Consider the following 57,407-nt stretch of genomic DNA (forward strand, 5'->3'; position numbering starts at 1 on the left):
TCATCATCCCCTTTCGGCGATTACGACTACGTCATCGTCGGTGCCGGCTCCGCCGGCTGCGTGCTCGCCAACCGGCTCTCGGCCGATCCGCGCAACCGGGTGCTGCTGCTCGAAGCCGGCGGCAGCGACCGCTATCACTGGGTCGATATCCCGATCGGCTACCTCTTCTGCATGGGCAATCCGCGCACCGACTGGATGATGAAGACCGAACCGGAAGCCGGTCTCAACGGACGCAGCCTCAACTATCCGCGCGGCAAGGTGCTTGGCGGCTGTTCGTCGATCAACGGCATGATCTACATGCGCGGCCAGGCCGCCGACTATGAGGGCTGGCGACAGGCCGGCAATGTCGGCTGGGGTTGGGACGATGTGCTGCCGTATTTCCGCAAGTCGGAAGACTATCACGGCGGCAAGAGCGCCATGCATGGCAGCGGCGGCGAGTGGCGGGTCGAACGGCAGCGTCTGTCCTGGCCGATCCTCGACGCGTTCCGGGACGCCGCCGAGGAACTCGGCATTCCCCGCACCGACGATTTCAACACCGGCACCAATGAAGGCTCGGGCTATTTCGAGGTCAACCAGCGCCAAGGGGTGCGCTGGAACACATCGAAGGCGTTTTTGCGCGGCATTGCGGCGCGTCAGAATCTGCGCGTGGTGACGGGGGCCGAGACCGAACGGCTCGAATTCGACGGCCGGCGCGTCACCGGACTGGTCTTCCGCCAGGGCGACCGCCTGCACAGGGTCAGCGCCGGACAGACGATCCTTGCAGCCGGTGCCATCAACTCGCCGAAGATCCTCGAACTGTCGGGAGTGGGTCGACCCGACCTGCTTTCGAGCATTGGCGTGGATGTTCGACGCGCCTTGCCGGGCGTTGGCGAAAACCTGCAGGATCATCTGCAGATACGCACGGTTTTCAAGGTCGCCAATGCCGCGACGCTCAACCAGCGCTATCACAATCTGATCAGCCGCGCGGCGATGGGGGTGGAATACGCGTTCAAACGCAGCGGGCCGCTGTCGATGGCGCCGAGCCAGCTCGGCATCTTCGCCAGAAGCGATCCTCGGCTCGCAACACCTGATCTGGAATACCATGTGCAACCGCTGAGCACGGACCGCCTGGGCGAGCCGCTGCATCGCTTTCCCGCGGTCACCGTGTCGGTCTGCAATCTGCGTCCGGAAAGCCGTGGCACCGTGCATATGGCATCGTCCGATCCGCGCGAGGCGACGAAGATCCGGCCGAACTATCTCTCCACCGCGGGAGATCGCAGCGTCGCGGTCGCATCGCTGCGCCATGTGCGCAGCCTGATGAAGGCACGGGCCGTGGCACGCTTTGCGCCCGAAGAGATGCTGCCCGGCACGCAATATGACAGCGACGAAGACCTCATCCGCAAGGCCGGCGATATCGGTACGACGATCTTCCACCCCGTCGGCACCTGCAAGATGGGTTCGGACTCGATGGCGGTGGTCGACGACCGGCTACGCGTTCACGGGCTTGCCGGACTGCGCGTGGTCGATGCCTCGATCATGCCGACAATCGTCTCGGGCAACACCAACTCTCCGGTCGTCATGATCGCGGAGAAGGCAGCGGAGATGATCTTGCAGGATCCACGCCGATAGTGCCGTGGCGATGTGCGGCATCCTGCGGATGCCGAAGCCGTCGCGACCTATGCCGGCCACCGTTTCGCGCGCGAACAGGACGCACACGATATCGGTGATGCGCTGCCGTTCCGGCGGGAAGTGGCGGCCCTGGCGGCGGAATAGGCCCGAGCTGCCCTCGCGACCATGGGTCCAATCCATCAGGGTTGCCGCGGTCCCGCCCCATGCCGTAGACAGGCGGCCGTGACGGACGTTGGCGGAGAAGAAACAAGATGTCGGACCGGATGAAGACCCTCTCCTCGGCCAAGTCGCATGGCGGCGTGCAGGGCGTCTATTCCCATGCTTCGTATGCCTGCTCTTGCGACATGATTTTCGCCGTCTTCGTGCCGCCGCAGGCCCGTGAAAAACCTTGCCCGGTCGTGTGGTACCTCTCCGGCCTCACCTGCACCCATGCCAATGTCATGGACAAGGGTGAGTACCGGCGCATGGCTGCGGAGCTTGGCCTGATCGTCGTCTGTCCCGACACCAGCCCGCGCGGAGATATTCCCGACGAGAAGGACAATTGGCAGTTCGGCAGTGGCGCCGGCTTCTACCTCGATGCGACGCAAGCGCCTTACGCCACGAACTACCGCATGTGTTCCTATGTCAGCGAGGAATTGCCGGCGTTGATCGCCCGGGAATTTCCGGCCGATATGACGCGCCAGGCGATCTTCGGCCACTCGATGGGCGGGCATGGGGCGCTGACGATCGCGCTCAAGAATCCCGGGCGCTTCAAAAGCTGTTCGGCCTTCGCGCCGATCGTGCAGCCAAGCACCGCCGGCTGGTCGCGGCCCGCTCTCGAAAAATATCTCGGTGCCGACGAGGCGTCATGGCGGGGCTATGATGCCACCTTGCTCATTGAGGATGGCCACCGTTTCCCCGAGCTTTTCGTCGATCAGGGAACGTCTGACGGCTTTCTCAAGGACGGGCTGAGGCCCTGGCTGCTGGAAGCTGCCTGCGCCAAGGCGGGCATTGCGCTGACCTTGCGCATGCAGGACGGCTACGACCATTCGTATTTCTTCATTTCGACATTCATGGACGACCATCTGAGATGGCACGCCGACAGATTGTCTGACCCGGTTCCTGGCACCGGGCAACGCTGAAGCAAGGGAATATACCCGAGCGGGCTAATCCCGCAGCAGGTCGAACATCAGCTTGATGAAGCGGTCCGCGTCGACTTCGTGCGCGATGCGCGCATTGTCAGGTCGGTCGAACGCTTCGTGTCAGAGGCCGAACCGGTCCTTCAGCCGCCCGGACAGGATCGCGGCCTTCACCCCGAGCGGCCAGAGGCGGTGGAACCGGATTGGCTTGAGCGTCGATGTCGGCATGGGAAACGGCGACGTGTCGCTGCCGCGCAGCCGCTGCGCCAGGGCAGCGCCCATCGCCGAGGCCATGGCGACGCCACGGCCGTTGTAGCCAACGCAGATCAGCACGCCGTCCTGCGGCTCGTGAATGTGCAGAAGATGGTCCTTGGTGATCGCCACCCGGCCGTTCCAGCCATGTGTCCAGCGCGTTCCGGCAAGCGCCGGCCACAGCCGCAGCGCATAGTCGGTGAGGTAGCGGATGGCGGAGGGATCGCCGATCGGCTTCATCGGTCCCCGGCCGCCCATGAGAAGGCGGTTCTGCGCGTCGATGCGGTAGTATACGGTGATATTGCCGGCTTCGTAGACGACCGGCCTTTCAGGGAGAATTGCGGCCGCTGCTGCCGGCGCAAGCGGTTCGGTCGCCGCGATCGCGCTGAACACCGGAACAAGCGACTGCTCCAGGCCCGGCCACAGGGCTCCGGTATAGCCGTTGGTTGCTACAAGCACCTTCTGTGCGCTGACCGAGCCGTTGGCGGTTTTGAGGACCCATCGTCCAGCCTCCCTCTTCAGCGAAAGCACTTCGCTGCCACCGAAAATCCGCGCGCCGGCGTTCCGCGCGGCGGCTGCCAGGCCGATCGTGTATTTCAGGGGATGGAGGTCGCCGCCGCGCGCGTCGAACATGCCGGCTATGTATCTGTCGGTTCCGGTTCGTGTCGCCATCGCCTGTGCATCCAGCATGCTGACCGGCATGCCCCGCCGCTCGCATTGCGCGGCCGTGGTCCGCACCGCGGCTTCCGGCTTCGGCCGGATCGCCGCGCGGATGGTCCCGTTCTGCCGGGCCTCGCAGGCGATCGACAGGCGCTTGATGAGGCCGAAGGTGAAATCCGGCGCACCGTAGGAGAAATCGATCATCCGCGGCCCAAGCTCAGGGCCGAACATCGCCTCGATCGTGTCGGGATCGTATTTGAGGCCGGGATTGACCTGGCCGCCATTCCTGCCCGAAGCGCCCCAGCCCGGCTGGTGCGCTTCCAGCACGGCAACGTCGTCGCCGGCTTCCGCCAGATGCAAGGCGGTGGAAAGGCCGGTGAAGCCGCCGCCGACAATGGCGACCCTTGCCCGCTGCACGCCGGCAAGGGCGGGGTAGTCGGCGGTGCCGCCGGCCGTTTCGCGGTAGAGGCTCTTCGGTGCGTTGCTCTCTAGCATGCTGGGCATCGTCAAGGCGACCGGGGAGGAACACAGGCCCGAGAGGCTGGACGGAAGCCGTTGGGCGAAAGGGGATGCGCCACCTGCGAAAAACTCCATATTGGGAACGGCAGACCGTATATCGTGCCCGGTGCGCGCCAGACAATTCAGCATGGCCTTCGGGAAATCACAACAGCCGCGACAGCGCCGCCATGAAGTGGTCGTTCTCCGCTGGCGAGCCGATGCTGACACGCACATAACTGTCGAAATCTTGCTGCTTCCACGGTTTGACAATGACGCCTTCGCGCAGCAGGCCCTCGGCGAAGGCGGCGGCATTTTGCCGGCAGTTGAAGAACAGGAAATTGCCGCGGGAAGGGGCGACGTCGAGGCCCATGTTCCTGAGGAAGCTCTCGACCCGCGTTCTTTCCGCCTTGGCCAGCGCGACGACCCTTGCAAGGTGTTTCTCGTCCGCCAGCGCCGCCAGCGCGGCGGCCTGAGCCATGCCATTGGCGTTGAATGGTGTGCGCACCCTGTCGAGCAGGGCGCGCAATTCCGGGTCGCCGACGATACCGAAGCCGATCCGCAATCCGGCGAGCCCGAACGCCTTGGAAAATGTCCGCAGCACGATCCAGGGCCGGTCACATTTGCAGAGGTAAGGTAGCGACGAGGCATAGTCGTCGCCTTCCGCATATTCGGCATAGGCTTCGTCGACGACGATCAGCGTCTCGTCGCCGGCCGCATCCAGAACCTTCGACAGCTCGCCGGCCGACAGCCAGCTGCCGACCGGGTTCATCGGGTTGGAGAACAGCAGCATGCGGGGCCGCTCGCGCACCGCCTCGATCAGGGCATCGACATTGATGGTGAGGTCGTCGTTGACGGTCGCTCGTTTGACGCTCGCGCCCATCAGTGTCGCGTAGTCCTCGTGCAGCGGGAACGATGGATAGAGCGTGACGACGGCATCGCCGGGCCGCAACACGGCACGGCTGATGACGGAGAGAAGGTCCTCCGAGCCATTGCCGAGGATCACCTGATCCTCACCGAACTCATATTTGGCGGCGATAGCCTGGCGCAGTTCGCGCCCGGCCGGATCCGGATAGATCCGGAACATCTCGGCGCCGGCCTGCATCATCGTGGCAAGCGTCGGACTCGGACCAAGCGGGTTTTCATTCGAGCCCAGCTTGGCGATCCTGGCCGGAGCATATCGTTGCATGACCTCGGCGACGGTCAGCCCGGAATTGTAAGGCGACAAGCGCGTGACTTCGGTTCGGACCATGTCTGATGCTTTCGACATTAGCGGGCTCCTCTACGGTCGGCCGACGGACCCCTATCATCGACCGGGTTCTCAAAAACCAGGGTTTCGCTGCATCGTCCCCAGGGGAGCCTGGTCGCCGACGGGCGCGCCAGCGCAGCGAATTTTGTTAGGAGTAGCGTAGCCGAAACTGTTTGTATATGCTTGTATATGTAACTTGATCTGGTAGTCTCGCTATGGGAACGGAAGCTCGACACCGGCAAGGAGGATCACATGCGTAATGCTTCTCTGTTCGATCTCGCCGGCAGGAAAGCGCTTGTCACCGGCGCCAGCCGCGGAATCGGCCGCAGCATCGCCGAGGCGTTGAGCGCTGCCGGCGCCGACGTCGCGGTCACCGCGCGCAGCCTGGCGTCCCTCGACGGGACCACGGCGGCGATCCGTGCGGCCGGCGGGGTTGCGCATGCCGTCGCTCTCGACGTCACCGATGTCGGCCGCTGCCGGACCGCTACCGCCGAGGCTGCGGGCCTGCTTGGCGGTCTCGACATCCTCGTCAACAATGCCGGAATGGAGGAGGTCAGGCCCTCGCTCGACGTCGACGAGGCGCTGTGGGACCGGATCGTCGACACCAATCTCAAGGGGGCGTTCTTCTGCGCCCAGGCGGCTGCACTGCAGATGCGGGATGCCGGGCATGGCGGCGCCATCATCAATCTCTGCTCGCTGACGTCAGAAGTCGGCATTCCCACCGCGGTGCCCTACGGCTCGTCGAAGTCGGGCCTGCTCGGCATGACCAGGGCGCTGGCGGCGGAGTGGGCGGGTCTCGGCATCCGGGTCAACGCCATCGCCCCGGGTTACTTCCGGACGGCGATGACCGATGTGTTCTACAGCAACGAGGCATGGCAGCAGTCCATGCTCGCCAAGATCCCGCAGCAGCGTTTCGGCGATCTCGGCGACCTGCACGGCGTTGCCGTCTTCCTTGCCTCGGATGCGGCGGCCTACATAACCGGCCAGTCCATTCCGGTGGATGGCGGCTTCCTGGCATCGATTTGAGGCGGCGCGCTAAAAGTTCGAAATCAACGTCTCGCGCAACGTAACCGGCCGGCGCGTTGCCTTCCAACAAAGAGGAATATCCATGTCCGACATCAGCTTCCACGATCTGTCATCGCTCGACGCCACCCAGCGGGCCAGCCTGTTGAAGCGCGCCGAGGCCGATCTGTCGGTCTTCGTCGAAAAAGTCCGCCCGATCATCCAGGCCGTCAAGGACGAGGGCGACGCCGCCCTCATCCGGTTCGCCAGGGAGCTCGACAAGGCCAATGTCGCCGAAGGCGGACTGCAGGTGTCGGAAGCCGAGTTCGACGCGGCCTTCGACAAGGTCGAAAAGGATGTCGTGGAGAGCATCGCCTTCGGCATCGACAACATCAGGCGTTTCCATGAGGAGCAGAAGCCGGAAACGATGTGGCTCAAGGAAGTCCGGCCGGGCGCCTATGCCGGCGACCGCTATACGCCGATCGCCTCCGTCGCGCTCTACGTGCCGCGCGGCAAGGGCGCCTTTCCGTCGGTGACGATGATGACATCGGTTCCGGCGGTCATTGCCGGCGTGCCGCAGATCGCCATCGTGACGCCACCGACATCGGATGGTTCGGTGGATGCGGCGACCCTGGTCGCGGCTCGCCTCGCCGGCGTGCACACCGTCTACAAATGCGGCGGCGCCCATGCCGTCGCCGCCGTCGCCTACGGCACCGAGACGGTGAAGCCCGCGCTCAAGATCGTCGGCCCCGGCAGCCCATGGGTGGTGGCGGCGAAGAGCATCCTGTCCTCGGTCATTAACACAGGGCTTCCGGCCGGCCCGTCGGAAGCCATCATCTTTGCCGATGACAGCGTCGACGGCGGCCTTGCCGCGCTCGATCTGCTGATCGAGGCCGAGCACGGACCGGATTCTTCGGCCTATCTGGTGACGCACAGCCGCAAGGTCGCCGAGGCAGCGCTCGCCGCACTCCCGCAACACTGGTCGCGGATGACCGAACAGCGCGTGGAGTTCTCGCGCGCCGTGCTGACGGGCAAGCGCGGCGGCGTCGTGCTGACCGCGTCGCTGGAAGACAGCTACCGCTTCATCAACGACTATGCGCCCGAACATCTGGAAATCCTGTCGAACGATCCGTTCGCGCATCTCGGGCATATCACCGAGGCGGCCGAGATCCTCATGGGCCCGCATACGCCGGTGACCCTTGCCAACTTCGTCCTTGGGCCTAATGCCGTGCTGCCGACCAGCCGCTGGGCGCGCACCTACGGGCCGCTTTCGGTGACTGATTTCGTCAAGCGCTCGTCTGTCGGCTACGTCACCTCGGCCGCCTATCCGGAATTGGCGAAGCATGCCCGCAGGCTCGCCCGCTACGAGGGCTTCAGCTCGCACGAAAACGCGGTCTCGGAGATCCGCGACCGCTACCTCGCCGGCTGAACGGAGACGATCGCGATGAAGGCGGCACGGCTTTATGGACCGGGCGATCTGCGGGTGGAGGACATCGCCGAACCCGGCTTGCCGGATGCCGGCTGGGTGAAGCTCAGGGTCGATGCCGCCGGCATCTGCGGTTCGGACCTGCACAATTTCCGCACCGGCCAATGGATAAGCCGCTCGCCTTCGACCGCCGGCCATGAGCTGACCGGCACGGTGACCGCGCTCGGCGAGGGCGTCGACACGGTCGCCATCGGCGACAGGGTGATTGCCGATTCCCGCTTCTGGTGCGGGGAATGCGCGCAATGCCGTGCCGGCAGGCGCCATCTATGCGCTTCGCTGGGCTTTGTCGGCGAAGTCTGCGACGGCGGCTTTGCCGAACAGGCTGTTCTACCCGCGCGACTGCTGCATGTTGTCGATGCAGCACTTGACGAACGGGTCGCCGCGATGGCGGAGCCGCTCGCGGTGGCGCTGCACGCGGTACGGCGTTTGCCAAAGACGGCAGGCTCGGTGCTTGTCGTCGGCTGCGGGCCGATCGGCGGTCTCGCCGCGCTGCTGCTGTCTCGAAGCTTTGCCGGCACCGTGCTTGTCGCCGACCGCAACCAGGCCCGCTGCGCCCGCGTGGCGCGGGTGACCGGCGCAACAATCGTCGACCTTGACCGCGATGCCATTGCCGCCGCGACCGCCAATGCTCCGCTGCTGGCGGCCGTCGAGGCGACCGGCAGCATCGCCGCTTTCAACCAGTTGCTCGGCGTTCTCGATTCCGGCAGCGCTGTGGCGATGGTCGGCATCTTCCATGGCCGTCTCGACATCGACCCCAACCTTCTGGTCGAACGCGAGATCGCGCTGCTGGGGTGCCATGCCTTCGCCGACGAGTTGCCCGACGCCGTGCGGATGCTGGGTGAGTTGAGCAAACCGCTGCTTTCCCTGATCGATCGCGAGATCGGTCTCGACGATATTGCGGCCACTTATGAGCGGCTGTTGGCGGGGCAAAGCGACGGCTTGAAAACAATCATCCGCATGCGGCAACCTGTCGAGCCGGCTTGATTTCCGATAAATTGCCGGAAAGGATTTTGAAATGATCGATTTGCCCGATACGGCGAGCCCCCTTTACGAGAAGGTGAAGGACTACATCTTGACAAACATCGGTACAGGCCGGTGGGGCAAGGATCGCAAGCTGCCGTCCGAGAATGAGCTGGTGGTTTCGCTGGGTGTCTCGCGCATGACAGTCCACCGGGCCTTGCGGGAACTGACCGCGGCGGGCTTCCTGATCCGGCTGCAAGGTGTCGGCACCTTCATCGCGCCGCCCCGTCCGCAATCGACGCTGATCGAGATCAACAACATCGCGGCCGAGATTGTCGAGCGCGGCAACAGGCATCGCTCGGAAGTTCTCGTGCTGGAAACCATCATGCCTACGAAGGAACTCGCACTGTCCTTCGAGTTCCCAAAGCGCGTCGCGATCCATCACTCGGTCGTCGTCAATTTCGAGAACGATTTGCCGGTGCAACTGGAGGAGCGCTTCGTCAATCCGAGCCTGATCCCCGACTACGACAAGCAGGACTTTTCGAAGACGGCGACCTACGACTACCTCATGCAGAAGACCCCGGTGACCGAGGTCGAGCACATCATCTCGGCGATCCCGGCCGACGCCGAGACGGCGCGGCATCTCAATATCGATATCGGCAGCTGCTGCCTGTTTCTGCACCGCCGCACATGGACGGGCGCGATCGTCGCCACCATCAGCAAGCTGACTTATGCCGGCAGCCGCTATTCGCTCGGCAGCCGCTATTCCCCCTCCAAGGCCAACTGACGCCGAAAAGCCAATGCAGATCACGGAATCTTCGACGCAGATGTATGTACATGTACTGATAAGAGCTGTTTCGCGCCTTGCGGACGGATCGGCTAGAAGGGACGGCCGATGATGCACAGCCGCACGGCGCGGATCCGCGCGCTCGCGCAGCACGATGTCGGCGAGGCGCAACACGCGCTGGCGGCCTTGCTGGGCGATCTGTTCGCAATGACCCCCAGCAACGTCCGCATCAATGTCGACAAATACAGCCTCAATTCGTTGAACGGCTTCTTTGACAGCGAGGGCCAGGCCTATTTCTTCAAGTTCCACCAGGAGGAACGCGAGGAAGCCATGACCGGCGAATACTACCGGGCGGAAATCCTGTCGCGTGCCGGCCTGCCGGTCGACCAGCCCGTCCACATGTCCGCCCAGCCGGGTGAGCAGATCCTTGTCTACCGCCGCCGCACCGATCCGAGATTTTCGGATGTACTGTTTGCGCTGGATGCCGAGGACGATGCCGGCAGGCGGCGCGAGGCGGTTCTCGCCGAGCGCGACCTGTCCGCCAGGCTGCTCGAGGTCTATCTCGAGACGCTGCATCCGGTGACTGTCGCGGAGGTCTCGGCTGAGCCGATCCACCGGCTGTTCCATGAGCGGCTGATCGACCCCGATACGCGGTCGTCGCCGGGCGGCCGGCTGGCGGATTTCTATGTCGGCAAGCCGTTTGTCTTTCCTGGCATGGAACTTGGCTGGGATCGGTTCTGCCGGCTGAAATTCGTCATCAACGGCCAGCTCTACACCAGCAGCATCGGCGAGCTTTTCGACGCTGCTGCGGCGCGCTTGCGGCCGGACCGGCTGGCCGATGCCGGCGGTGTGGTCGCGCATGGCGACGCCCACAATGCCAATGTCTGGTACACGGCAGAAGCGGGGAGGGCGGAGCTGTCCTTCTTCGATCCCGCCTTTGCCGGCTCGCATATCCCGACGCTGCTGGCCGAGGTGAAGGCAACCTTCCACAACATCTTCGCCCATCCGTTCTGGCTCTACGACCCAGCCATCGCGACAGACGCTTTTCGCGCTCAGGCGCGGCTGGACGGAGACCTCATCCATGTCGACACGGACTGGGATTTGAGCCCGGTTCGCCGCGACCTGCTGGAGGTCAAGGCCACTGCTTTGTGGCGACCGTTGCTGCTCGAGCTCAAGCGGCGCGGCATGCTGCCGGCGGATTGGCGGGCGGTCCTGCGTTCCGGGCTTTTCCTGTCGCCAACCCTGGTCATGAACCTGCGCGCCGGCGCGCGCAGCCACACGCCGGTCTCTTCCCTCATCGCCTTTTCAGTCGCGGTCATGGTCGGCAGCGAGCCCGATGCCGGAGCCGATCGGGTGACCGACTTCCTGGACTTGATCGATCCTGAAAGCGCGAGCCGATGCGCCTGATCCATGGGGGAAATTGAGCCATGCCAACTTGTATATGCATGTATGTATTTTAGCCTTGACATCCGCGCCCGCGGACGCTGAAATATCCCTGCACTTCACCACGAAGTGGTGGGCAAGACGCCGAGGCACAGTGCCGCAAGAGCAGAAACCCGCAGTCTCACCAGACCGGATGCCTGGGTAAAAAAGCGGTCTGATCATCAAGGGGAACTTGAGATGATGCGTAACCTAGCAGGACAATTTCGCGCGCTCATGATGGCCGCCGCCATCGGGCTCGGCGCCGCGCCAGTCGCCCACGCGGCCGACGCGGCCATTCCCGCGACGCCCGAGGCAGGACCGTTCAAGATCGGCATCGAGCCCTGGCTCGGCTACGGCCAATGGCACGTCGCCGACGCCAAGGGCCTGTTCAAGACGAACGGCCTGTCGGACGTCCAGATCGTCAATTTTGCCGAGGACAAGGACATCAACGCCGCTTTGGCCAGCGGCCAGCTCGACGCCGCCAACATCGCGACCCACACGGCGATGGGCATGGTGGCCGCCGGCCTGCCGGTGAAGATCGTGCTGCTGCTCGACGTCTCGATGACGGCCGACGCCATCATCGCCGGCAAGGACGTCACCTCCATCGCCGACCTCAAGGGCAAGCAGGTTGCTTTCGAGGAAGGCACGACCAGCGATATCCTGCTCAAATACGCGCTCGCCAAGAATGGCATGTCGATCGCCGACGTCCAGCCGGTTCCGATGCCTGCCTCCGACGCCGGCGGCGCGTTGATCGCCGGCCGCGTGCCGGTGGCGGTCACCTACGAGCCCTACCTCACCGTCGCCATGGCGCAGAACAAGGACGTCAAGCTGCTGTTTTCCGCCGGCGAGGATCCCGGCCTGATCAGCGACGTGCTGGTGGTGCGCGACGAGGTCATCAAGTCGCGGCCCGGCCAGGTGTTGGCCATGATCAAGAGCTGGGACGCCGCACTCAAGGATTACCATGCAGACACACCCGGCGGCCGCGCCATCATCGCCAAGGCGGTCGGTTCCGACGTCAAGGACCTGAACACCGCTTTCGATGGCGTGCGCTACTATTCGCTCGCCGAAAACAAGACGGCGCTGACCGGCGATTTCACCACCAAGACATTCGCCGACGTCGAAGCGGCCGCCAAGAACGCCAAGCTGCTGCAGGCCGACGTGACGCCGGAACAGATGATCGATCCGTCCTTCGTCAAGGCGGCGCAATGATAGAGGCCGGATCGCGGTGGTAGCGCAGATGTCCGCGGAGCCCCCCGCGAAAACCGGCCCGGCCGCGCCAAAGGCGGCCACGAAACAGGCCAGGCGCCGCCGATCCTCTGGGATCGGCGCGCCCATCGCCAGGTCGCGTTTCCTGATGATCGCGGTGGCCGTCTTTGTCGGGCTTGGCCTTGGCTGGTGGGCGGCGACGGGGCTGGAATGGGTGAAGCCCATCTTCCTGCCGTCGCCCGGCAGCGTTGCGACCCAGATAGCCAAGCTCGCCGCCGACGGCACGCTGTGGCTGGACCTCACGGCCTCGGCGTATCGCATTTCCATCGGCTTCCTCATCGCTTCGGCATTGTCCATCCCGATCGGCGTGCTGATCGGCAGCTTCCGCTCTTGGGAGGCTGGTATCGAGCCGCTGGTGGATTTCATCCGCTACATGCCGGTCGTCGCATTCGTACCGCTCTCCATCCTGTGGGCCGGTACCGGCGATACCCAGAAATTCCTGATCATCTTCATCGGAACCTTCTTCCAGCAGGTGCTGATGATCATGGACAATGTGAAACGAGTTCCCGCCGATTTCATCGGCCTTGGCCGCACGCTCGGCCTGCCGGACCGCAAGATCCTGACGCGCATCGTCGTGCCCAGCGCCCTGCCGGGCATCTGGGATACGCTTCGCATCAGCCTCGGCTGGGCTTGGACCTGGCTGGTGCTGGCCGAACTTGTCGCGGCGACATCTGGCTTGGGCTATCGCATCACCGTGTCGCAGCGCTATTTCCAGACCAACACCATCATTGGCTACATCCTGCTCCTCGGCGTGCTCGGTCTCATCACCGACCAGGTCATGAAGGCGCTGGAGAAGGTTCTGTTCCGGCAGGATGGCCATTCGCAATGAGGAACCGCCGATGACTGTTCCCAAATTGCGCATCGCCGGTCTCGACAAGAGCTTCGGCACTGGCGAGCGGCGCACGGAAGTGCTGCGCGACATCAACCTCGATCTTGCCGACAATGAGTTCGTCTCGCTCGTCGGCACGTCGGGCTGCGGCAAGAGCACATTGCTGTCGATCGTTGCCGGACTGCAGGACTTCGACGCCGGCGATCTCAGCATCGATGGCGCGCCGATCCTGCAGCCGGGTCTCGACCGCGGCGTCGTCTTCCAGTCCTACACGCTGTTGCCCTGGCTGACGGCGCGGCAGAACATCGAGTTCGCCCTCAAGGCCGCCGGCTACGATCGCACCGCCTGCCGCGAGATCGCGCTCGAGCATCTCGACCTCGTCAAGCTGTCGCAAAGCGCCGACCGCTATCCGTCCGAACTGTCGGGCGGCATGAAGCAGCGTGTCGCCATTGCGCGCGCACTGTCCTATCGGCCGAAGATGCTGCTGATGGATGAACCGTTCGGCGCGCTCGATGCCTTGACCCGGCACCAGATGCAGGAACTGCTGACCCAGATCTGGGAGGAACACCGGCTGACCGTTCTCTTCGTCACGCATGATGTGGAGGAGGCGGTCTATCTGTCGGACCGCATCGTCGTCATGGGGATCGGGCCGGGACGCATCATGCAGACCTTCAACGTCGACATCGAGCGGCCGCGCCGGGAAGAGGTGATGGAGACCCCGGCCTTCATGGATCTGCAGCGCGGCGTGCACAAGGCGATCCGCGAGGCATCAAGACGCCCCGAAATGGCGTAGACGATTGCGGCCACTTGCAGGCGCCGTTCACGTCGCCTTGCCGACCGCGGCGTCCAGTTCCAGCTCGCCTTCCGCAATGTCGTCGAACGAAGCGTAGTTCATGTTGTAGAGGCGGGCGTAGAGGCCCTTCCTCTGCATCAGCTGTTCGTGGTTGCCGCTTTCGACGATTTCGCCATTCTGCAGCACGATGATGCGGTCGGCGCCGCGAATAGTAGCGAGCCGATGGGCGATGACCAGCCCGCTGCGGCCCTCCAGCAGTTTGATCAGCGCCTTCTGGATCAGCATCTCGGTGTAGGAATCGATGCTGGCCGTAGCCTCGTCGAGCACCAGGATCTTGGCGTCGGCCACCAGCGCTCGCGCGAAACTGATGAGCTGGCGCTGGCCGAGCGAAAGGTTGCCGCCGCGCTGTTCGAGTTCGGTATCGTAGCCATCGGGCAACTGTTCGATGAAGTCGTGCGCGCCGACCGCTTGTGCGGCGCGCACCACTTCATCGCGGGTTGCGCCGGTCTTGTGGTAGCGGATGTTCTCCAGCACCGTGCCGGAGAACAGGAACGGCTCCTGCAGCACCATGGCCACCTGGTCGCCGAGCGAATCCTGCGTCAGGTCACGCACGTCATGACCACCGACCAGGACTTGCCCCGACCAGACGTCGTAGAAGCGGTGCACCAGCGCCATCGAACTCGACTTGCCCGATCCCGTCGGGCCGACAAGAGCGACCGTCTCGCCCGGATTGACGCGGAAGGAGATGTTCTTCAGCACCGGCTGGTTCGGCCGGTAGCCGAAAGTGACGTTCCTGAACTCGACCGAGCCGTCCGTATCGCGCGACAAGGCCACCGCATTGTCCTTGTCGCTGACATCCACCGGCACGTCGAGCACTTCGGAGATACGCTGGCCGGAGGCCATGGCGCGCTGCATGACGCTGTACTGCATGGTAAGTGAACGGATCGGGTCGAAGAAGCGTTGGATATAGAACAGGAACGCTACCATGACGCCGACATCGAGGCTGTGCGACAGCACCATCGAGCCGCCGACGACAATGACCGTCGCCATGGCGATGCCGGTCAGCGTGTCGACGATCGGCACCATCACCTGCGCATATTTCGCCGACCGCAGATGGGCGTTGAGGTTGGCCAGCACCTTCTCGTCATAGAGGTCGAAATTGACGTGCTGGCGTTCCAGGCTCTGCACGGTGCGCACGCCATGGATGCCTTCGGCGAGTGCCCCGTTGGCGATGGAATTGGTTTCGTGCGCTGCCATGAAGGCGACCTTGGCGCGCGGCAGCCAGAACAGCCGCACGATGAACAGCATCGGCATGGTCGACAGCGTCAGCAGTCCGAGCCGGAAATCGAGCCACAAAAGGACGGTGACGATGCCGAACAGCAGCACGATGTCGCCCACCGACATGACAGACGTTTCGAGGAATTCCTGCATCGAATTGACGTCGCCCTGCAGGCGCGACATCAGCCGGCCGACCTCGGTCTTGTCCATGAAACTCAGGGACACGCGCTGCAGATGGCTGAACATTGCGCGGCGCAGGTCGGACAGCACATTCTCGGCCACCTTGCCGACGACGCTTTCCTGCACATGGCTTGCGGCGTAGTTGATCAGGATGATCACGGTGAAGGTGAGGATCGCGGAGATCATCACCGAGCGGTCGAGCCGGCCCGCAGCCATGCCGTGGTCAATGGCATAGCGGATGACCAGCGGGATCGCCAGCTGCGTCAGCGTGAACACCAGCACCGCCGCCACCGAGATGAAGATCCGGCCCTGATAGGGTCTGACGAAGCTCCAGATGCGCCTGATGATGCGCGGATCATAGGCCTTGCCGAAAACCTCTTCCTCGTCGCGATGCGAGCCGACGACGGCCTTGGTCGGCCGGCCGCTTTTGTCGTCCTTCTCGTCGTCGTCCTGCGTCGACATCATGCGGCTCCCTCGAGCCGGTCGTCGTCCGGCCGCAGCTGCAGGTCGTGAAGCGCGCGATAGCGACCGCCCAGCGCCAGCAACTCCTCATGCGTGCCGCGCTCGACGATGCGGCCGCCCTCGACGAACAGGATCTGGTCGGCATGCATCAGCGAACTCAGCCGGTGCGAGATGATCAGCGTCACGCGATCCTTGGCGAAACGCTTCATCGCCGCGCGGATACGCTGCTCGGTACCGGCATCGATTGCCGCGGTGGAATCGTCGAAGACCAGAACCGATGGCCGCAGCATCAGGCTGCGCGCAATGGTCAGGCGCTGGCGCTGGCCGCCGGAAAGCGACGCGCCGCGTTCGCCGACGACCGTGGTATAGCCGGCCGGAAGCCCGATAATGTAGTTGTGCAACTGCGCATACTCGGCGGCCTGCCCGATGCGGGTCTCGCGCGCCCACGGGTTGCCATAGGCGATGTTGTTCTCGATCGAGGTGGTGAACAGGAAGGCGTCCTGCTGCACCACGCCGACCGCCTTGCGCAGCGATTGCAGCGTGACCTTGCTTATGTCCTGGCCGTCGATGGTGATCGTGCCCGAGGTGACGTCGTAGAAGCGCGGGATCAGATGCGCGATGGTCGACTTGCCGCTGCCGGGCGGGCCGACGATCCCTATCGTCTCGCCGGACCTGGCCTCGAAAGAGATGCCGGACAGCGTCGGGCGATCGCCCGCGCCTTCATAGCGGAAGCCGACATTGTCGAAGCACAGCACGCCCTCGGTGATGACGAGCTCCCTGGCGTCGGGCGCATCCTCGATGTCGAGTTCGGTATCGAGCAGTTCGAACAGCCGCGTGCCGCAGGTCGAGGCGCGCGCGAACGAGTTGACCATCAGGCCGAGCTGGCGCACCGGCATCTGCAGGATGGTCATGAAGGTGAGGAACTGCGCCAGCGTACCGACGCTGATCTGGCCCGCGATCACCTTCTGGCCGCCGAACCAGAGCACCAGCCCCATGGCGGCCAGGAAGGAAAAGTTCATGGCGCTGGTGTTGGAGACGCGGATGTCGACGCGCTGATTGGCCAGCTCCAGCGCGTCCTGCTTGGCGCGGTCGAATTTTGCGAGCTCATGGCGCTGCGCCGCGAAGGCGCGCACGACACGGATGCCGCCCAGATTCTCGTCCATCACCCGGCTCAGCACCGACAGCCGCTCCTGCAGCGTCAGCCAGGTGCTGCGCAATCTGAGCTGGGTCACCGAGGATCGCCAGGCGACGAAAGGCACGAAGCTGAGGCTGAGCAGCCCGAGCACGAGGTCGGTGCTGATCAGGAGATAGGCGCCGACGCCGATCAGCACGCTGAGCAGCACCACGCGCAGGATGCCGGTGGAAAAGAACATGCGCACGCCGTCGAGATCGAGCAGACCGAGCGTGATCAGGTCCCCGGTATGGACCTTGTCGTGGAAGGAAAAGCTCAGGCGCTGGGTCTTTTCGTAAAAGGCGAGCCGCAATTGATAGCCGGTCTGATGGCCGACGGCCTCGCCATAATAGTTCTGCGCCATGGTGAAGAGACCGCGCAGGATGCTGACGACGAGCAGCGTCAGCGCTGTGTGCCACAGCGCCTGTTCCGCGACAGTGCCGGCACCCGCGGCCATCACGCCTTGCGCCTGGTCGATCGCGCGTCCCAGCAGGCGTGGGATGAAAAGCTGCAGCGTCGCGGCGATGAAGGTCGAGACGAGGGTGATGGCGACCTGCCAAGGATGGCGCAGCGTCATGCGCACGATGCGCAGCAAGGTGCTGAGGCCCTTGCCCCAGGAGGCTTCCGCCACATGGGCAAACGATTTGCCGCGCTTCGCCGCGCCGCTGGTTGCATCCGTCGGCAAGGAAAATATCCAGTCCAATCCGGACATTAGCCCGGACGCATTAAGCAGACTCAGTTCTGATGACGAGATGTTACGCGTGTCCGACTTGACCCTTCAAGGGGCCAATGGCGGCATCGCGCTGTGCCTGACATACGGTGCCGCCGTCGGTCGTCGCCGGGCGCTTCGGTCTTGTCGGCAAAGGTCATGTGGGTGTCGAGGCGACATTTGCTGGCATAAACAATTCATTGCATTGACGCGCAGATTGTCCAGCTCGACCCAGCCTTGACGGACTATCAGTTCTGTCACGCGTCGCCGGCACGGAAGCAGCCAGGGCCGACGCCGCGTGAAAAGCAAGAGGGCAGTCTTCCTTGACAAGTTTTCCCTTCACCGAAGCGATGCCGATCCAGTTTCAAGCACCGTTGCCGAAGGCTTCGGAGGTTGTGGTCATCGGCGGCGGCGTCATCGGCGTGACCACGGCCTTGTTCCTGGCGCGGCGCAACATTTCGGTGACATTGCTGGAAAAGGGCCGCATCGCCGGCGAGCAGTCGTCGCGGAACTGGGGCTGGATCCGGCAGCAGGGCCGCGATGCCGATGAACTGCCTGTTGTCATCGAAGCGCAACGCCTCTGGCGGCAACTGGCCGAGGAATGCGGCGAGGACATCGGGCTGATGCAGACGGGCGTTACCTACCTCGCGCGAACCGACAAGGAGATGGCCGGCTTCGCGAAGTTCCTGAAGATCGCTCAGATACACGGCGTCGACACGCGTCTCCTCGACCAGAGTGAGACGGCCAAGCTGATCCCGGCCATGTCGCGCTCTTTCAAGGGTGCTATGACCACCCCGTCGGACATGCGCGCCGAGCCCTGGGTCGCGGTTTCAGCGCTTGCCCGCCTGGCCGCCCGGGAGGGCGTCGCCATCATCGAGAATTGTGCGGCGCGCATGCTCGACATATCGGCTGGACGCGTCAGCGGGGTCTGGACCGAGCAGGGCCGTATCGCCACCTCGAGCGCGGTCGTGGCGAGCGGTGCGTGGACGTCGCTCTTCCTGCGCGCGCACGGCGTATACATCCCGCAGCTCAGCGTCAGGGCGACCGTCGCTGCGACCGGACCCATGCCCGAAATCCATTCGGGCGCCGTGGCCGACGACCATATCGCATTCCGGCGCAGGCAGGATGGCGGTTACACGCTGGCATCGGGAGGCACCAGTCAGCTTTATGTCGGGCCTGACGCCTTTCGTCATGCGACCAAATACGTTCCCGCTCTGATGGCGAATCCTTTTGGCACCTCCTACCTGCCGGCGGCGCCGCGCGGCTATCCGGACGGCTGGTCGACCCCACGCAGGTGGAACGCGGACGAGGAAAGCCCGTTCGAACGGATGCGCATCCTCAATCCCGCCCCCAAAGCCTCGGCATTGCGCGATATCGAGCGCGAATTCTCGGCACTTTTCGCGCAGTTCAAGACGGTGCCGATCAAGGCGACCTGGGCGGGCATGATCGATGCGATGCCGGATGTCGTGCCGGTCGTTGATCGTGCCGCCGCAATTCCGGGTCTCGTCATCGCCACCGGAATGAGCGGTCACGGCTTCGGCATCGGACCCGGAATGGGCCGTGTCGTGTCCGACCTCGTCCAGGGAAACGAGATCGGACATGATCTTCACAGGTTCCGTCAATCCCGCTTCAGCGACGGCAGCCCGATCAAGCTGGGACCCAGCCTTTAGATCGGGCCGCCGGGCGTCACGGGCCAAGAACGTCATCCATGCCTTCGGCAATGGTCATCAAGTCCTCATCGGCGGCGCCGTCACCGGCAAGATCGTGTCGCAACTTGCCGCCGGTTTGCCGCCGACGATCGATCTGACGCCCTTCCGGGCGGATAGGTTCTGATTAATCGGAGCGCGCTGCCGTACCGGCAACCTTTTCGTTCTTGCATGGGGAAACGACGTGACCGCAAACACCAATACCCAGGCCGTCGAGCCGATCGATCCGCAAAGCGCCTACGCCGTGCTGATCTGCGATTTGGTCGGCCTGCGCTTCGGACCTGACGGCAAGCCTGATCCCGGCGAAGTGCGCGCCCATATCGAAGCCAAGGGCGGGCGCTTCCACCTGTCCGCGCTTGGCGACAAAGCGGGCCTCGAGCGAGGTCGGGTGCATTTCTTCTACCAGCCGGACCTCAGCACCCGCGAGGAGCTGATCGAAGCCGCCGGCGACGGCCGCTATGACGCCGTCATCGCCGCAGCGACCTTCCTGCCTGCCGAAACCGTCTTTGCGCTGGCCGGCGTGCGGATTGGAGCCGGCACCGGCAATATGGGCTCGCGCTCCTGGGGCGGCGGCAGCGGCGAGGGCGGCACCGCGGTGCTGATGAACACGCCTGGCATCAACAGCCGCGCCACCGCGCAGATGGTGATCAAGGCAATCCTGAAAGTGCTGCCGGATCTCCCGGTCGGCTTGCTTCACGACCGGGTGGCACGCGGCGCCTTCGACACCGGCAGGGAACTGCGTGTTTTCCCGACCGAAAAACTCGAACGCAAGACGATCGCGATCATCGGCTACGGCAATATCGGCAGGGAAGTGGCCAAGCTCGCCCGTGCCTTCGGCATGCGCGTGGTGATCCATGCCAGGCCACGGCACCGCGACTGGGTAGAAGCCGAGGGCTTTGCCTTCGCGGCGGACCTCGCCGACGCGGCTGAAGGTGCCGATGTGCTCAGCGTCCATGTCGGCCTGGGCAAGCAGGATACGCAGACCGGCCGCTACGCCAATGCCGGGCTCATCGGCGCCGATGTTCTGAGCCGCATGAACAAGGGCGCTGTGCTGGTCAACTACGATCGCGGCGAGCTCGTCGACGTTGTGGCGCTTGGCGAGGCGCTGGACGCAGGGCGGGTGCGCCACGCCGCCATCGATGCCGATCTGTTCAGGGATGCCTCAACCGGGCGTCTGTCTGGCCCGATGCTGCCTTATCTCGACCTCGTCGAGAGGCACGGCGACAAACTTGAACTTCTGCCGCATGCCGCGGCTGATACGGACCATCCGTCGCGCGTCGCCGGCGCCAAACAGGCCGTCGACCAGCTGTTCGACCTCATCTGCCGCAAATCGGTGGCAAATGCCAAGGGGTCCGTATCGTCGGGTTATCTGTCGCTTGGGGCGACAACGCCCCCAGGCATCGGACCGGTGACGGCGGATCATTTTTTGAAATTGACTGCCAGCGACTACTCAGAACTGGCGGATGTCTGTGATCGGCAAAGCCGGCTTTGGAAGGTTTTGTCCGACACACCGTCCGTCGAGCGCAACAAAATCGTCGCCGAGCAGGGCGAGGAGCTCGTCCGGCTGATCAACCGCTTCTGTCTCCTGACTGAGAGCCTGAACCTCAGAGGCCCTTACCAATAGGCTCGACCTGCCGCAGCGGATCCAAAACGGGAGCTGTCGGGATGAGAACGTCGGCTCAGTGGCGCGGACCCGCCACCATCCGCGCCACCCGCGTCATGTCGGTGCTCATCTCGCGGTCGTCGTCGAGCGGGCTGACGAGCGCACGCACGGCGGCGAAGGTGCGCTGCGGCCCTTCGCCCATGCTGTCGACGACACCGCGCAACTCCACGCCCGTCGCCGCGAAGATCAGCTCCATCGCCACGAGATAGCGCATGCGCTCGATGATCTCGGCCGTCTTGGCCACCACACGCGGCGCCATCGACGACTGGTCCTCGATGCCGTCCGAAACGGCGAGCGGGCTGAGTGACATCGGGTTGGCCAGGTGCCGGATTTCGGCTTCCAGCGCGGACAAGGGCTTTTGCAGTTCCGCATAGCCCTGACGGCTGCCGCCTCTCGCCGACAAGAAACGCGGCAGTTCGGCTGTTGTCGGCGACATCAGCTTCATGCTGCGGTTGGCGGTGCCAACCGCGCAATGCGCGAGTGCCTGGCCGAGCTGCTCCCAGGCGAGCGTCATTGCTGTCAGGTCGAAATTGCCGTTGGAAATCACCCGATCGCCGTCGGCCAGGATCACTGGGTTGTCGCCCGAATGGGTCAGTTCGATCTCGGTAGCCAGCCGCGCCTGTTCGAACGCATTGAGCAGGCCGCCCCAGACCTGTGGAACGCAGCGATAGCTGAGCGGATCCTGCAGGCGCCGAGCCGCCTTGTCCTTCCACAAGCCGCTTCCCGCCAGCTCCGCGCGCAACCGCGCGCCGATCTCGCGCTGGCCGAAGGCCGGCCGCGCGGCCAGCGCCCGCTCGTCGATCGCGGTGAGGGAGGAGCGAAACGCCTCGTAGTTGAGCGCCACGGCGGCCAGCGCCCAGTCGATGAGATGGGCGACGTCTTCGAGGCACAGGCACGCCGTTCCGGTCGACAGGCTGTTGGCGACGATGATGGCGTGGCCGTCCTTCTCGCGCAGGTCCAGCGGCTCGAGCCCGGCCAAGGCAAGCGCCTCGGCGGAGGGCATGATCCTGCCCTGGAATTCCGCCTCGCCATCGCCGCGCAGCGACCTCGCCATATGGCCGAGATGGGCAAGGTCGGCTGCGCCGATCGAGCCCCAGGTCGGGATCACCGGATGGACGCCGGCATTGAGCGCCGCGACAAGGCCCATGACCACGCGCTCGGACGCGCCGGTGCCACCGGCGGCCATGCCCGAGATGCGCGCGGTCATCAGTGCCCGCACCGCCTCGGTGGGCAGCGCCGGTCCGATGCCCATGCTGTGGCTGAGTGGCACGCTGTGCTGGAAGGCGATCAGGTCCGCCTGCGCGAGCGGCGTGTCGACACAGGCGCCCAGGCCCGTGGTGACGCCGTACATCAGCTTGCCAAGCCCGGTCAGATGCTCGATCAGGGCGCGGCTCGCCCGGATGCGGCGCATCGCCTCCTCGCCCAGCATCAGTCGGGCGTTGCGGCGTGCGATCTCTGCGACGTCGGCCACGCCGAGCGGCTTGGCATCGAGCAATATCATTCGGCCTGTCATGTCTCGCCTGTATCCCGCGACCAGATGCCCAGCATGACTACGGGCGTCGCCGTTTGTGACGGCTCGCGGACACGACTGCAAGCCATTCCCATTGGGACAGCGGCAGAAGGTGGCTAAAGCAGGGGGCCAGGAACTACGCCGGCCGCTCCGCGACGGCATCAGGTACCACTACCAGCTTGCCGACAAAATCCTTTGCGACGAAGTCGGCCTGTGCGCGATGAAAATCGGAGAGCCGGTAGACGCCGCCGACCAGTGGCCGGATCTTTTTCGCCTCGATGTAGCCGACGAGCCGGCGGAAATCCGCCCGCGTGCCCTGGCTCGAGCCATGCAACTGCAATTGCTTGAGATACATGGTCCTGAGATCGAGCTGCACGACCGGCCCGGCGATCGCACCGGCGGTGGTGTAGCGGCCTTCGGGCCGCAGAATACGCAGAAGGTCGTTGAAGATCGCGCCGCCGACAAGATCGGCCACCACATCGATCGGCTGGCCGCCGGTCACTTCAGCCACGGCCCGCGGCAGATCGGCGACGCCACGGGTGATGACGGCCTCGGCGCCGATGTCGAGCACCGCCTGTTCCTTGCCCTTGCCGACGACGGCGTAGGGGATGGCGCCGCGCGCCCGCGCCAATTGCACGATGCCGGAGCCGACGCCGCCCGAGGCACCGGTGACCAGCACGCGCTCGCCGGCTTTCAAGCCAGCGCGTTCCAGCATCTGTTCGCCGGTCAGGTAGGCGCAGCAGAAGGTGGCGAGTTCGACGTCGCTCATATCGGTGTCGACGACATACGCATTCTGCGCCGGCACGGTCTGGTACTCGGCGTAACCGCCGTCGCGGCCATGGCCCATATAGTCGATGTCGGCCAATGAATCGTCGTCGCGGTTGTAGATGGAGAAATCGACCGTCACCCGCTCACCGATGCGGTCCGGCGAAACGCCTTCGCCGACGGCAACGATGGTGCCAACCGTGTCGGTGCCCTGGATGCGCGGGAATGTCAGCGTGTTGCCCTGGCGCCGCCAGGTCGACACGGCGCCGGCATCCTCCTCCGTACCATAGGCCCCCTGGCGCACCCAGACGTCGGTGTTGTTCATCCCGCAGGCACTGACCTTGACCAACACTTCACCCGGTGCGGGCGAGGGTACTTTCACATCGGTGCGGTAGACGAGCTTTTCCGGTCCGCCGTGCCCGGTGAGCAGCACGGCGGCCATGGTGGCGGGAACGGTTGCGGTCATGGCGTTCATCGTCGATCTCAGAGATTGGCGAACACGCTTTTCACCGCATCCGCCGTCTTCGAGACGACGATGTCGGCCTCCTCGCGCGTCAGGCAGAGCGGCGGCGCGAAGCCCAGAATGTCGCCCTGCGGCATGGCGCGGCCGATAACCCCGCTGGTGGCCAGCGCCGTCGCCACTTGCGGCCCGATCTTCTGCGAAGCGTCGAAGAACACCCGGTCGTCCTTGTCGGCGACGAACTCGACCGCCGCCAGCATGCCGTCGCCGCGCACGTCGCCAACGTGTCTGTGGCCGCCGACGGCCTTGGCGAGCTCGGCACGGAAATAGGCACCCGTCTCGCCGGCATTCGTCACCAGATCCATCTCGTCGATCAGTTCGAGATTGGCGACACCGGCGGCAACGCAGATCGGGTGCGCCGAATAGGTCCAGCCATGGCCGAGCGAGCCGAGCTTGTCGGACCCATCGACCAGCACCTTCCACACTCCGTCGGCGACGATGACGCCCGACAGCGGCGCATAGGCCGAGGTCAGGCCCTTGGCGATGGTGATCAGGTCCGGCTTGATGCCGTAATGATCGGAGCCGAACATGGTGCCCAGCCGGCCAAAGCCGGTAACCACTTCGTCGGCGACCAGCAGCACATCATACTTCTTCAGCACCGCCTGGATCTTCTCCCAGTAGCCGGCGGGCGGCGGCACGATGCCGCCGGTTCCGAGGATCGGCTCGCCGATGAAGGCTGCGACGGTTTCGGGACCTTCGGCCAGGATCATCTCCTCGAGTTTGTCGGCGCAGTGCTGCGAGAACTGCTCCTCGCTCATCGAGCGGTCGGCGCGGCGGAAATAATAGGGCGCTTCGGTGTGCAGCACCGGCGCGCGCGGCAGGTCGAAGGCGTTGTGGAAGAGCTCCAGCCCGGTCAGCGATCCCGTCATCACGCCCGAGCCGTGATAGCCGCGCCAGCGCGAGATGATCTTCTTCTTCTCCGGCCGGCCGAGCACATTGTTGTAGTACCAGATGAGCTTGATGTTGGTTTCGTTGGCGTCCGAGCCGGAGAGCCCGAAATAGACCCTCGACATGCCCTTCGGCGCGCGGTCGATGATCATCTTGGCCAACGTGATCGAGGCTTCGGTGCCGTGGCCGACATAAGCATGATAGTAGGCGAGGTTCTTCGCCTGGGTGGCGATGGCATCGGCGATCTTCTGGCGGCCATAGCCGACATTGACGCAATAGAGGCCGGCAAAGGCATCGATGCTCTTCCTGCCATTGTTGTCCCAGACGGTGACGCCTTCACCGCCCGCCATGACGCGGGTCGGCGATTCACCGCGCGCATGCGTGCCCATATGCGTCGAGGGATGGAAGAAGTGGTCGCGATCCCAGGCGTTGAGTTCGTTGGACTGGTCGAGCATTTTTTCTACTCCTGACGAAAGGGCGATTCCGCTGCAGCTTAGGCTACATCGAGACAGAGATATTTGAGATCGGTGAACGCTTTGAGCCCATGGCGCGAGCCTTCGCGACCAATGCCCGACTGCTTGACGCCGCCGAACGGGATTGGCGCGCCGGTGATCTTCACCCGGTTGATGGCAACCATGCCGTAGTCGAGCGCGCGGCCCATGCGTTGCTGCCGCGCGCCGTTCTCGGTCACGACATAGGCAACGAGGCCATATTCGGTGGCATTGGCGCGCTCGATCACCTCGCCCTCGCTGTCGAATGGCGTCACCGCGGCGACCGGCCCAAAAGTCTCCTCGCCCATGATCAGCGCCGCGTCGGAAACGTCGGCCAGCAGCGTCGGCTGGTAGAACAGCGGCCCGGCCTGATGTCGCTTGCCGCCGGCAAGGCAACGCGCGCCGTGGGCGAGCGCATCGGCGACCTGCTCCTCGACTTTCTGGACAGCGCGCTCATGCATCAGCGGCCCGATGTCAGTCCTGTCGTCAAGGCCATTGCCGGTCCGCAGCGCCTCGATCCGCTTGGCGAAGGCGGCGCAGAAGCGATCGTAGATCGGTCGCTGGACGTAGGTGCGGTTGGCGGCGAGGCAATCCTGGCCCGATGTGGCGAATTTGGCGTCGATGGCGATGTTTACCGCTTTGTCGAGATCGGCATCGGCAAAGACGATCAGCGGAGCGTGGCCGCCAAGCTCCATCACCAGCCGCTTCATTGTCGGCGCGCTCTGCGCGGCGATCAGCCTGCCGATCTCGGTCGAACCGGTAAAACTCATGGCGCGGACGCGCGCGTCTTCGCACATCCGCCCGACGATCGTCGCGGCCTTGCCGGTGACGATGTTGAAGACGCCGGCCGGCAGTCCGGCGCGCTCGCCAAGCTCGGCCAGTGCCAGCGCCGACAGCGGCGTTTCCGAGGACGGATGCGCGACAATGGTGCAGCCGGCGGCCAGGGCTGCGGCCGCCTTGCGGGTCAGCATGGCTGAGGGGAAATTCCACGGCGTGACGATGCCGACGACGCCGAGCGGCTCGCGCCGCACCATCATTTCCGCATTCGCCAGATGGCTGGTGACGCTCTCGGCGTTGAGGCGCTTGGCTTCCTCCGCATACCACTCGACGAAAGAGGCGGCATAGTCGATTTCGCCGAGCGATTCCTGCAAGGGCTTGCCCTGTTCCAGGGTCATCAGCAGCGCGAGGTCGCCTTTCGCGGCGATGATCAGCTCGAACCATTTTCGCAGGATTCTTGACCGCTCCTGCGGCAGCAGCGACCGCCAGGCCGGAAAAGCGCGCGCGGCGGCATCGATTGCTTTTGTCGTTTGCCGTGCGTCCAGCGCCGCGACGAAGGCGACCGTGCTTCCTGTCGCCGGATCGGTGACCTCAAAGCTTTCGGCGGCCTCGCTCGCCGTCCAGTGGCCGTCGACATAGGCGAGTTCGCGCAGCAGACGGCGGTCGGCGAGGCGGTCGAGCGCCTCATGGCGATGCGAGCGGGCGAAATGCGCGGACATGGTCGAAGCCTCCCGGTTCGGTCTGATCCTGGGAGACTATCCATCGTGGGCAGACAGAGAGGCTGTTTGGGTGTCCTGAAGTAGAGAGATTCTCTCTATTGTGCCGCCTCAGCAGACGATGTCTCCGGCACTACGGCGACACCGGCAGCAACTCGGCGATGGGAAGTGCGATCTCTTCCTTCACCGTCTTGGTGACGATGTAGGTGAAGTAGCGGTCGATGCCGATCTCGCGGTCGAGCAAGCCGTCGACCAGCCGCTGATAGGCATCGATGTCGCGAGCCATCACCTTCAGCACATAGTCGACGCCGCCGCCCACCGACCAGCAGGCGACGATCTCGGGGATATCGCGGATGACACGCTCGAAGCGGTCGAAATCGGCCTGGCGGTGGCTGGCCAACGTCACCTCCATCAGTACGGTGGCCACCGGTGCCACGACGCGCATGGCGATCCTTGCGTGATAGCCCGAGACGATGCCGGCCTTCTCCAGCTTGCGCAGCCGCATCCAGCATGGGGTCGGCGACAGCCCCACCTGCTCGGCCAGCGCCAGCTTGGTGATGCGCCCGTCGCGCTGGATGGCGTCGAGGATTTTGAGGTCGATCGCGTCGAGTTTCGCAGCAGTCATCAGCGCCCACTTTTTTCGTCCACAGTACCATGATGGCGCATTATTTCGATTGTCAATTGCACTGATTTCGATCTCTAATAAGTCATGACATTGTGGCAACCCGATCCCGCGCTCATAAGGCGGCCAGCCTATCAATCGCTTGCCGATCAGTTCGCGCGCGCCATCCATGACGGGCGTCTTGCCAATGGCGCGCGGCTGCCGACACATCGACGGCTGGCCGATGATCTCAAGCTTTCGGTGCAGACGGTCAGCCGCGCCTATGAGGAGTTGATCCGGCGCGGCCTGATTTCGGGCGAGATCGGCCGTGGCAGCTTCGTCCAGACGCAGCGCCGCGAGCCGGAGCCGCCCTATCTGCCCGAGCGTCTCGGCGAGGTCATTGATCTCTCCATCCTGAAGCCGGTCTGCGAGCCGATGCATCTGGAGCGGCTGAAGCAGGCGCTGGGCTGGCTCGCTGAAAACCTGCCGTCGAGTTCGGCGCTGTCTTTCCGGCCCAACATGGTGTTTCCGCGCCATCGTGCGGTGGCGGTCGAATGGCTGAAATTGTGCGGGCTCGACATTTCAGCGCAGAACATCAGCCTGACCAACGGCGCTACCGCCGGCATGACGGTGGCGCTGATGAGCGTGGCGCCGCCTGGCTCGACCGTTGCCACCGAGGCGATCGGCCACCACACGCTGGTGCCGCTGGCCCGCTATCTCGGTTTCAACCTCCAAGGCCTGCCGATCGATGATAACGGCCTGGTCCCGGAGGCATTGGACGAGGCCTGCCGCCTTTCCGACATCCGCGCGGTGTTCGTGCAACCCTCGGTGATCAACCCGACGGCAACGCTCATGGACGCGCGGCGGCGCGAAGAAATCGCGGCGGTTGCGCGCAAGCATGACATCGCCATCATCGAGAACGACGTGCTGGGGCCGCTGGTCGAGGACCGGCCGCCGCCGGTCGCCGCCTTTGCCCCGGAGCGTACGCTCTATGTTACCTCTTTCACCAAGATCACCGTGCCCGGCCTGCGCATCGGCTATCTCGCGGCGCCCGACCGCTATGTCGCCGCCGTCGCCAACCGGCATCTGGTGTCGAACTGGATGGCAACGCCGCTGGTAGCCGAGATCGCCACCAAATGGGTGACCGACGGCACGGCGATGGAACTGGTGCGCTGGCAGCGCGCCGCGTTACGGCGGCGGCAGGATATCGCCGCCGAAGTGTTGGCAGGGATCGACTATCGCGCCCGGCGCGACGGGCTGCATGTCTGGCTGCAACTGCCCGAAGACCGCGCCGAGGAGGGCTTTGTCGCCCAAGCCCGGCTGCAGGGCGTGGCGATCGCGCCGGGCACATCGTTCCGCATTTCGGATGCGCCCTGGCATCCGGCGGTGCGCATCTCGCTGGGCTCGACTACCGAAGGGGAACTGCGCGCCGGTCTCGGCGTTGTCACCAAGCTGCTGCTTGGCGATCCGGAGCATTTGCTGCTCGCTATCTGAGCATGTCGCCCAAAGTGCGAAGCGGTTTCGGGACGACGGCATGCCCAAAAAGCCAGCCACAATTGACCGGAAAATGTGCGCAATCAGAATAATTGTCATGATATTATTTTCCCAATTGACATGATTTGGCGCGTTCCGCATCGTTAAGGGCACAGGCTTCTCCAGCACGGGGAAATTCATTTGTCCGCACCCATCATCAAGGTCGATGCCATTTCGAAGAGCTTCGGTGCCTTCAAGGTGCTGGACGGCCTGTCGATGCAGGTCATGCCGCGCGAGAAGCTGGCGCTGATCGGCCCCTCCGGCTCGGGCAAGACCACGATCCTGCGCATCCTGATGACGCTGGAGCGCATCGATGGCGGCCACATCCAGATCGAGGGCGAGCAGCTCTATCATATGGAGCGCAACGGTCAGCTGCTGCCGGCCGACGAGAGGCATCTGGCGCGGATGCGCCAGAAGATCGGCATGGTGTTCCAGCTGTTCAACCTGTTTCCGCACAAGAGCGTCATCGACAATGTGACCCTGGCGCCGATGCTGACCAAGGGCATGCCGCGCCCCGCCGCCGAGAAGCGGGCGATGGAACTGCTCGACATGGTCGGCATGGCCGACAAGGCAAAGGCGATGCCGGCGCAACTGTCGGGCGGCCAGAAGCAGCGCGTGGCGATCGCCAGGGCGCTCGCGCTGCAGCCGAAGATCATGCTGTTCGACGAGGTGACGTCGGCGCTCGATCCGGAACTGGTCGAAGAGGTGCTCAACGTCTTGTGGCGGCTTTGCGCCGAGACCGACATGACCATGCTGCTGGTCACCCACGAAATGGGTTTTGCCCACGACTTTGCCGACCGGGTGCTGTTCTTCGATCGCGGCAAAATCGTCGAGGAAGGCAAGCCCGACGAGATTTTCCGCCATCCCAAGCAGGAGCGCACGCAAGGCTTCCTGAAGAAGATCATCGCGGCCGGACATCGCGTCTGACCGCTTTGCGGGGTGGAGCATCGCCCCAGACAAACCAAGACAAGAAGTCAAACCAAGACAAGAAACAAGGAGTTGGGAACAATGAAGAAACTTGGCATTCTGGCCGGCGTCGCCGGCTTGGCACTGACGGCGGTTCTAGCCGCCTCTATCCCGGGCTCGGCCGACGACAGCAAGCTCGAGCAGTTGAAGGCACAGGGCTTCGCCCGTGTCGCCATCGCGAACGAGCCGCCCTATACGGCGGTTGCCGCCGACGGCAAGGTCTCGGGCGCTGCACCGGACGTGGCGCGCGAGATCTTCAAGCGGCTCGGTGTCGCCGACATCGTCGCCTCGATCTCCGAATATGGCGCCATGATCCCCGGCTTGCAGGCCGGCCGCTTCGACGTCGTCACCGCCGGCCTGTTCATGAAGCCGGAGCGTTGCGCCGCGGTCGCCTATTCCGAGCCTGTGCTGTGCGACGCCGAGGCGATGCTGGTAAAGAAGGGCAATCCGAAAGGCTTCAAGAGCTACGAGGACGTCGCCAAGGACACATCGGCCACGATCGGCGCGCCCGGCGGCGGCACCGAGGAGAAGCTGGCGCTCAACGCCGGCGTGCCGCGCGAACGCGTCATCGTCGTGCCGGACGGCCAGAGCGGCCTGAAGATGGTGCAGGACGGCCGCATCGACGCCTATTCGCTGCCGGTTCTGTCGATCAACGATCTGATGAAGAAGGCCAACGACCCGAACCTCGAAGTCATTGCCCCGGTGCAGGGCGCCCCTGTCTATTGCGACGGCGCCGCCTTCAAGAAGGGCGACGAGGCGCTGCGCGATCAGTTCGACGTCGAACTCGCCAAGATGAAGAAGTCGGGCGAGTTCGCCAAGATCATCGAGCCCTACGGTTTCTCGGCCGCCGCCGCCATGTCGACGACGCGCGACAAGCTCTGCGCGGCGAAGTAGCTGCTCCTCCCTTCTCCCCGTTTACGGGGAGAAGGTGGCCCGAAGGGCCGGATGAGGGGCGGCACTAACTTTCGCAAGGATGGCTCAGCCCCTCATCTGCCTGTCGGCATCTTCTCCCGGGAACGGGGAGAAGGAAGGCTAAACCAACGTTGGAAACCGAATGACCCAGTGGTCCGGCTATCTCGGTCTGATATTGCAGGGAGCGCTTGTCACCATCGAGCTGACGCTGATGGGGTCGGCGCTTGCCCTGATCATGGCCCTTCTTGCCGGCATGGGACGGCTGTCACGTTTCTTCGTTTTGCGGGCGCTCGCCACCGCCTATATCGAATTCTTCCGCGGCACCTCGATCTTCGTGCAGCTGTTCTTCGCCTATTTCGTGCTGCCTTTGATCGGCCTCGAACTGACCCCGCTGCAGGCCGGCGTGCTGGCGCTGGGCCTGAACGTCGGCGCCTATGCCGCCGAAGTGGTGCGCGGGGCCGTGCAGTCGATCGGCCGTGAACAGCATGAGGCCTGCATCGCGCTCAATCTCGGCCGCTGGCAAGGCCTGCGCCATGTCATCCTGCCGCAGGCCTTTCTGGTGATGCTGCCGACCTTCGGCAACAACGCCATCGAGCTGCTCAAGGCCACCTCCGTGGTCTCGCTGATCTCGCTCGCGGACCTGACCTTCCAGGCGCAGGTGGTGCGCGCCCAGACCGGCAACACGATGGTGCCGTTCGCCACCATCCTGGTCATCTATTTCATCCTGGCGCTGCTCATTTCGTGGGGCGTGCGCTCGCTGGAGCGCCGCATGGCGCGCGGCCTCGATGGGGTGCGCGTCTGATGGAGTGGGACTGGAATTTCGTATGGCAGATCATGCCGACGCTGATCCAGGGGGTGAAGATCACCATCCTGGCCACGCTGCTCGGCTCGGTACTGGCGGCGATCGTCGGGCTGGGCATCGCGCTTGCGCGCCGCTCGCCCAACAAGGCCCTGTCACGCACCGTCGGCTGGGCGGCCGAATTCATCCGCGGCACGCCGCTTTTGGTGCAGCTCTATTTCATCTTCTACGTGCTGCCCGACATCGGCATCCTGCTGCCGCCGCTGGTCGCCGGTGTCATCGGGCTCGGGCTGCATTACGGCACCTACACGGCGGAGGTCTACCGCGCCGGCATCGACAATGTACCACGTGGCCAGTGGGAGGCCGCCAAGGCCTGCAATCTCAGCGCCCGGCAGACCTGGACGCACGTCATCATCCCGCAAGCCATCCCGCCGATGATCCCGGCGCTGGCCAATTATTTCATCGCCATGTTCAAGGAGACGCCGTTGCTCTCGGCGATCACCGTGCTGGAACTGATGAACCAGGCCAAAAGCGTCGCCAACACCTACTATCGCTACATCGAGCCGATCACGCTGGTCGGTGCCTTCTTCCTCGCCATCAGCCTCTGTTCGGTCGTGCTGCTGCGCTGGCTGGAACGCCGTTACGGCAAGATCGAGAGATAGCCGATGAAACCTTTGCCCGAGATCAAGGTCTATCCGAAACGGCCATCACTCGACGAGCGTCCGCTCGACAAGCGCGTCGGCCTGATCATCCTGGCCACGGATCACACCAGCGAACCGGATTTTCGCCGCATGGTGGCAAGCGAGCGCATCGGCGTCTATGTCGCGCGCATTCCCTATGCCAATCCGACGACGCCGGAAAATCTGCGCAAGATGCAGCCGGCGCTGACGGCGGGCGCGGCCCTGATCCTGCCCGACGAGAAGCTCGACGCCATCTGCTACTCCTGTACGTCGGCCTCGGTGGTGATCGGTGATGCCGAGATCGAGACGGCGATCCAGGCGGCCAAGCCTGGCGTTCCCACGGTCACCCCGCCAATGGCCGGCGTGCGCGGGCTGAATGCCTTCGGCGTGCGCCGGATCAGCATTCTGACCCCCTACACGGTCGAAACCTCCAGGCCGATGGCGGCCTACTTCGCCGCGCGTGGTTTCGAGATCGCCAGCTTCACCTGTCTCGGCTTCGAGGACGACCGCGAGATGGCGCGCATCCCCCCGACAGCCCTTGTCGATCTCGCGCGCCAGGCGACCCACCCGCAGGCCGATGCCCTGTTTGTGTCCTGCACGGCGCTGCGCGGCGCGCTTGCGGTCACCGACATGGAACAGGCAATCGGCCGTCCTGTGGTGACCAGCAACCAGGCAACAGCCTGGAACTGCTTGCGGCTGTGTGGCGACGAGACGCCGCGTCCCGAATTCGGGCGGCTGCTGACGCTACCGCTGCTGCACGATTGATGACGATGGCGACCGTCTCCCTTGGCGATATCCGCGCCGCTCGCGACCGCATCGCCGGCAAAGTCGAGCGCACGTCGACCGTTTTGTCCCCGATCCTTTCCGAGCGTCTCGGTGTCCCCGTGTATCTCAAGCTCGAACATCGCCAGACCACCGGCAGTTTCAAGCTGCGCGGCGCCTCGAATGCCGTCGCCTCGTTGAGCTCGGAGCAAAAGGCACGCGGCGTGGTCGCCGCTTCGACCGGCAATCACGGTCGCGCGCTGGCACATGCGGCGAAGCTTGAAGGCATGCGCGCGGTGATCTGCATGTCGCGGCTGGTGCCCCAGAACAAGCTGGACGAAATCCGCCGGCTCGGCGCGGAGGTCCGCATCGTCGGCGACAGCCAGGACGACGCGCAGCAGGAGGTCGAGCGGCTTGTGGCGGAGGAGGAGCTCATCATGCTGCCGCCTTTCGACCATCCCGATGTCGTCGCCGGGCAAGGTACGCTCGGGCTCGAGATGATCGAGCAGGTTCCTGACGCCGGTCTCGTGCTGGTGCAGCTTTCCGGCGGCGGCTTGGCTTCTGGCGTTGCCGCAGCCGTCAAGGGCGTCAGCCCCGCCACAAAAATCATCGGAGTTTCGATGGCCCGGGGTGCTGCGATGAAGGCGAGCCTCGATGCCGGCCGGCCTGTCCTGGTGGAGGAACTGCCGACGCTGGCGGATTCGCTTGGGGGTGGCATCGGCCTCGACAATAGGCTGACCTTCGCCATGTGCCGCGACCTGCTCGACGACGTCGTCCTGCTCAGCGAGGACGAGATCGCCGCCGGCATGCGCCATGCATATGCGCAGGAGCGCGAGATCGTCGAGGGCGCCGGTGCGGTCGGCGTCGCCGCGCTGATTTCCGGCAAGGTGAAGCCGAGCGGGCCGGTGGTTGCGCTTCTCTCCGGTCGCAACATCGATATGGACGCGCACCGCAAGATCGTCTGCGGCGACGCAATCGCGGAGCGTGCAGCATGAGCCGGATGACCATCCTCACCGAGAAAGAACTGCGCAAGATCGTGACGCTCGATCTCGATGCGGTCGCCTGCGTCGAGAACGCTTTTCGCGCGCTCGCCACTCTGCCCGTGGCGATGCCGCCGATCCTGCGGCTCGACATTCCCGAGCATCGCGGCGAGGTCGACGTGAAGTCCGCTTATGTGCCCGGTATCGACGGCTTCGCAGTGAAGATCAGCTCCGGCTTCTTCGACAATCCAAAACTCGGCCTGCCGAGCGGTGGCGGCATGATGGTGCTGCTTTCGGCAAGGACCGGCGTGGTCGAGGCGCTGCTGCTCGACAATGGCTACCTGACCGATGTCCGCACGGCCGCTGCCGGCGCGGTCGCGGCGAAGCATCTGTCGCGCGAGGACTCCACCGTGGCAGCGATCTTCGGCGCCGGTTTGCAGGCGGGCCTGCAACTGGAGGCACTGCGTCTTGTCAGGCCGATCGCCGAGGCACGCATCTGGGCGCGCGACGCCACCAAGGCCGAAGCCACTGCTGCCCGCTTGCGCGAAAGACTGGGCATTGTCGTGCGCGCCGAGCCTGATGCAGCAAATGCCGTCGCCGGCGCCGACATCATCGTCACCACCACACCATCGACCGAGCCGCTGATCAAGGCCGGCTTCGTCGCCGCCGGCCAGCACATCACCGCCATGGGCTCGGACGCCGAACACAAGAACGAGATCGCGCCGGCTATCCTGCGCATGGCCGATCTCTATGTCGCCGACAGCGCGCGCCAGACGCGGCGTCTGGGCGAACTGCATCATGCCATCGCGGCAGGGGTGATGGCCGCCGAGGAAGAAGTGACCGAACTCGGCCAGATCATCGCGGGCGAACGACACGGAAGACGCTCGGCCAGCGATATCACCATCGCCGACCTCACCGGCACCGGCGTGCAGGACACGGCGATCGCCACGTTCGCCCGCGACCGCGCGCGGGCGGCCAATGCCGGAACCACTTTTGAGAGCTGATGCTGGCCGCAAAGCATGACCCGGAAAAGTGCGAACCGGTTTTCCGATCAGATCATGCTCAAGCAAAGATTCCTGGAGCCGGGTTCGACGAAGTTGAAACAGGCTCCAGGGCCCAACAAACGAGGAAGCAAAAGAATGCAACCGAACCTGAAATTCTCGCGCGGCGAATTTGCGGATCGCCTCGCCAAGACGCAGCGAGCCATGGAGGCCAAGGGCGTCGATCTCCTGATCGTCAGCGACCCTTCCAACATGGCCTGGCTGACCGGTTATGACGGCTGGTCCTTCTACGTGCACCAGGCGGTCATCGTGCCGCCCTCGGGCGAGCCCGTCTGGTACGGCCGCGGTCAGGACGCCAACGGCGCCAGGCGCACCGCCTATCTCGCGCAGGACAACATCGTCGGCTACGCCGACCACTATGTGCAGTCGACGGAACGCCATCCGATGGACTTCCTGTCCAGCGTGCTCGTCGATCGTGGTTGGGGCAAGCTCACCATCGGTGTCGAGATGGACAATTACTGGTTCTCCGCCGCCGCCTTCGCCTCGCTGCAGAAGCATCTGCCCAATGCCCGCTTCGTCGACGCCACCGCCCTGGTCAACTGGCAGCGCGCGGTGAAGAGCCCGACCGAGATCGACTACATGCGCAAGGCCGCCCGCATCGTCGAAGCCATGCACCAACGCATCTTCGACAGAATAGAGATCGGCATGCGCAAATGCGATCTCGTCGCCGAGATCTATGATGCCGGCACGCGCGGCGTCGACGGCATTGGCGGCGACTATCCGGCGATCGTGCCGCTGCTGCCGTCCGGCGTGGACGCCTCGGCGCCGCATCTGACCTGGGACGACCAGCCGATGAAGCGGGGCGAGGGCACCTTCTTCGAGATCGCCGGCTGCTACAACCGTTACCATTGTCCGCTGTCGCGCACCGTCTTCCTCGGCAAGCCGACGCAGGAGTTCCTCGATGCCGAGAAGGCGACACTGGAAGGCATGGAGGCGGGGCTCGCCGCCGCCAAGCCCGGCAACGCCTGCGAGGACATCGCCAATGCCTTCTTCGCCGTGCTGAAAAGGTATGGCATCGTCAAGGACAACCGCACCGGCTACTCGATCGGTCTGTCCTATCCGCCGGACTGGGGCGAACGCACGATGAGCCTGCGCCCCGGTGACCGCACCGAACTCAAGCCCGGCATGACCTTCCACTTCATGACCGGCCTCTGGCTGGAGACGATGGGGCTGGAGATCACCGAGTCCATCCTGATCACCGAAACCGGTGTAGAGTGCCTGGCCAATGTTCCGCGCAAACTGGTGGTGAAGAATTGAGCCCGATGTCCAGCGTCCGCCCGTCGCCGATCGCGCCGACCGTCGAATTCGACCGTGACGGCGTCCAGCACGGTTTCCTGCGCCTGCCCTACAGCCGAGACGACTCGGCCTGGGGTTCGGTGATGATCCCGATCTGCGTCATCCGCAACGGCAAGGGGCCGACGGCGCTGCTTTCCGGCGGCAACCACGGCGACGAGTATGAAGGGCCGCTGGCGCTCTACGATCTCGCCCGCACGCTCGACCCGAAAAATGTCAGCGGTACGGTGATCATCGTGCCGGCGATGAACTATCCAGCCTTCCGCGCCGGCACGCGGACCTCGCCGATCGACAAGGGCAACATGAACCGCAGCTTTCCCGGACGGCCGGACGGCACGGTGACCGAGAAGATCGCCGACTATTTCCAGCGTGAACTGCTGCCTCGAGCCGACATCGTCTTCGACTTTCATTCTGGGGGAAAGACGCTGGACTTCGTGCCGTTCTGCGCGGCCCACACACTGCCCGACAAGGCGCTGGAGCAAAAAGCCTTCGATGCGGTGGCGGCATTCTCGGCTCCGTTCGCGATGCGCATGATCGAAATCGACTCGGTCGGCATGTACGACACGGCGGCCGAGGAGATGGGCAAGGTCTTCGTCAGCACCGAACTGGGCGGTGGCGGCACCTCGCGTGCGCAAACCGTGCGTATCGCGCGGCGCGGCATTCTCAATGTGCTGCGCCATGCCGGCATCGTGGATGGCGCGGTCGAGAAGAGCAGAACTCGATGGCTGGACATGCCGTCAGGCGATTGCTTCTCCTTCGCCGAGGAGGACGGCATGATCGAAACCATGGTCGATCTCGGCGAGCCCATCGAAGAGGGCGCGGTGCTGGCACGGATCCATTCGGTTGGCCGCACAGGCATTGCCCCGCAGGAGATCCGGGCAAAAATGCCGGGCATGTTGGCGGCACGGCATTTTCCCGGCCTGGTCAAGGCCGGGGACTGCGCGGCGGTGGTAGCCGTGGAGGTCGATTGATCGACACGGCTGCGTCCCGGTACATCCCGCGCGGTTTCCGGCGATTGCGGCTGGCCGCGCCGGACATCAATTTTCTCCATCTGATGGAAGTGTAAATTAACGAGAGGCAGACAAACTAGGCATTGGCGAGCGGACCCTCGCTCTGCGGCCACGGTTGCGGGTATTGGACCGCGCGACATGGCGATGATCGTTGAACGCCCGGACGCCTGGTCTGAATCATGAGATCTTCGACTGGAGAACACTATCCGGCGCTGGACCATATTCGTGGCCTAGCGGCGTTCCTGGTCTTCACCTGGCATTTCCTCCATCAGTCTCCCGAGGGGCCGGTGCCCTATGATTTCGTGCCTGCCGTGCCCATTTTCAGCCTGCTGGATGAGGGGTTCACCGGAGTTTCATTGTTCATGGCGCTCTCCGGCTACCTGTTCGCCAAGCTTCTTGATGGGAAACAAGTCAGCTATCTGCCCTTCTTCGCCAACCGGGCGCTGAGGTTGCTTCCGCTCTTGCTGGCCGTGATAGCCGTCGAGGCTTGCCGCGTATCTATGGCAGGCCAACCCCTGGGCGGCTATTTCACCGACGTCGGGAAGGGGGTGATCTTTCCCACCCTCCCGAACGGCGGTTGGTCGATAACCGTGGAAGCTCACTTCTACATCCTGCTGCCGTTCCTGCTGATGGCGTCCAGACGCTTCCTGTTCGCCCCTTTGCTGTTTATCGCTGCAGCCATTTTGCTGAGGTGGGCGCTTTACGCGCAGTTCGGCGAGGTGCAGTCGGCGGCGGCCTGGACCATCATTGGCCATGCCGATCAGTTTCTCGCCGGCATCCTTGCCTTCCATCTCCGCGCCTATGCGAAGGACCGGCACTGGCTGGCGCTGGCCGTACTGCTGGCCTTTTCGGGGTTCTTCTGGTGGTTCGATGCCGCCGGGGGATTTTACCGGCTACAGCGCTACCCCTCGCCACATTGGATATGGATCATCCTGCCGACGGTGGAGGCGGCGGCCTATTCATTTGGGATCGCCTATTACGACACCAGCTTTCCAAGGAAGCGAACAGGCCTGCCATTCAAGATCCTGGAGAAGGCTGGGGCCTACAGCTATTCGATCTATCTCCTGCACCTGTTCTTCGTCATGCAACTGGCGGCGTTCATAAACACGAACGTCATGGGCATAAGCAATTTCTACATTGCCTGCCTCTGGTCCTTGCTGTGTTTCCTGGCGACGATCCCGATCGGCTATCTCAGCTACACCTGCATAGAAGCGCCATTTCTGCGCCTGCGCATACGGTATGCGCAGCCCGCTGTTGCCAATCCGGTCCTGTTCAAGGATCGGCCGGCCACGGCAGCATAGGCGCCGCGCCTGCGCTGGGCAGAGCCCTGCAGAGATTTTCGACAGAGACCATCGGCGCGGGGAATCTCGCTATCAATGCTGGCCAGTCTGCAGCGGGCCTGCGCATGTCGCACGGATGGACGGGGCCGAGATCAGCGAAATCTACGCGGTGCGCGGATTGCTCGAATGCGAAGCACTCCGCCTCTCCATTCCGGCTTTGTCGGACGGCAATCTCGATGAGGCCGAACAGGTGCTCGACCAGATCGACGCGGAGCGCAATGTCGGCCGCTGGGGTGCGCTGAACCGAACCTTTCACCTCTACGCTGCCTGCGGCAATCAGCGTCTGCTCGGCCTGATCGAGGCGCATCACAACGCGGCCGATCGCTATGTCCGCATCCTCTTGTCCAACCTCGACCATCGCGCCCGCTCGCAGGCGGAACATCGCGACCTGCTGGCCGCCTGCCGCCGGCGCGACGGCAAGAAGGCCGTGAGCATTCTGCGGCAGCATCTGCGCGAAGGAAGCGATACGCTCGTCAATGCGATAGTGGGCGGCGGCCTGTCGCGAAAATCATAGTCGGGATGGTCCTGCTGCTCAGGGTTCGAGCGCATCATCGCGCGCGACCGGTTCGTAAGAACCGCGCTGTTTTTCAGCTCTGCGCCGGCTTGCGTTCGACGATATAGATATGATCGGCCGCGAGCACCACTTCGCCGCGCTGGTTGATCACCTCGCAGCGTTCGATCACGCGTCCCGAGCCCGGCCGCTTGGGATCGTCTTCCTTGGCTGCAATGGTGGTGCGCGTGCGGATCGTGTCGCCGATGAACACCGGCTTGATGAAGCGCAGCCGGTCATAGCCATAGGAGAACGCGACGGGGTTGATAATGCTTGCCGTCAGCCCGATGCCGACCGAGAACACCAGCGTGCCATGCGCGATGCGCTGGCCGAACGGCGTCGTCTTCATGTATTCGGCGTCCATGTGGTGCGGAAAGAAATCGCCGGTGTGGCCGGCATGGACGACGAAGTCGGTCTCGGTGATGGTGCGGCCGCTGGTCAGCCGCGAAGTGCCGATCTCATAGTCCTCGAAATAGGTGATCTGTTCCATCAGGGTCTTTCCGCGATCGGCGTCGCCGGCGCCGCGCTCGATCTATAGGCGGCTTCCACCAGCGCCATTGTGCTCCAGGCGTCCTCGACCGAACTGACCAGTTCGCCGTCTTCTCCTGCCGCAAAGCGCTGCACATTGGCCATGCGCCCGACGAAGGCGTCGGGGAACCATTCGCCGGCAAGCGGTACCGCGATCCAGTCCGTTGCGCCCTTCGGATGGATTTCCAGAATGTCCGGTTCGCCCCGGGGGTAGTCGAGGTTGAGGCCGAGCTTGAGATAGGCCGCGCCCTCGGTGCCGCAGATGCGGAACTCGCAGGCCTGGTGGCGGCGGCCGAATTTGTGGTCATGGTTGATCGACAGCGCGCAGCGCACCCTGTCGCCATAGTCGAGAATGGCGCTGGTGCGCGTCTGCGCCACCTTGTGGTTGGGATGGCCGAGCGTCTTGGCGTGGACGCCTTTGGGATCGCCGAGCAATTGCCTGATCAGGTCGAGATAATGGATCGAGTGCATGGCGATCTCGACGCGCGGCGCCTTGAGCAGGAACTCCCACAACTCCCACGGTGTTGCCAGCGCCAGCCAGGCATCGAAGTCGACGACTTCACCGAGCCAGCCCCTGGCGACGGCGTCCTTGAGCGCCAGCATCATCGGCGCGAAGCGCAGCTGAAAGTTCACCGCCGCCTTGAGGTTCTTGGCGCGGCAGATTTCGAGGATTTCGGTGGCCTCGCCGAGATAGTTGCCCATCGGCTTCTGGATCAACGCAACCGCGCCGTCGGGCAGAGCTTCCAGGATCTCGGCGTGCCGTCCTGGCGGGGTCGCCAGATCGAAGATCGCATCCTGGACAGATGCGGCTTCGTCGACCGAACGGAACGCCGTCACGCCCCATTTTTCGGCCAGGGTTTTCGCCTTGGCCTGGTCCGGATCATAGAGGCCGGCAATCGGAAAGCCGGCTTTGCGATAGGCGGGAAAATGCGCGTCGCCGACGATCGATCCGGCACCGAAAGTGACGATCGGGCGAGGCTTCGAGGGTTTTGGCCAGGACTGGACGAGTAAGGCAGGGTCGAAACCGCCCTCAGTCATGGTGAAAGACCTCGTCCGTGCTGGCCCACCATTCGCCCTCCTTGCGGGTCGAGAGCGGCTCCTGGCATGGTATGCAGACCGCCCACCATTCCTGCGTCTTCGGGTCGGCTGCCATCTTGGCCATGTCGGCCGCATAGTCGGTGCCATGATATTCGAAATAGGAGAACAGCAGGTTCTCCGGCCGCTTCAGATAGATCGAATAATTCTTGATGTTGCAGGCCGAGATCATGGTCAGCACGTCGGGCCAGACGGCGGCATGCAGGCGGACATACTCCTCGACCTTTTCCGGCTTCAACCCCAGCACCATGCCCATTCGCTGCATATCCGACTCCTACTTCGTGATCGCCGTGGTGAATTCGGCGATGCTCATGGCCTTGACCGCGTCCCAATCCCAGTCGATGCCGATGCCGGGCTCGTCGGGCGCCAGCGCATGCCCATCCTCGATGCGCATGTGCTTGCCGGTCAACTGGTCGAGTTGCGGAATGTACTCGACATACCTGCCGTTCTGAACCGCGCAGGTCAAGCTGACATGCAGCTCCATCAGGAAATGCGGGCAGACCGGAATGTCGAAGGCCTCTGCCGCATGGGCGATCTTGAGCCATGGCGTGATGCCGCCGATGCGGCCGACATCGACCTGCACGATCGAGCAGGCGCCTTTCTGCATGTATTCGCGGAAATGGCGGATCGAATAGAGTGACTCGCCAATGGCGATCGGCGTCGGCGTCGAGTTGGACAACCTGATATGGCCGTCGACATCGTCGGCCGGCAGCGGCTCTTCGATCCAGGCGAGATCGAGTTCGCGCAGCCGCGCCGCGCGCCGGATCGCCTCGTCGACCGAAAACCCCTGGTTGGCGTCGGTCATGATCTCGTAGCCGTCGCCCACCGCCTTGCGCACCGCCGACAGGCGGGCGAGATCCTCCGACCCGTGCGGCCTGCCGATCTTCACCTTCGAGCCGCGGAAGCCCTTGGCCTTGGCAGCCAGCGCGTCGTCGACAAGTGCTGCCGTCTCGATGTGCAGCCAGCCGCCCTCGGTGGTGTAGAGCGGACAGCGGTCCTTGGCACCGCCGGCCAGTTTCCACAGCGGCAAGTTCTGCTTCTTCGCCCTGAGATCCCAGAGCGCCGTATCGATCGCCGCGATAGCAATGGCGGTGATCGCACCGATGGTGGTCGCATGGGTGGCGAATTCGAGATCGTGCCAGATCGCCTCGATCATGTCGGGGTCTCGGCCGATCAGGCGTGGCGCCAGATGGTCGGACAACAGCCGCATCACCGAGGAGCCGCCGGTGCCGATCGTGTAGCTGTAGCCGGTGCCGACCGCGCCGTCGGAATCGGTGATGGTGACGATCGGTGTTTCCTGGCTGACGAAACTCTGGATGGCGTCCGTGCGCTTGACCTTGGGCACAAGGTCCACCATCCGCAGTTCGATTTTCTCGATTCTAGCCATCGGTCAGCTCCGCAATGTCTTTCCGGTCTCGGCGGCAAACAGATGCGCCTGCGACAGGTCGAGGCTCATCGCCACCCGCTCGCCGGAGCGCAACGGGCGCGGGTTCAGCATGCGCGAAACCCAGTCCGTGCCGTTGAATTCGACGAACACCAGCGTCTCGTTGCCGAGCGGTTCGGTGACGGTGATCGGCAGCTCGATCTGATGGACGTCGGCCGCGCCGCCGGAGCTGATGCCATGGCCGGTCGGATAGATGTCATCAGGCCGCAGACCGAACACGACCTTGTCGCCGGTCGCGACATTGGCCTTGAACTGGGCGGGCAGCGGCAGCTTTTCGCCGCTGGCGAAAACCAGTTGGCCGTCGTCGACAGTCGCCTCGTGCAAATTCATCGGCGGCGAACCGATGAAGCCGGCGACGAAGCGTGTCGCCGGGCGGCGGAAGACTTCGTCTGGCGTGCCGACCTGTTCGATATGGCCGTCGCGCATGATGACGATGCGGTCGGCAAGCGTCATCGCCTCGACCTGGTCGTGGGTGACGTAGATCACCGTCGACTGCACCTTGGCATGGAGCTTCTTGATCTCGGTGCGCATCTGCGTCCTGAGCTTGGCGTCGAGATTGGAAAGCGGCTCGTCGAAGAGAAACACGTCAGGGTCGCGCACGATGGCGCGGCCCATGGCGACGCGCTGGCGCTGGCCGCCCGATAGTTGCGACGGGCGGCGGTCGAGCAGCGTATCGAGGCCGAGAATGGCCGAGGCCTCGGCGACGCGGCGCTCCATGTCTTCCTTGGCCGCGCCGGCGATCTTCAGCGAGAAGCCGAGGTTTTCGCGCACCGTCATATGCGGATAGAGCGCATAGGACTGGAACACCATCGAGATGTTGCGCGAGCGCGGCGGCAGATCGTTGACGATACGTCCACCGATCTCGATCGAGCCGGCGCTGATTTCTTCCAGTCCGGCGATCATGCGCAAAGTCGTCGACTTGCCGCAGCCCGACGGGCCGACCAGCGCGATGAATTCGCGGTCGGCGATATCGAGATCGATGCCATGCACGATCCCGATATTGCCGTAGCGCTTGGTCAGCTTTTTGAGGGAAACGGTTGCCATGGGATCAGCCTTTCACCGCGCCGGAGGTCAGGCCGCCGACAAGGTGTTTCTGGACGATGTAGGTGAGGGTGAGTGCGGGAATGATCATCACCACGGCCAGCGCGCACATGCCGCGCCAGTCGATGGTGAATTCGGCCGTGTAGTCGAGCAGGCCGACCGGCAGCGTCTTGGCGCTCACCGAACGGGTCAGCTGCGAAGCCAGCGCGAACTCGTTCCAGCAGGTCAGGAAGGCAAAGATGGCGGCGGAAGCGATGCCCGGTCCGGCGAGCGGAAACTCGACCTGCCAGAAAGCCTGCCAGCGCGTGCAGCCATCGATTTGTGCTGCCTCCGCGAGGTCTTTCGGCACCTGGCGGAAGAAGCCGTCGATCAGCCAGATGGTGAACGGCACGTTGAGCGCGACATAGGCCAGGATCAGCCCGAAATGCGTGTCGATGATGCCGAGCCGCACATAGAGGAAGAACAAAGGCAGCGACAGCGCGATGCCAGGCACCGTGCGCGTCAGCATCAGGCCGAGGAACACGCTCGATTTGCCGCGGAAGCGGTAGCGCGCGAAGGCATAGCCGCCGGCCATGCCGATGGCCACCGCAATGATCGTCGAGGTCACCGAGATGATCAGCGAATTGCGGAAATATTCGATGACCGGGATGCCGCCTTTGCCGATGCCTGAGAACATTGCGATGTAAGCGTCGAACGAGATCTCCTGCGGGATCCACACCGGCGGCTTGGCCATGATCTCGACGGTCGGCCGGAGAGAGGACAGCACGATCCAGAGGCCGGGCAGGCAGATCGTCAGCATCGCCAGGAACAGGCCGACGCGATGGACGATGCCCAGCAGCCGGCGCTTCAGGCGGGCGGAAGAATTCTCGTCCATCACCACTCCGCACCGATCTGCGTGCGCGCCGCGGCGAGCTTGTTGAAGAAATAGACGGTGAAGGCGATCGACAGCAGGATCGAGAAGTAGGCCATGGCGTTCGCCATGCCCATGCGGCCGTCGCTGTAGGCGGTGCGTGCCACCAGCGTCCACAACAGCTCGGTGCGGCCCGCCGGTCCGCCATCGGTCATGATCTTGACGATGTCATAGGCGCGCGCCACGTCGAGCGAACGGATGGTCATGGCGATATAGGCGAAAGGCATGACGAACGGCCACGTCACATAGCGGAAGGTCTGCCACGGCGTGCAACCATCGACCCGCGCCGCCTCGATCGGTTCCTTGGGCATTGCGAGCAGTCCGGCGAGGATCAGGATCGCGAAGATCGCGGTCGACGACCATATCTCGGCGACCGAGATGGCGATGAAGGCGAGGTGGCCCTCGATCAGCCACGGGATGGCATCCCTGGTGATGCCGAGCGACTGCAGGGCGTTGTTCACCAGGCCGATATTGTCGTTGAACATGAACTTGAACTGGAAGCCGACGAGGATCGGCGAGAACATCATCGGAAACATCATCAGCGTGCGCAGGATGCGCTGGCCGCGCGTCGCCTTCTCGACCAGCATGGCGAGCCCCAGGCCTAGCAGCATTTCGAGATTGAGCGCGATGGTCAGCAGCAGCACCGTGCGCCCGAACGCCCACCAGAAATCGGAGTTGGCCAGGATCGAGAGATAGTTCCTGAAGCCGACGAAGACGAAGAACGTTTCGGGCCTGGTCAGGCGGAACGGTGTGAAGCTGGAATAGAGCGACAGAAGCAGCGGCACGACGACGACCGCGGCCAGCACGATGAAGGCTGGAAGCAGCAGCAGAAATGGCGCCGATGGCTTGAAGCCCTTCATCAGAATCCTGTGGGGTTTTGCATTGCGTGGGTGGGACACCGAAAGGCGATGTGCATCGCGGAGCTTCCGACGAGACGCGATCGCCTCCCCCATTCGTCATGGGGGAGGCAGCCTTGGGACTGTTCTAAAGCTTGCCGGCATCCTGCAGGATCTGCGTCGCCTTGGCGGCGGCTTCGTCCAATGCCTGCTTGGAGGTCTTGTCGCCCAGGATCGCCGCCTGCAGCTCAGGATAGACGGCGTTCGAAATCTCGATCCACTCAGGCGTCTGCGGCACGGCGAAGGCGTGCTTGGCTTCTTCCTGGAAGGCGGAGAGAACCTCCTTCTTGTAGGGATCGTTTTCGGCCTGCTTCAAGTCCCAATCCCACACGGCCGTGCGTGTCGGCAGCGGGCCTGCTGCGGCTTCCAGCTTCTGGCTGTCCTCATTGGTCAGCCACCAAACCAGCGAGGCTGCGGCCTCCTTGTTCGGGCAGTTCTCGGTCACCGAGAAACCGTGGAAACCGGACCAGCCAGTGCGCTTGCCGGAAGAACCCTTCGGCGCGACCTTCACGCCGACATTGCCCGCCACCTTCGACGACTTCGGGTCGTTGAAGAAGCCGGCCCAGCCCGGCCAGTCCAAATTGATGGCGACGGTGCCCGAGGCAAAGCCCTGGCCGAGATCGTCCCAGAGATAGTTGGTCGTTCCGGCCGGCACGGCCTTGGCCTTGTAGAGATTGACGAACCAGTCGAGCGCCCGGATGCCGGCCTCCGAGTTGAAGACCGGCTTGCCGTCCTTGTCGAGATACTCGCCGCCCTCGGCGACCACCATCTCGTAGAAGCGGCCATTGATCGCCTCTTCCTTGCCGGCGAACTGCGTGCCGTAGAAATTGGGCGGGTTGGCGAAGAACTCGGCCTGGTCGGTGACTTCCTTCCAGCTGTCCGGCGGCACCAGGTCATAGCCATATTTGGCCTTGAACTTGGCCTTGTTGTCGGCGTTCTCGTAGAGGCTCTTCTGGTAGTAGAGCGCCGAGACGTCGAACTGCGCGCGCGGCAGCATCTCGAGCTTGCCGTCGATGGTTGCCGCCTTGATCGTCGACGGCACGAAGGCGTCGATCTCTTCCTTGGGTAGCAATTTGCTGAGGTCTGTGTAGAGGCCGGTATATTGCGGCGCGAAGGACGAATGGTTCCAGCCGACGCACCAGTTGGTGCTGCCAGAGGCGATGTCGGACTTCAACTCCTTGTCGATGTCGAAGCCATTCTTCTTGGTCAGGATGTTGACCTTGGCGCCGGTGGCCTTCTCCCATTCAGGAATGCGCTCATAGAGCTTTTCATATTGCTGGCCGCCGATCAGTTTCACGTCGACGGTGACGCCTTCGAACTTGCCGGGCAGGTCGCCGGCAAGGGCCGTGCCTGCACCGAATGCAAGCACCAATGCGCCGGCGGAGACGCCGGAAAGCAGTCTGTTCATTGGTTTCCTCCCTGGGTGCGCCTTAGCGGCGACCGCAACCTGTCCACGTGACAGGAAATGCTACATTCATATACAAACAAAACATTCATACGCACGTCAAGGCGAAATTTGTTTCCGCCGGCCGCATTCCTGCGTATATGAAGAATCGAATTCACTGGAGGGATGAGCCATGGACGACAGCGAAGACGAGCGCTACCGCGCGCCGGCGCTCGACAAGGGGCTCGACATCCTCGAACTGCTGGCCGGCGTCGACGGAGGCCTGACCCAGGCCGAAATCGCCAAGAAACTCGACCGCAGCCCGAACGAATTCTATCGCATGCTCGACCGGCTGGTGCGGCGCGGCTATGTCACAAGGCTGGATGGCGACCGCTATTCGCTGACGCTGAAACTGTTCGGCCTGGCGCAACTGCACGCTCCGGTGCGGCGGCTGGTTTCCTACGCCACGCCGCTGATGCGCGAACTGGCCGAGACCTCGCAGCAGGCCAATCAACTCGTTGTTTTTGATCGCGGTTCCGCCGTCGTCATCGCCCAACAGGAGGCGCCGAACTACTGGGGCATTTCGATCCGGGTGGGTTCCCACATCAGCCTGTTCGACACCGGTTCGGGCCATGTACTGCTTGCCTTCCGCTCGCAGGAAGAGCGGCAGATGATGATCTCCGAACACGTCCGCAGCACCGACAAGACGGCCCAATCGACCGAGTTCTTCACCCGGCTCGACCAGATCCGCGACCGTGGCTACGAGATGATGGCCTCGATGCAGACCGCCGGCGTCTTCAACCTGTCGGCTCCGGTGCGCAGTTCCGACGGCAAGGCCATCGCCGCCATGTCCATCCCCTACATTACCGTGGTCAATGCGCCGTCCGCGCCCGATATCACCAGGACGATCGAGCTGTTGCTGGCGACGTGCGAGAAGCTGTCGCATCTGGCCGGATCGGCTGTAGGGTCGGCAGCATAAATTCTTATTTGAATGAAGAATTCCTCCGTGAGATGATTTGACAACGCCAATTTGGAGGAGCTCCAGTGATCATCGACACCCATCTGCATCTCATCGATCGCTCGGCCTTGCGCTATCCCTGGCTTGCCGGCGTGCCGCCGCTCAACCGCGATTTCTCCTACGAGGACTATGCCACCGAGGCGCAGCGTGTCGGCGTCGAGCGCGTGCTGCACATGGAGGTCGATGTCGATCCGGCTGACATTGAAGCCGAGACCGCACGGGTGGAAGGTCTGTCGCGACAGGCCGGCAGCATGCTGGTCGGGGCGATCGCGTCCTGCCGGCCGGAAGACGCGGATTTCCCGGCCTATCTCGAAAGGCAGCGGGCAAATCCTTTCGTCAAGGGTTTCCGCCGCGTGCTCCATGTCATGCCCGATGATCTGTCGGAAGGCGCGGTGTTTCGTGACAACATCAAGCGGCTTGGCGGCATCGGCCTGACTTTCGATCTCGTCGTGCTGCCGCACCAGATTCCGAAAGCAATAGCGCTGGCCGACCTCGCACCCGACGTCCAGTTCGTTCTCGACCATTGCGGCGTCCCCGACATCAAGGGCGGAGCCGAGCATCCCTGGCGCGAGCATATGAGCGAGATCGCGCGGCGTCCGAACGTCATGGCCAAGATTTCCGGTGTGGTCGCCTATGCCGATTCCGGCAGCTGGACGGTAGGCACGCTGCGGCCCTATGTCGAGCACAGCATCGCTGCGTTCGGCTGGGACCGTGTGGTTTGGGGCAGCGACTGGCCGGTCTGCACGCTTGGTGGCGGCTTGTCGACCTGGGTGGCAGCGACCCACGCGCTGCTTTCCGGTTGCAGCGTCGCGGAGCGCGAGAGGTTGCTGTCGGGCAATGCCCGCAAGCTCTGGCGGTTGGAATAGTTGGATTTGCCTCGGCGTCTCGCCGGGGCGTAGCCCAGACGTTCTCCTGCGTCCGGTTTCGTTCAGACTCCTCTACCAGCGGCGCCGGACACCTGCGCCGGGGCACTCTCCCGGAACAGGCTGACGAGATCAGCAACGACCTGGGCGGCTTTGTGCCCGGAGGTCATGGCCGACAGGATGCGGTCGGACGCCGCCTGCTGGAACGCCATGTAGCCATCATGACGCGGCCGCACCCATGCGCCCTCCAGCGTCGCGCGCGTGCCGCGATAAAAATTGCCGGTCGCGGCATTGACGGTCTGGTCCTCCCAGGCGGCAGCATGGCCTGGTTGGCCACCGGCAGCAGCATAGGCGCCGCGCTGCACGTCGCCGCTGGCGACCCAATAGGCGAAGTCCGTCGCTGCATCTTTCGCCTTGGAAAAGGCTGACACCGCTATGCCCGTGCCGCCGAGCGCTGAGCCGATAGGGCCGCTGGAGCCGACAGCCGGGATGTCGGTGAAGGCCAGCCGGTGCGCGCGAAACCCTGACATCGCATAGGAAACGTAGCCGTAGATGAGTGGAGCGCAGACAATGCGGGAATCGGCCTCCGCCATGCGTTCGGAAACCGCGATCGGATCCATCTCCAAACAGGCCGGGTCGACCCACGCGGCGATCTCTCGCATCATCTCGAAGCCTTCGCAGCCGGTCTCGCTATCGATGAGATCGCGGGACGGATCGGTCGCGCAAGCGTGCCCGAGATTGCCGGCAAGCGTATAGAACACCATCAGCGCATGCGGCGGCCGCAACGGCAAAAGCACGCGGCCTTGCCGGGCGAGGTCGAGCACCTGGCTCCAGCGCGCCGGCGGCGCGTCGAGCGCGTCCGGCCGCCATGCCTGGACCTGGCTGGCCGCATCGATCGGAAACGCCCATTGCCGTCCTTGCCAAGCGTAGCTCGGATAGGACTGGCCGACGCTGCCCGAAGCGAGCGCTGCGCGCTCGGCCTCGCGGCCGGCGACATCCAGCGGCGCGAGGCAGCGTTCCGCCGTGATCTGGCCCACATGCGGGTGGTCGATGACGATCAGATCATAGGCGCGCGCGAGTTCCTCGACCGGAAAGGACTCGAAATCCTGCAGCGAGCGCTTGTCCCAGTGGATGGCGACGCCGGTCCTCTGCTGCCAAAGCGACGAGCAGGCGACCATCGGATCATAGCCGCGCGGATGGCTCCAGGTCATACCCTTGAGCGTGGTCACAGGCCGAACTCCTCGCGGATCGCGGCACTGTGCTCGCCGATGCGCGGCGCGGCGCGATCGACCTTGGCCCTGGCACCGTCGACCCTGAGCGGCGAACTGGTGGTGAGGATCGAGACATCGTCCTCGCGCGTCACCGTCTGCAGCATGTCGAGCGACTGAAAGCCTTCACTGGCCAGCATCTCCGGCCAGGTCAGCACCTTGGCGCACCAGATGTCGGCCGGCTCGAGAATATCAAGCCATTCGTCGATGGTTTTGCTGGCGATCCTCTGCGCGATGATCGCCTTGATGTCGTCGCGCGCGGTGAACCACGAGGCCGGTCTGTCGCGATAAGGCGCCAACTCATTGAGCGACAGCAGGTCGGCGAGTTTCGGGATCGGCGTCATGGCGATGGCGAGATAGCCGTCCTTGGCCGGGTAGACGCCGTAAGGCGCCGAGAGATAGGCATGCGCGCTGCGGAAGCTGGAGCGCCTGGGCAAGCGGCGGCCGTCATTGAGATGCGTGGTCAGCACCTCGAACTGGAAGTCGACCAGCGCTTCCAGGAGGCTGGTTTCGATATGGCTGCCCTGGCCGGTGATGCCGCGCCGCACCAGCGCCGCCAGAATGCCTTGCGCGCAGGCGGCACCCGCCAGCATGTCGCCGATGGCCAGCCCGAAGGGCACGGGTCCCTGGTCCTCGTCGCCATTGAGCCACATCACGCCGGAACGGGATTGCGCCAGCAAATCCTGGCCGGGCCGCTTGACCCATGGGCCGTCCTCGCCATAGCCGCTGATCGATGCGTAGACGAGCCGCGGGTTGATCTTGCGGACGGCTTCGTAGTCGAGGCCGAGCCGCTCGATGACGCCGGGCCGGAAATTCTGGATAAGCACATCGGCCTTGGCCAGAAGCCCGCGCAGCGCTTCGAGATCCGCCTCGTTCTTCAGGTCGATGGCAAAACTTTCCTTGGCGCGGTTGATGGCATGAAAGATCGTGGAATCGCCGCCGATCTCGGTGTCGCTGAGATAGAGCCGGCGCGACAGGTCGCCGCCATCCGGACGCTCGATCTTGATGACGCGCGCACCGAGGTCGAGCAGCCGCAGCGAGCAATAAGGCCCGGACAGAAACTGGCTCATGTCGACGACGACGAGACCGGCAAGCGGCAATTCGGCCAAAGCCGGCATTTTCATTTCTCCGTCTTGCCGACGAAATCGGCCGGGTTGCGGTACTTCACCGTCTGCAGGTGCTCGCAATAGAGGACCAGCTCGCCTTCGCCCTTGAACACTTCGTAGCTGGCACGGATCAGTCCCATCTCTCTGTAGCGTGGCTTCTTGTCGAGGTTGGAGCGGATCGAATAGATCGTGTCACCTATGAAGACAGGCTTGATGAAACGGAGCTTGTCATAGCCATAGGAAAAGGCGTTGACGCAGTTGGTGGCGACCAGCCCCAGCCCGGCCGAAAAGACGAAAGCGCCGGCGATCAGCCGCTTGCCGAAAATGCCTTCGCTTTCGGCGAACATCTGGTCCTGCACATAGGGGTGGATGTCGAGCACCAGCGTGTTGAAGAGGTGGCTGTCGCCCTCCGCCATCGTGCGCCGCAACGAGCGGATTTTCTGGCCGACCGGCCAGTCCTCGTAGAACCAGTTCTCGGCGTTCCACACCGGCAATGCCGCGTGCGCCTCAGGCATGTTTTGCGGATAGGTCGAGGCAACGCCGACGGTGGGTGCGAAGTCGCTCATGGCCGGCTCCGGCAGTCTCGCAGGAGGTTCAGGCCAGCCATATGAACACGCCTCGAAGCGCCGGACTGCATGACGTCTCCTCCCGCTAATCTTCTTTTGTAAATAGTATTTTCACATATGGGGCTATGTTGCAAGCGAGGGCGGGCGAAATTTTGCCAATCCCGCGCGCCCACGCGCGGGCCGGCAGGGGAGGAAATCATGAAAAAGGATTGCCTGGTCTTTGTCGGCCGCCTGAACCGGGAGGCACCTTATTTCAGCGCGCAGGACCGCTGACGGACATCGGACGCACCATCGAGATCGGCACGCCGATGTGCGTCAGGATCGTGCGCTAAGGCGCCCCGCGACGACCCTCCTTCAATGGCCGGCTCAGGCCTGTTGTATTGCCGAGAGTTTCCAGCTCGAGCCATTCTGACGCGTGAAAGTCCACAGTTCGGTCGCCTCTGTCGGATGGTCTTCGTCGCCCTCGACGACCTTGCCGCTGCCGCGTTCGCGCATCACGTCGCGAGACTCGTAGCGCAGCGCGGCCGTGGCGTAGTCGCGGTCGTCCTCGCGCCAGCTTTCCGCGATGTCGGCCTGCAGCAAGGTGATATCGGAGACCTCGTTCCGAAGACCTTTCTGGGCATTGTCGGCCAGCTCTTCCGAGAGATAGGACACCATCTCGGGCGTTGTCGCCCGGCGCAGGGCGGCATGGTCTTCGCGCCCGAATGCTTCCTGGACGTCGGTCAACAGCTTCTGGAATGCGTCGAGGTCGCTCTGAGCCAGCGTGATCTCCTCGGAGACGTCAGCCGGAGAGCCTCCGCCCGAACCGCCGCCAAAGCCGGGGATTGTGAACGCGCCGGCCGTTTGCTGCTGTGCCGGAGCGCGGTTCTCAAATCGCGGCGCCTGGGCATTGCCGGCACCGGCGAGCGCCGGGGTGGGGCCTTGCGCCGACCGCGAGCGGAAGAAGCGGATGGCCAGCATGATCGCGCCACTGATGAGCAGGGCTTGAAGCAGGAAGCCGAACATGCCGGCCAGGCCGCCGAACCCTTGCCCGACGAGCAGGCCGATCAGGCCGCCGAGCAGCAGGCCGCGCATCATCGTTCCGCCAAAACCGCTCATGAAGCCCGGCCGCTGTGGGCCGGCCTGCGGCTGCCGGGTGGCAGCGTTCACACCGGTGTTGGGTGTCATCGAACGCTCGACGGGAGCGATCGGCGCCGGCGCGGTCCTGGTCGGCGGCGCCGACTGGAACGTGCGCGTGCCGCGACTGCCGAAACTGCCGCCGCGCCGCGCCTCGGCATGATCGATCGCGATCATGGAGAATGCAAGGAACAGCCCGGCAAACAGGGTTGCAAATCGACTGGTGCGAGACATCATCGCAGATGAACCTTTATCGATGTGGTTTTTTGGAAATTTCAGCAGGCGCCGGGCGTCATGCGGTCAATCGAACAATTCCTCGAAGAAGGATTTCTTCCGCTTGGGATAGCGATGGCCCTGCGAGCGCGAATAATCGTCATCGCGGCCGTGTTGCGGCTGGGAGAAGGCTGCCGGCTGTGGCTGCGGCGCAGGCGACGCCTCCCTGCCGGAACGCTCGATGATCTTGTCGAGTTCGCCTCGATCAAGCCAGACGCCACGGCACTGCGGACAATAGTCGATCTCGATACCCTGGCGTTCGCTCATCACGAGCGCGACACGGCAGGAGGGGCAAACCAAACCAAGGAGGGAAGATGTCATACGGGGCTCCAAACCGAAAGGATTGAGCCCGCTTGACCGAAAAAGGTGGAAACGGGCCCGTTAAAGCGGTCCGACATCACAATCACCAGAAGCGATCGTCAGAGGGGCCCGGCCCGCTCCAGACAGTTAGGAATGCGGAGCCAGGGCTTCAAGGGCGATATTGCCGGCAAGAATGATTTGTTGGCCGCTGCCGTCGCTCAAACCGTTACGACGATCTTGCCGAACTGCTCGTTCGATTCGAGGTAGCGGTGCGCCTCGACGATCTGGTCGAAAGCAAAGATCCTGTCGATGATCGGCCTCAGCGTGCCGGTTTCCAGGCCTTCGAGGATGAACGCCTTCGCGATCTCCAGCTTCTCTGGGGCGCCGGTGATCTCGTGCACGAGATAACCACGCAACGTCAGCGTCTTGCCCAACACGGCAGACAAGGGGAACGGCGTCGGCTCGGGGCTCAGTCCACCATATTCGATGAGAATGCCGCCCTTTGACATTGCCGCTGTCAGCGGCTCGAAGATCGGACCGCCGATTGCATCGAGCACGACCCGCACGCCCTGCGGTCCCGCGATCTCGCTCAGCCGTGCGGCGAGATCTTCCTCGGCCAGGACCACAACATGCGCCGCGCCGGCATCGAGCAAGGCCTGTTTCTTTGCCGATGTTCGCGTCACCGCGATCGCTGTCGCGCCAACCTTGTTGGCGATCTGGATCGCGGCAAGCCCGACGCTGCTGGAGGCAGCGGTGATGACGACAGCGTCTACACTGCTCAGTCTGGCGATGTCGATCAGGGCGCCATAGGCGGTGAGATATTGCATCCAGACAGCCGCCGCTGTCTGCCAGTCGAGCGACGGTGGGTGCTTGACGATGAGCCCGGCGGGATAGGTGACCAGCTCGCCGTAAGCCGGCCAGCGCGCCATCGATTGCGGCGGGATGACGCTGACGGCGTCGCCCGGGACGAAATCGTTCACGCCTTCGCCTACCGTTTCGACAATTCCCGCCGCCTCGAGACCAAGCCCGGAGGGCAGGGCGGGCGTCTCGATATAGCTGCCCGCACGCAGCAGTGCCTCGGCGCGATTGAGGCCGAGTGCCTTGACGCGGATTTGAACCTCTCCCGGACCCGCTGGAGCGAGATCGATATCCTCGATGCGCAGGACTTCTGGACCGCCATGCTGATGGAAGCAGACAGTACGAGCCATTCGGGTTACTCCAAATTATCTGTACCGAATAGGCTATGTAGCCAGAGACTTGATAGATAAATGGGCGTAAGGGTAAAGCAGTAGAAACCATAGGTTTCGAATATGGATAGGCTCGAGAGCATGGCCGTGTTCGTCAAGGCGGTCGACCTTGGCTCGTTCGCGGCAGCGGCGGTAGCGCTCGACCTGTCCGGGCCGATGGTGGGCAAGCATGTCCGTTCTCTCGAAGAGCGGCTCGGCGTTCGCCTCATCAATCGCTCCACGCGCCGCCAGAGCCTGACCGATTTCGGTCGCGCCTATTATGAACGCTGCCGCATCGTGCTGGCCGAGGCGGAAGCCGCCGATGCGCTGGCCGCCGACCAGTTTTCGGAACCGAGAGGCAGACTGCGCGTGACCATGCCGGCGCATTTCGGCCGCCACTGCGTCACCCCCGTGCTGCTGAAGCTGGCGCGGCACTATCCGATGCTGGAACTCGATTTGTCACTCAGCGACCGCTTCGCCGATCTTGCCGAAGACGGCTTTGACCTTGCCATCCGCACCGGCGATCTGGACGATAAGGCGGGCATCATCGCCCGCCGCGTTGCGCGGCAAGGCATGGTCGTCTGTGCCTCGCCCGCCTATCTCGGGCTTCATGGCGAGCCGCGGCGGATCGAAGACCTCGCCGATCATCAGGCGATTGTCTATCGCAGGCTTGGCCAGGTCGTTCAGCCCTGGCTGTTTGCGCGTGAAGGGCAATCCGCACAGGAGATCATGCCGACCGGCCGCCTGCGGCTCGACGATCTCGATGCCATCGCCGATGCAGCGGCAGAAGGCATGGGGCTGGCGTGGTTGCCATGGTGGCTGGTCCGCGCGCGCATAGAGGCCGGTGGGCTGGTCGCGCTGTTGCCGGACCAGCCGCACTATCTCTACGACTGCCACGCGCTCTGGCTGCAGACGCCGCATCTGCCGCTCAAGGTTAGGCTCGCCATCGATGCGCTGGCGGCCGCCCTGCCGAAACTGATGGGCTGATCGCCAACAGAGCAGGCTTGCGCTTTTTGAGGTGCCGCTTTCCAATGCCATATGAAGGCGGAACGTGTGCATTGCAGGAGAGGCGGTTCATGACCAAAGGTTCGGATCTGTTCGTGGCGGCTCTCGAGAATGAAGGGGTCGACCGGATTTTCGGCATTCCGGGCGAGGAGAATCTCGACATCGTCGAATCGATCCGCCGCTCGTCGATCCAGTTGATCCTGACCCGACATGAGCAGGCGGCTGCTTTCATGGCCGCTACCTATGGCAGGCTCACCGGCAAGGCAGGCGTGTGCATCACCACGCTTGGCCCTGGCGCACTCAATCTGACGACCGGCGCGGCCTATGCGCTGCTCGGCGCGATGCCGATGATCATGATCACCGGCCAGAAGGGCATCTTGTCATCGCGGCAGGCGCGCTTCCAGATCGTCGACATCGTCGCGGCGATGAAGCCGCTGACCAAGCTGTCGCGCCAGATCGTCTCGCCCAAGATGATCCCCTCGCTGGTGCGAGAGGCCTTCCGCGTTGCCCAGGAAGAGCGGCCCGGCCCGGTGCATCTGGAACTGCCGGAAGACATTGCGGCGGCCGAGTGCGAGCCGATGGCGCTGGTGCCGACGCACCCGGTCGAACTGCCGTTGGCCAGCGCGGACGCGCTCGATCGCGCCGCCCGCATGATCTTGGAGGCCAAGCGTCCGCTGCTGATGTTCGGCGCGGCGGCGTCGCGTCCGCGTGTGACCCCAGATGTCGCCCAGTTCGTGCTGCGCACGCAAATACCCTATTTCACCACGCAGATGGGCAAGGGCACGGTGCCCGGCGGCACCGAACTCTACATGGGAACGGCGGCACTGTCGGAGCGCGACTATGTGCACGAGGCCATCGAACAGGCCGATCTGATCATCACCATCGGCCACGACACGGTGGAGAAACCGCCCTTCATCATGGGCGCCAACGGGCCGAAGGTCATCCATGTCGGCTATCACTCGGCCGATGTCGAGCAGGTCTATTTCCCGCAGGCCGAGATCGTTGGCGATCTTGGCCCGTCGCTGGCGCTGCTGGCGGACCGCATCGAGGGCAAGATCCCCAACGCGCAGGCCTTGCTGCCGCTCAGGGAAGGCATTCTGAGCCGCATCGCCGCGCGCGCCGCCGAAGACCGCTTCACGCCGCAGCGCATCGTGCATGATGTGCGCGCCGTGATGCCGGCGGACGGGATCCTCGCCCTCGACAACGGCATGTACAAGATCTGGTTCGCACGCAACTACCGCACGCGCATGGCAAACACGCTGCTGCTCGACAATGCGCTGGCCACGATGGGCGCCGGCCTGCCGTCGGCGATGATGGCATCACTGCTTTATCCCAGGCGCCGTGTCATGGCCATTTGCGGCGATGGCGGCTTCATGATGAACAGCCAGGAACTGGAGACCGCCGTCAGGCTGAAGCTCAGCCTGGTCATCCTGCTGCTGGAGGACCATGCCTATGGCATGATCCGCTGGAAGCAGGCGGTCGACGAATTCCCGGATTTCGGCATGACCTTCGGCAATCCCGATTTCGTCAAATACGCCGAGGCCTATGGCGCCAAGGGAACCAGGGTTACGGAGATCGCCGATTTGCGGCCGGCGCTGGAACGGGCCTTCACCGGCGGCGGCGTGCATCTCGTCGTCGTGCCCATCGACTATTCCGAAAACACCAGGGTGCTGGTCGACGAATTGCGCGAGCGGCTGCCGGCGCCGCGGACGCCCTGACGGCAGCGGTAAAGCCGCCGTCAGGGCCGCTTGAGTGTAAGATCCTACACCTTGCAGTAAGGCGTGACCGGCGTGATGGTGCCGAAATCCTTGGCGATCTCGTAGCCGATGCCGTCCGCCGCCGCCTTGCCGACATAGGAATGGCAGAGCGTGTGGTTGTTCGAGGCATCGACGCGGATCTTGCCTTGCGGGGCGTCGAACTCGATGGTCGGCAATGCCTTGAGCACATCGTCATCCCTGAGTGACCCGGCCTTCTCGGCGGCCAGCGCATAGAGATGCAGGCCGTTATAGCCGGCCTCGCCGATGCCGTTCACCATCTTCTCCTGGCCGAACTTTTCGCGGAAGCTTGCGATGAACTTCTTGTTGACCGGATTGTCGAGTGCCATCCAGTAAGGCTGCG

53 protein-coding genes (2 of these 53 only partly in view) are annotated in these 57,407 nt (G+C 64.0%); 29 read left to right on the forward strand and 24 right to left on the reverse strand.

Translation table 11 applies throughout. The features are described from left to right. From CK226_RS04350 to fghA, 3 genes are all read left to right on the forward strand, one after another. Positions 1-1,608: the 3' portion of a GMC family oxidoreductase gene (locus CK226_RS04350; protein ID WP_095786810.1), read on the forward strand. 12 nt of this gene lie to the left of the window's left edge; only the last 1,608 of its 1,620 coding nucleotides appear in the window; its start codon lies off the left edge, out of view; it ends in the stop codon at positions 1,606-1,608. 12 nt (positions 1,609-1,620) lie between these two features. Continuing rightward, positions 1,621-1,752, forward strand: coding sequence for a hypothetical protein (locus CK226_RS36000; RefSeq protein ID WP_280951006.1), 132 nt, complete (start codon positions 1,621-1,623; stop codon positions 1,750-1,752). Between the two features lie 107 nt (positions 1,753-1,859). After that, positions 1,860-2,729 carry an S-formylglutathione hydrolase gene (gene fghA / locus CK226_RS04355; protein WP_095791147.1) on the forward strand — a complete coding sequence of 290 codons (870 nt, stop codon included), beginning with the start codon at positions 1,860-1,862 and terminating at the stop codon, positions 2,727-2,729. Between the two features lie 120 nt (positions 2,730-2,849). Here the strand turns inward: fghA and CK226_RS04360 are convergent, their stop codons facing one another. Beyond that, a complete protein-coding gene (locus tag CK226_RS04360) occupies positions 2,850-4,133 on the reverse strand; it encodes an FAD-binding oxidoreductase (protein ID WP_095791425.1) in 1,284 nt (427 codons plus the stop codon). A 166-nt stretch (positions 4,134-4,299) separates the two neighbouring features. Further along, a complete protein-coding gene (locus tag CK226_RS04365) occupies positions 4,300-5,403 on the reverse strand; it encodes a histidinol-phosphate transaminase (RefSeq protein WP_095786808.1) in 1,104 nt (367 codons plus the stop codon). Positions 5,404-5,634: 231 nt separating this feature from the next. On the opposite strand from CK226_RS04365, the gene CK226_RS04370 reads away from it, so the two are divergent. From CK226_RS04370 to CK226_RS04405, 8 genes are all read left to right on the forward strand, one after another. Continuing rightward, complete coding sequence (locus CK226_RS04370) at positions 5,635-6,408, forward strand: glucose 1-dehydrogenase (RefSeq protein WP_095771295.1); 774 nt, start codon at positions 5,635-5,637, stop codon at positions 6,406-6,408. Positions 6,409-6,490: 82 nt separating this feature from the next. After that, positions 6,491-7,813 carry a histidinol dehydrogenase gene (gene hisD / locus CK226_RS04375; protein WP_095786807.1) on the forward strand — a complete coding sequence of 441 codons (1,323 nt, stop codon included), beginning with the start codon at positions 6,491-6,493 and terminating at the stop codon, positions 7,811-7,813. Positions 7,814-7,828: 15 nt separating this feature from the next. Then, positions 7,829-8,854, forward strand: a complete 1,026-nt coding sequence (locus CK226_RS04380) for an alcohol dehydrogenase catalytic domain-containing protein (protein ID WP_095791148.1) — start codon at positions 7,829-7,831, stop codon at positions 8,852-8,854. A 31-nt stretch (positions 8,855-8,885) separates the two neighbouring features. Then, positions 8,886-9,617: a histidine utilization repressor gene (gene hutC, locus CK226_RS04385; protein WP_095791149.1), complete on the forward strand. Its 732-nt coding sequence runs from the start codon at positions 8,886-8,888 to the stop codon at positions 9,615-9,617. A 108-nt stretch (positions 9,618-9,725) separates the two neighbouring features. After that, positions 9,726-11,024: a hypothetical protein gene (locus CK226_RS04390; protein ID WP_095791150.1), complete on the forward strand. Its 1,299-nt coding sequence runs from the start codon at positions 9,726-9,728 to the stop codon at positions 11,022-11,024. 216 nt (positions 11,025-11,240) lie between these two features. Beyond that, positions 11,241-12,248 (forward strand): ABC transporter substrate-binding protein, encoded by a 1,008-nt coding sequence (locus CK226_RS04395; RefSeq protein ID WP_095791426.1) that lies wholly within the window; start codon positions 11,241-11,243, stop codon positions 12,246-12,248. A 145-nt stretch (positions 12,249-12,393) separates the two neighbouring features. Beyond that, on the forward strand, positions 12,394-13,134 hold the full coding sequence (locus CK226_RS04400; RefSeq protein ID WP_348629076.1) for an ABC transporter permease: 741 nt from the start codon (positions 12,394-12,396) through the stop codon (positions 13,132-13,134). 10 nt (positions 13,135-13,144) lie between these two features. Beyond that, on the forward strand, positions 13,145-13,927 hold the full coding sequence (locus CK226_RS04405; protein WP_027045736.1) for an ABC transporter ATP-binding protein: 783 nt from the start codon (positions 13,145-13,147) through the stop codon (positions 13,925-13,927). Positions 13,928-13,954: 27 nt separating this feature from the next. Here CK226_RS04405 and CK226_RS04410 read toward each other — a convergent pair whose 3' ends face one another. Both CK226_RS04410 and CK226_RS04415 read right to left on the reverse strand, forming a co-directional pair. Then, on the reverse strand, positions 13,955-15,847 hold the full coding sequence (locus CK226_RS04410; RefSeq protein WP_095771461.1) for an ABC transporter ATP-binding protein: 1,893 nt from the start codon (positions 15,845-15,847) through the stop codon (positions 13,955-13,957). Further along, on the reverse strand, positions 15,847-17,703 hold the full coding sequence (locus CK226_RS04415; protein WP_095791152.1) for an ABC transporter ATP-binding protein: 1,857 nt from the start codon (positions 17,701-17,703) through the stop codon (positions 15,847-15,849). Before CK226_RS04415 ends, CK226_RS04410 begins: the two co-directional genes overlap by 1 nt. Before the next feature lie 347 nt (positions 17,704-18,050). Here CK226_RS04415 and CK226_RS04420 point away from each other — a divergent pair, with 347 nt between their 5' ends. Together CK226_RS04420 and CK226_RS04425 are read left to right on the forward strand one after the other, a co-directional pair. Continuing rightward, positions 18,051-19,397 (forward strand): FAD-binding oxidoreductase, encoded by a 1,347-nt coding sequence (locus CK226_RS04420; RefSeq protein WP_095791153.1) that lies wholly within the window; start codon positions 18,051-18,053, stop codon positions 19,395-19,397. A 220-nt stretch (positions 19,398-19,617) separates the two neighbouring features. After that, positions 19,618-21,057, forward strand: a complete 1,440-nt coding sequence (locus CK226_RS04425) for an NAD(P)-dependent oxidoreductase (protein WP_095791154.1) — start codon at positions 19,618-19,620, stop codon at positions 21,055-21,057. A gap of 55 nt (positions 21,058-21,112) precedes the next feature. On the opposite strand, the gene hutH is transcribed toward CK226_RS04425, so the two are convergent. From hutH to CK226_RS04450, 5 genes are all read right to left on the reverse strand, one after another. Continuing rightward, positions 21,113-22,609 (reverse strand): histidine ammonia-lyase, encoded by a 1,497-nt coding sequence (gene hutH, locus CK226_RS04430; protein ID WP_095791155.1) that lies wholly within the window; start codon positions 22,607-22,609, stop codon positions 21,113-21,115. A 133-nt stretch (positions 22,610-22,742) separates the two neighbouring features. Beyond that, entirely contained in the window at positions 22,743-23,846 is a 1,104-nt protein-coding gene (locus CK226_RS04435) for an alcohol dehydrogenase family protein (protein ID WP_095791156.1), read from the reverse strand. 8 nt (positions 23,847-23,854) lie between these two features. Continuing rightward, a complete protein-coding gene (locus tag CK226_RS04440; RefSeq protein WP_095791157.1) occupies positions 23,855-25,234 on the reverse strand; it encodes an aspartate aminotransferase family protein in 1,380 nt (459 codons plus the stop codon). Between the two features lie 38 nt (positions 25,235-25,272). After that, positions 25,273-26,766: an NAD-dependent succinate-semialdehyde dehydrogenase gene (locus tag CK226_RS04445; RefSeq protein ID WP_095791158.1), complete on the reverse strand. Its 1,494-nt coding sequence runs from the start codon at positions 26,764-26,766 to the stop codon at positions 25,273-25,275. A gap of 130 nt (positions 26,767-26,896) precedes the next feature. Further along, positions 26,897-27,388 (reverse strand): Lrp/AsnC family transcriptional regulator, encoded by a 492-nt coding sequence (locus CK226_RS04450; RefSeq protein ID WP_010914600.1) that lies wholly within the window; start codon positions 27,386-27,388, stop codon positions 26,897-26,899. Positions 27,389-27,472: 84 nt separating this feature from the next. Here CK226_RS04450 and CK226_RS04455 point away from each other — a divergent pair, with 84 nt between their 5' ends. The 12 genes from CK226_RS04455 to CK226_RS04510 all read left to right on the forward strand — a co-directional run bounded on the left by CK226_RS04455 (position 27,473) and on the right by CK226_RS04510 (position 39,214). After that, complete coding sequence (locus CK226_RS04455; RefSeq protein ID WP_095791159.1) at positions 27,473-28,858, forward strand: PLP-dependent aminotransferase family protein; 1,386 nt, start codon at positions 27,473-27,475, stop codon at positions 28,856-28,858. A gap of 180 nt (positions 28,859-29,038) precedes the next feature. After that, positions 29,039-29,824 carry an ectoine/hydroxyectoine ABC transporter ATP-binding protein EhuA gene (ehuA, locus tag CK226_RS04460; RefSeq protein WP_179296362.1) on the forward strand — a complete coding sequence of 262 codons (786 nt, stop codon included), beginning with the start codon at positions 29,039-29,041 and terminating at the stop codon, positions 29,822-29,824. Positions 29,825-29,905: 81 nt separating this feature from the next. Beyond that, positions 29,906-30,757, forward strand: coding sequence for an ectoine/hydroxyectoine ABC transporter substrate-binding protein EhuB (gene ehuB, locus CK226_RS04465; RefSeq protein WP_095771281.1), 852 nt, complete (start codon positions 29,906-29,908; stop codon positions 30,755-30,757). A 160-nt stretch (positions 30,758-30,917) separates the two neighbouring features. Further along, positions 30,918-31,577, forward strand: coding sequence for an ectoine/hydroxyectoine ABC transporter permease subunit EhuC (gene ehuC, locus CK226_RS04470; RefSeq protein WP_095791160.1), 660 nt, complete (start codon positions 30,918-30,920; stop codon positions 31,575-31,577). After that, positions 31,577-32,236, forward strand: coding sequence for an ectoine/hydroxyectoine ABC transporter permease subunit EhuD (ehuD, locus tag CK226_RS04475; RefSeq protein ID WP_095771279.1), 660 nt, complete (start codon positions 31,577-31,579; stop codon positions 32,234-32,236). The genes ehuC and ehuD overlap by 1 nt, the downstream gene beginning before the upstream one ends. 3 nt (positions 32,237-32,239) lie before the next feature. Continuing rightward, the gene (gene eutA / locus CK226_RS04480; protein ID WP_095791161.1) at positions 32,240-33,019 is read left to right on the forward strand and encodes an ectoine utilization protein EutA; all 780 of its coding nucleotides are present in this window, start codon (positions 32,240-32,242) and stop codon (positions 33,017-33,019) included. 5 nt (positions 33,020-33,024) lie between these two features. Then, on the forward strand, positions 33,025-34,011 hold the full coding sequence (gene eutB / locus CK226_RS04485) for a hydroxyectoine utilization dehydratase EutB (protein WP_179300965.1): 987 nt from the start codon (positions 33,025-33,027) through the stop codon (positions 34,009-34,011). After that, a complete protein-coding gene (locus tag CK226_RS04490; protein WP_095791163.1) occupies positions 34,008-35,000 on the forward strand; it encodes a cyclodeaminase in 993 nt (330 codons plus the stop codon). Before eutB ends, CK226_RS04490 begins: the two co-directional genes overlap by 4 nt. 135 nt (positions 35,001-35,135) lie before the next feature. Further along, entirely contained in the window at positions 35,136-36,314 is a 1,179-nt protein-coding gene (gene doeA, locus CK226_RS04495) for an ectoine hydrolase DoeA (protein WP_095791427.1), read from the forward strand. A gap of 5 nt (positions 36,315-36,319) precedes the next feature. After that, positions 36,320-37,321 (forward strand): N(2)-acetyl-L-2,4-diaminobutanoate deacetylase DoeB, encoded by a 1,002-nt coding sequence (gene doeB / locus CK226_RS04500; protein WP_095771275.1) that lies wholly within the window; start codon positions 36,320-36,322, stop codon positions 37,319-37,321. Positions 37,322-37,539: 218 nt separating this feature from the next. Then, positions 37,540-38,661 (forward strand): acyltransferase, encoded by a 1,122-nt coding sequence (locus tag CK226_RS04505; RefSeq protein WP_095791164.1) that lies wholly within the window; start codon positions 37,540-37,542, stop codon positions 38,659-38,661. Positions 38,662-38,776: 115 nt separating this feature from the next. Next, on the forward strand, positions 38,777-39,214 hold the full coding sequence (locus CK226_RS04510) for a GntR family transcriptional regulator (protein ID WP_245437658.1): 438 nt from the start codon (positions 38,777-38,779) through the stop codon (positions 39,212-39,214). Between the two features lie 73 nt (positions 39,215-39,287). On the opposite strand, the gene CK226_RS04515 is transcribed toward CK226_RS04510, so the two are convergent. From CK226_RS04515 to CK226_RS04550, 8 genes are all read right to left on the reverse strand, one after another. Then, positions 39,288-39,743 (reverse strand): MaoC/PaaZ C-terminal domain-containing protein, encoded by a 456-nt coding sequence (locus CK226_RS04515; protein ID WP_179300984.1) that lies wholly within the window; start codon positions 39,741-39,743, stop codon positions 39,288-39,290. Beyond that, positions 39,740-40,816, reverse strand: a complete 1,077-nt coding sequence (locus CK226_RS04520; protein WP_095791166.1) for a Gfo/Idh/MocA family oxidoreductase — start codon at positions 40,814-40,816, stop codon at positions 39,740-39,742. The genes CK226_RS04515 and CK226_RS04520 overlap by 4 nt, the downstream gene beginning before the upstream one ends. Further along, complete coding sequence (locus CK226_RS04525) at positions 40,809-41,138, reverse strand: L-rhamnose mutarotase (RefSeq protein WP_095791167.1); 330 nt, start codon at positions 41,136-41,138, stop codon at positions 40,809-40,811. The genes CK226_RS04520 and CK226_RS04525 overlap by 8 nt, the downstream gene beginning before the upstream one ends. Positions 41,139-41,147: 9 nt before the next feature. Further along, on the reverse strand, positions 41,148-42,260 hold the full coding sequence (locus CK226_RS04530; protein ID WP_095791168.1) for a mandelate racemase/muconate lactonizing enzyme family protein: 1,113 nt from the start codon (positions 42,258-42,260) through the stop codon (positions 41,148-41,150). A 3-nt stretch (positions 42,261-42,263) separates the two neighbouring features. After that, entirely contained in the window at positions 42,264-43,361 is a 1,098-nt protein-coding gene (gene ugpC / locus CK226_RS04535) for a sn-glycerol-3-phosphate ABC transporter ATP-binding protein UgpC (RefSeq protein WP_095791169.1), read from the reverse strand. A gap of 4 nt (positions 43,362-43,365) precedes the next feature. Then, positions 43,366-44,232, reverse strand: coding sequence for a carbohydrate ABC transporter permease (locus CK226_RS04540; protein ID WP_038645102.1), 867 nt, complete (start codon positions 44,230-44,232; stop codon positions 43,366-43,368). Further along, the gene (locus tag CK226_RS04545; protein ID WP_095771268.1) at positions 44,232-45,128 is read right to left on the reverse strand and encodes a sugar ABC transporter permease; all 897 of its coding nucleotides are present in this window, start codon (positions 45,126-45,128) and stop codon (positions 44,232-44,234) included. The genes CK226_RS04540 and CK226_RS04545 overlap by 1 nt, the downstream gene beginning before the upstream one ends. A 124-nt stretch (positions 45,129-45,252) precedes the next feature. Then, on the reverse strand, positions 45,253-46,572 hold the full coding sequence (locus CK226_RS04550; RefSeq protein WP_095786786.1) for a sugar ABC transporter substrate-binding protein: 1,320 nt from the start codon (positions 46,570-46,572) through the stop codon (positions 45,253-45,255). Positions 46,573-46,741: 169 nt separating this feature from the next. Between CK226_RS04550 and CK226_RS04555 the strand changes: the two genes are divergently transcribed. Next, on the forward strand, positions 46,742-47,527 hold the full coding sequence (locus tag CK226_RS04555; protein ID WP_095791170.1) for an IclR family transcriptional regulator: 786 nt from the start codon (positions 46,742-46,744) through the stop codon (positions 47,525-47,527). Positions 47,528-47,592: 65 nt separating this feature from the next. Beyond that, a complete protein-coding gene (locus tag CK226_RS04560) occupies positions 47,593-48,432 on the forward strand; it encodes an amidohydrolase (RefSeq protein WP_095791171.1) in 840 nt (279 codons plus the stop codon). A 62-nt stretch (positions 48,433-48,494) separates the two neighbouring features. Here the strand turns inward: CK226_RS04560 and CK226_RS04565 are convergent, their stop codons facing one another. The 6 genes from CK226_RS04565 to CK226_RS04590 form a co-directional block, all read right to left on the reverse strand. Continuing rightward, positions 48,495-49,640 (reverse strand): extracellular solute-binding protein, encoded by a 1,146-nt coding sequence (locus CK226_RS04565; RefSeq protein ID WP_095791429.1) that lies wholly within the window; start codon positions 49,638-49,640, stop codon positions 48,495-48,497. A 14-nt stretch (positions 49,641-49,654) separates the two neighbouring features. After that, the gene (locus CK226_RS04570; protein WP_095791428.1) at positions 49,655-50,815 is read right to left on the reverse strand and encodes a CaiB/BaiF CoA-transferase family protein; all 1,161 of its coding nucleotides are present in this window, start codon (positions 50,813-50,815) and stop codon (positions 49,655-49,657) included. Positions 50,816-50,817: 2 nt separating this feature from the next. Beyond that, positions 50,818-51,369, reverse strand: a complete 552-nt coding sequence (locus CK226_RS04575; RefSeq protein ID WP_095771264.1) for a MaoC family dehydratase — start codon at positions 51,367-51,369, stop codon at positions 50,818-50,820. 366 nt (positions 51,370-51,735) lie between these two features. Continuing rightward, a complete protein-coding gene (locus CK226_RS04580) occupies positions 51,736-52,722 on the reverse strand; it encodes a Tim44 domain-containing protein (protein ID WP_095791172.1) in 987 nt (328 codons plus the stop codon). 63 nt (positions 52,723-52,785) lie between these two features. Beyond that, complete coding sequence (locus CK226_RS04585) at positions 52,786-53,079, reverse strand: zf-TFIIB domain-containing protein (protein WP_032929194.1); 294 nt, start codon at positions 53,077-53,079, stop codon at positions 52,786-52,788. A gap of 197 nt (positions 53,080-53,276) precedes the next feature. Continuing rightward, positions 53,277-54,266, reverse strand: a complete 990-nt coding sequence (locus CK226_RS04590) for a zinc-dependent alcohol dehydrogenase family protein (protein ID WP_095791173.1) — start codon at positions 54,264-54,266, stop codon at positions 53,277-53,279. Between the two features lie 102 nt (positions 54,267-54,368). Here CK226_RS04590 and CK226_RS04595 point away from each other — a divergent pair, with 102 nt between their 5' ends. Both CK226_RS04595 and CK226_RS04600 read left to right on the forward strand, forming a co-directional pair. Further along, positions 54,369-55,271: a LysR family transcriptional regulator gene (locus CK226_RS04595; protein WP_095771261.1), complete on the forward strand. Its 903-nt coding sequence runs from the start codon at positions 54,369-54,371 to the stop codon at positions 55,269-55,271. Positions 55,272-55,360: 89 nt separating this feature from the next. Continuing rightward, the gene (locus CK226_RS04600) at positions 55,361-57,007 is read left to right on the forward strand and encodes an acetolactate synthase large subunit (RefSeq protein WP_095771260.1); all 1,647 of its coding nucleotides are present in this window, start codon (positions 55,361-55,363) and stop codon (positions 57,005-57,007) included. Positions 57,008-57,051: 44 nt separating this feature from the next. On the opposite strand, the gene CK226_RS04605 is transcribed toward CK226_RS04600, so the two are convergent. Then, on the reverse strand, positions 57,052-57,407 hold the 3' portion of the coding sequence (locus CK226_RS04605) for a substrate-binding protein (RefSeq protein WP_095771259.1). It continues 814 nt past the right edge of the window; only the last 356 of its 1,170 coding nucleotides appear in the window; its start codon lies off the right edge, out of view; it ends in the stop codon at positions 57,052-57,054.

This window comes from Mesorhizobium sp. WSM4311, assembly GCF_002295115.1.
In the GTDB taxonomy this organism is placed as follows: Bacteria; Pseudomonadota; Alphaproteobacteria; order Rhizobiales; family Rhizobiaceae; genus Mesorhizobium.

Coding starts and splice junctions, on each gene's coding strand:
- CK226_RS04435 (WP_095791156.1), bottom strand. CDS start 23,846: ATGAACGCCATGACCGCAACCGTTCCCGCCACCATGGCCGCCGTGCTG.
- ehuD (WP_095771279.1), top strand. CDS start 31,577: ATGGAGTGGGACTGGAATTTCGTATGGCAGATCATGCCGACGCTGATC.
- CK226_RS04550 (WP_095786786.1), bottom strand. CDS start 46,572: ATGAACAGACTGCTTTCCGGCGTCTCCGCCGGCGCATTGGTGCTTGCA.
- CK226_RS04405 (WP_027045736.1), top strand. CDS start 13,145: ATGACTGTTCCCAAATTGCGCATCGCCGGTCTCGACAAGAGCTTCGGC.
- ehuC (WP_095791160.1), top strand. CDS start 30,918: ATGACCCAGTGGTCCGGCTATCTCGGTCTGATATTGCAGGGAGCGCTT.
- CK226_RS04445 (WP_095791158.1), bottom strand. CDS start 26,766: ATGTCCGCGCATTTCGCCCGCTCGCATCGCCATGAGGCGCTCGACCGC.
- CK226_RS04525 (WP_095791167.1), bottom strand. CDS start 41,138: ATGCAGCGAATGGGCATGGTGCTGGGGTTGAAGCCGGAAAAGGTCGAG.
- CK226_RS04540 (WP_038645102.1), bottom strand. CDS start 44,232: ATGGACGAGAATTCTTCCGCCCGCCTGAAGCGCCGGCTGCTGGGCATC.
- CK226_RS04370 (WP_095771295.1), top strand. CDS start 5,635: ATGCGTAATGCTTCTCTGTTCGATCTCGCCGGCAGGAAAGCGCTTGTC.
- ugpC (WP_095791169.1), bottom strand. CDS start 43,361: ATGGCAACCGTTTCCCTCAAAAAGCTGACCAAGCGCTACGGCAATATC.
- CK226_RS04565 (WP_095791429.1), bottom strand. CDS start 49,640: ATGACCTGGAGCCATCCGCGCGGCTATGATCCGATGGTCGCCTGCTCG.
- CK226_RS04390 (WP_095791150.1), top strand. CDS start 9,726: ATGATGCACAGCCGCACGGCGCGGATCCGCGCGCTCGCGCAGCACGAT.
- CK226_RS04410 (WP_095771461.1), bottom strand. CDS start 15,847: ATGTCGACGCAGGACGACGACGAGAAGGACGACAAAAGCGGCCGGCCG.
- hutH (WP_095791155.1), bottom strand. CDS start 22,609: ATGACAGGCCGAATGATATTGCTCGATGCCAAGCCGCTCGGCGTGGCC.
- CK226_RS04395 (WP_095791426.1), top strand. CDS start 11,241: ATGCGTAACCTAGCAGGACAATTTCGCGCGCTCATGATGGCCGCCGCC.
- hisD (WP_095786807.1), top strand. CDS start 6,491: ATGTCCGACATCAGCTTCCACGATCTGTCATCGCTCGACGCCACCCAG.
- CK226_RS04490 (WP_095791163.1), top strand. CDS start 34,008: ATGAGCCGGATGACCATCCTCACCGAGAAAGAACTGCGCAAGATCGTG.
- CK226_RS04365 (WP_095786808.1), bottom strand. CDS start 5,403: ATGTCGAAAGCATCAGACATGGTCCGAACCGAAGTCACGCGCTTGTCG.
- CK226_RS04510 (WP_245437658.1), top strand. CDS start 38,777: ATGGACGGGGCCGAGATCAGCGAAATCTACGCGGTGCGCGGATTGCTC.
- CK226_RS04440 (WP_095791157.1), bottom strand. CDS start 25,234: ATGCTCGACCAGTCCAACGAACTCAACGCCTGGGATCGCGACCACTTC.
- eutB (WP_179300965.1), top strand. CDS start 33,025: ATGGCGACCGTCTCCCTTGGCGATATCCGCGCCGCTCGCGACCGCATC.
- ehuB (WP_095771281.1), top strand. CDS start 29,906: ATGAAGAAACTTGGCATTCTGGCCGGCGTCGCCGGCTTGGCACTGACG.
- CK226_RS04590 (WP_095791173.1), bottom strand. CDS start 54,266: ATGGCTCGTACTGTCTGCTTCCATCAGCATGGCGGTCCAGAAGTCCTG.
- CK226_RS04455 (WP_095791159.1), top strand. CDS start 27,473: ATGACATTGTGGCAACCCGATCCCGCGCTCATAAGGCGGCCAGCCTAT.
- CK226_RS04580 (WP_095791172.1), bottom strand. CDS start 52,722: ATGATGTCTCGCACCAGTCGATTTGCAACCCTGTTTGCCGGGCTGTTC.
- doeB (WP_095771275.1), top strand. CDS start 36,320: ATGTCCAGCGTCCGCCCGTCGCCGATCGCGCCGACCGTCGAATTCGAC.
- CK226_RS04555 (WP_095791170.1), top strand. CDS start 46,742: ATGGACGACAGCGAAGACGAGCGCTACCGCGCGCCGGCGCTCGACAAG.
- CK226_RS04400 (WP_348629076.1), top strand. CDS start 12,394: ATGATCGCGGTGGCCGTCTTTGTCGGGCTTGGCCTTGGCTGGTGGGCG.
- CK226_RS04505 (WP_095791164.1), top strand. CDS start 37,540: ATGAGATCTTCGACTGGAGAACACTATCCGGCGCTGGACCATATTCGT.
- hutC (WP_095791149.1), top strand. CDS start 8,886: ATGATCGATTTGCCCGATACGGCGAGCCCCCTTTACGAGAAGGTGAAG.
- eutA (WP_095791161.1), top strand. CDS start 32,240: ATGAAACCTTTGCCCGAGATCAAGGTCTATCCGAAACGGCCATCACTC.
- CK226_RS04530 (WP_095791168.1), bottom strand. CDS start 42,260: ATGGCTAGAATCGAGAAAATCGAACTGCGGATGGTGGACCTTGTGCCC.
- CK226_RS04600 (WP_095771260.1), top strand. CDS start 55,361: ATGACCAAAGGTTCGGATCTGTTCGTGGCGGCTCTCGAGAATGAAGGG.
- CK226_RS04545 (WP_095771268.1), bottom strand. CDS start 45,128: ATGAAGGGCTTCAAGCCATCGGCGCCATTTCTGCTGCTGCTTCCAGCC.
- doeA (WP_095791427.1), top strand. CDS start 35,136: ATGCAACCGAACCTGAAATTCTCGCGCGGCGAATTTGCGGATCGCCTC.
- fghA (WP_095791147.1), top strand. CDS start 1,860: ATGTCGGACCGGATGAAGACCCTCTCCTCGGCCAAGTCGCATGGCGGC.
- CK226_RS04520 (WP_095791166.1), bottom strand. CDS start 40,816: ATGACTGAGGGCGGTTTCGACCCTGCCTTACTCGTCCAGTCCTGGCCA.
- CK226_RS04575 (WP_095771264.1), bottom strand. CDS start 51,369: ATGAGCGACTTCGCACCCACCGTCGGCGTTGCCTCGACCTATCCGCAA.
- CK226_RS04570 (WP_095791428.1), bottom strand. CDS start 50,815: ATGCCGGCTTTGGCCGAATTGCCGCTTGCCGGTCTCGTCGTCGTCGAC.
- CK226_RS04360 (WP_095791425.1), bottom strand. CDS start 4,133: ATGCTAGAGAGCAACGCACCGAAGAGCCTCTACCGCGAAACGGCCGGC.
- CK226_RS04585 (WP_032929194.1), bottom strand. CDS start 53,079: ATGACATCTTCCCTCCTTGGTTTGGTTTGCCCCTCCTGCCGTGTCGCG.
- CK226_RS04380 (WP_095791148.1), top strand. CDS start 7,829: ATGAAGGCGGCACGGCTTTATGGACCGGGCGATCTGCGGGTGGAGGAC.
- CK226_RS04450 (WP_010914600.1), bottom strand. CDS start 27,388: ATGACTGCTGCGAAACTCGACGCGATCGACCTCAAAATCCTCGACGCC.
- CK226_RS04595 (WP_095771261.1), top strand. CDS start 54,369: ATGGATAGGCTCGAGAGCATGGCCGTGTTCGTCAAGGCGGTCGACCTT.